This window comes from Neorhizobium sp. SOG26 (assembly GCF_003491345.1).
GTDB classification, from domain to species: domain Bacteria; phylum Pseudomonadota; class Alphaproteobacteria; order Rhizobiales; family Rhizobiaceae; genus Neorhizobium; species Neorhizobium turbinariae.
Map to the genome: position 1 here is coordinate 1,682,944 of NZ_CP025512.1, position 57,671 is coordinate 1,740,614.

The 57,671-nt window shown below is 61.8% G+C and carries 47 protein-coding genes and 1 other RNA gene (1 of these 48 running past the window's edge); 16 read left to right on the top strand and 32 right to left on the bottom strand.

Annotated elements, in window-relative coordinates:
• Window positions 1–144: 144 nt before the first annotated feature.
• The 17 genes from murB to CYG48_RS08485 all read right to left on the bottom strand — a co-directional run bounded on the left by murB (window position 145) and on the right by CYG48_RS08485 (window position 18,609).
• Complete coding sequence (gene murB, locus CYG48_RS08405; protein ID WP_118849969.1) at window positions 145–1,119, bottom strand: UDP-N-acetylmuramate dehydrogenase; 975 nt, start codon at window positions 1,117–1,119, stop codon at window positions 145–147.
• 2 nt (window positions 1,120–1,121) lie between these two features.
• Window positions 1,122–2,531, bottom strand: coding sequence for a UDP-N-acetylmuramate--L-alanine ligase (gene murC / locus CYG48_RS08410; protein WP_118849970.1), 1,410 nt, complete (start codon window positions 2,529–2,531; stop codon window positions 1,122–1,124).
• Window positions 2,528–3,682, bottom strand: coding sequence for an undecaprenyldiphospho-muramoylpentapeptide beta-N-acetylglucosaminyltransferase (murG, locus tag CYG48_RS08415; RefSeq protein ID WP_118849971.1), 1,155 nt, complete (start codon window positions 3,680–3,682; stop codon window positions 2,528–2,530). The genes murC and murG overlap by 4 nt, the downstream gene beginning before the upstream one ends.
• Window positions 3,683–3,689: 7 nt before the next feature.
• The gene (gene ftsW / locus CYG48_RS08420) at window positions 3,690–4,844 is read right to left on the bottom strand and encodes a putative lipid II flippase FtsW (protein ID WP_118849972.1); all 1,155 of its coding nucleotides are present in this window, start codon (window positions 4,842–4,844) and stop codon (window positions 3,690–3,692) included.
• A 35-nt stretch (window positions 4,845–4,879) separates the two neighbouring features.
• Window positions 4,880–6,277 (bottom strand): UDP-N-acetylmuramoyl-L-alanine--D-glutamate ligase, encoded by a 1,398-nt coding sequence (murD, locus tag CYG48_RS08425; protein ID WP_118849973.1) that lies wholly within the window; start codon window positions 6,275–6,277, stop codon window positions 4,880–4,882.
• Window positions 6,278–6,283: 6 nt separating this feature from the next.
• Window positions 6,284–7,387, bottom strand: a complete 1,104-nt coding sequence (gene mraY, locus CYG48_RS08430) for a phospho-N-acetylmuramoyl-pentapeptide-transferase (RefSeq protein WP_118849974.1) — start codon at window positions 7,385–7,387, stop codon at window positions 6,284–6,286.
• Window positions 7,388–7,416: 29 nt separating this feature from the next.
• Window positions 7,417–8,850: a UDP-N-acetylmuramoylalanyl-D-glutamyl-2,6-diaminopimelate--D-alanyl-D-alanine ligase gene (locus tag CYG48_RS08435; protein WP_118849975.1), complete on the bottom strand. Its 1,434-nt coding sequence runs from the start codon at window positions 8,848–8,850 to the stop codon at window positions 7,417–7,419.
• The gene (locus tag CYG48_RS08440; protein ID WP_118849976.1) at window positions 8,847–10,322 is read right to left on the bottom strand and encodes a UDP-N-acetylmuramoyl-L-alanyl-D-glutamate--2,6-diaminopimelate ligase; all 1,476 of its coding nucleotides are present in this window, start codon (window positions 10,320–10,322) and stop codon (window positions 8,847–8,849) included. Before CYG48_RS08440 ends, CYG48_RS08435 begins: the two co-directional genes overlap by 4 nt.
• 41 nt (window positions 10,323–10,363) lie before the next feature.
• On the bottom strand, window positions 10,364–12,109 hold the full coding sequence (locus tag CYG48_RS08445; RefSeq protein ID WP_118849977.1) for a peptidoglycan D,D-transpeptidase FtsI family protein: 1,746 nt from the start codon (window positions 12,107–12,109) through the stop codon (window positions 10,364–10,366).
• Entirely contained in the window at window positions 12,109–12,573 is a 465-nt protein-coding gene (gene ftsL, locus CYG48_RS08450; protein WP_118849978.1) for a cell division protein FtsL, read from the bottom strand. The genes CYG48_RS08445 and ftsL overlap by 1 nt, the downstream gene beginning before the upstream one ends.
• Window positions 12,574–12,576: 3 nt before the next feature.
• A complete protein-coding gene (gene rsmH / locus CYG48_RS08455; RefSeq protein ID WP_118849979.1) occupies window positions 12,577–13,602 on the bottom strand; it encodes a 16S rRNA (cytosine(1402)-N(4))-methyltransferase RsmH in 1,026 nt (341 codons plus the stop codon).
• 14 nt (window positions 13,603–13,616) lie between these two features.
• Window positions 13,617–14,051 carry a division/cell wall cluster transcriptional repressor MraZ gene (gene mraZ, locus CYG48_RS08460; protein WP_118851558.1) on the bottom strand — a complete coding sequence of 145 codons (435 nt, stop codon included), beginning with the start codon at window positions 14,049–14,051 and terminating at the stop codon, window positions 13,617–13,619.
• A 430-nt stretch (window positions 14,052–14,481) separates the two neighbouring features.
• Window positions 14,482–14,920: RNase P RNA component class A (rnpB, locus tag CYG48_RS08465), an RNA gene on the bottom strand.
• A 40-nt stretch (window positions 14,921–14,960) separates the two neighbouring features.
• Window positions 14,961–16,157 carry an NAD(P)/FAD-dependent oxidoreductase gene (locus CYG48_RS08470; protein WP_118849980.1) on the bottom strand — a complete coding sequence of 399 codons (1,197 nt, stop codon included), beginning with the start codon at window positions 16,155–16,157 and terminating at the stop codon, window positions 14,961–14,963.
• 64 nt (window positions 16,158–16,221) lie between these two features.
• The gene (locus CYG48_RS08475; protein ID WP_118849981.1) at window positions 16,222–16,860 is read right to left on the bottom strand and encodes a lytic transglycosylase domain-containing protein; all 639 of its coding nucleotides are present in this window, start codon (window positions 16,858–16,860) and stop codon (window positions 16,222–16,224) included.
• 241 nt (window positions 16,861–17,101) lie between these two features.
• Window positions 17,102–17,863 (bottom strand): N-acetylmuramoyl-L-alanine amidase, encoded by a 762-nt coding sequence (locus CYG48_RS08480; RefSeq protein ID WP_118849982.1) that lies wholly within the window; start codon window positions 17,861–17,863, stop codon window positions 17,102–17,104.
• On the bottom strand, window positions 17,860–18,609 hold the full coding sequence (locus CYG48_RS08485; RefSeq protein WP_199925108.1) for a J domain-containing protein: 750 nt from the start codon (window positions 18,607–18,609) through the stop codon (window positions 17,860–17,862). Before CYG48_RS08485 ends, CYG48_RS08480 begins: the two co-directional genes overlap by 4 nt.
• Window positions 18,610–19,008: 399 nt before the next feature.
• On the opposite strand from CYG48_RS08485, the gene CYG48_RS08490 reads away from it, so the two are divergent.
• The 3 genes from CYG48_RS08490 (at window position 19,009) to CYG48_RS08500 (ending at window position 22,150) form a co-directional block, all read left to right on the top strand.
• Complete coding sequence (locus CYG48_RS08490) at window positions 19,009–20,220, top strand: pyrophosphate--fructose-6-phosphate 1-phosphotransferase (RefSeq protein ID WP_118849983.1); 1,212 nt, start codon at window positions 19,009–19,011, stop codon at window positions 20,218–20,220.
• A 45-nt stretch (window positions 20,221–20,265) separates the two neighbouring features.
• On the top strand, window positions 20,266–20,901 hold the full coding sequence (locus tag CYG48_RS08495) for a hypothetical protein (protein ID WP_118849984.1): 636 nt from the start codon (window positions 20,266–20,268) through the stop codon (window positions 20,899–20,901).
• A gap of 124 nt (window positions 20,902–21,025) precedes the next feature.
• Window positions 21,026–22,150, top strand: coding sequence for a lytic transglycosylase domain-containing protein (locus CYG48_RS08500; RefSeq protein ID WP_118849985.1), 1,125 nt, complete (start codon window positions 21,026–21,028; stop codon window positions 22,148–22,150).
• Between the two features lie 32 nt (window positions 22,151–22,182).
• Here CYG48_RS08500 and CYG48_RS08505 read toward each other — a convergent pair whose 3' ends face one another.
• The gene (locus CYG48_RS08505) at window positions 22,183–23,532 is read right to left on the bottom strand and encodes a serine hydrolase domain-containing protein (protein WP_118851560.1); all 1,350 of its coding nucleotides are present in this window, start codon (window positions 23,530–23,532) and stop codon (window positions 22,183–22,185) included.
• A gap of 207 nt (window positions 23,533–23,739) precedes the next feature.
• On the opposite strand from CYG48_RS08505, the gene CYG48_RS08510 reads away from it, so the two are divergent.
• From CYG48_RS08510 to CYG48_RS08520, 3 genes are all read left to right on the top strand, one after another.
• A complete protein-coding gene (locus tag CYG48_RS08510; RefSeq protein WP_118849986.1) occupies window positions 23,740–24,528 on the top strand; it encodes a glycoside hydrolase family 25 protein in 789 nt (262 codons plus the stop codon).
• Window positions 24,529–24,659: 131 nt separating this feature from the next.
• Complete coding sequence (locus tag CYG48_RS08515) at window positions 24,660–25,862, top strand: lytic murein transglycosylase (protein ID WP_118849987.1); 1,203 nt, start codon at window positions 24,660–24,662, stop codon at window positions 25,860–25,862.
• A gap of 91 nt (window positions 25,863–25,953) precedes the next feature.
• Complete coding sequence (locus CYG48_RS08520; protein ID WP_118849988.1) at window positions 25,954–26,871, top strand: DMT family transporter; 918 nt, start codon at window positions 25,954–25,956, stop codon at window positions 26,869–26,871.
• A gap of 420 nt (window positions 26,872–27,291) precedes the next feature.
• On the opposite strand, the gene metF is transcribed toward CYG48_RS08520, so the two are convergent.
• From metF to ettA, 4 genes are all read right to left on the bottom strand, one after another.
• On the bottom strand, window positions 27,292–28,179 hold the full coding sequence (gene metF / locus CYG48_RS08525; RefSeq protein WP_118849989.1) for a methylenetetrahydrofolate reductase [NAD(P)H]: 888 nt from the start codon (window positions 28,177–28,179) through the stop codon (window positions 27,292–27,294).
• Window positions 28,180–28,191: 12 nt separating this feature from the next.
• A complete protein-coding gene (locus tag CYG48_RS08530) occupies window positions 28,192–29,184 on the bottom strand; it encodes an ArsR/SmtB family transcription factor (RefSeq protein ID WP_118849990.1) in 993 nt (330 codons plus the stop codon).
• Between the two features lie 142 nt (window positions 29,185–29,326).
• The gene (locus CYG48_RS08535) at window positions 29,327–31,621 is read right to left on the bottom strand and encodes a methyl-accepting chemotaxis protein (protein ID WP_118849991.1); all 2,295 of its coding nucleotides are present in this window, start codon (window positions 31,619–31,621) and stop codon (window positions 29,327–29,329) included.
• A 214-nt stretch (window positions 31,622–31,835) separates the two neighbouring features.
• On the bottom strand, window positions 31,836–33,485 hold the full coding sequence (ettA, locus tag CYG48_RS08540; RefSeq protein ID WP_118849992.1) for an energy-dependent translational throttle protein EttA: 1,650 nt from the start codon (window positions 33,483–33,485) through the stop codon (window positions 31,836–31,838).
• Between the two features lie 90 nt (window positions 33,486–33,575).
• Between ettA and CYG48_RS08545 the strand changes: the two genes are divergently transcribed.
• The 3 genes from CYG48_RS08545 (at window position 33,576) to CYG48_RS08555 (ending at window position 37,481) form a co-directional block, all read left to right on the top strand.
• Window positions 33,576–34,532, top strand: a complete 957-nt coding sequence (locus CYG48_RS08545) for an alpha/beta fold hydrolase (protein WP_118849993.1) — start codon at window positions 33,576–33,578, stop codon at window positions 34,530–34,532.
• Between the two features lie 97 nt (window positions 34,533–34,629).
• Window positions 34,630–35,835: a CaiB/BaiF CoA transferase family protein gene (locus CYG48_RS08550; RefSeq protein WP_118849994.1), complete on the top strand. Its 1,206-nt coding sequence runs from the start codon at window positions 34,630–34,632 to the stop codon at window positions 35,833–35,835.
• On the top strand, window positions 35,832–37,481 hold the full coding sequence (locus tag CYG48_RS08555; RefSeq protein WP_118849995.1) for a thiamine pyrophosphate-binding protein: 1,650 nt from the start codon (window positions 35,832–35,834) through the stop codon (window positions 37,479–37,481). Before CYG48_RS08550 ends, CYG48_RS08555 begins: the two co-directional genes overlap by 4 nt.
• Window positions 37,482–37,527: 46 nt before the next feature.
• Here the strand turns inward: CYG48_RS08555 and CYG48_RS08560 are convergent, their stop codons facing one another.
• The 3 genes from CYG48_RS08560 to CYG48_RS08570 all read right to left on the bottom strand — a co-directional run bounded on the left by CYG48_RS08560 (window position 37,528) and on the right by CYG48_RS08570 (window position 39,195).
• Window positions 37,528–37,869 carry a RidA family protein gene (locus tag CYG48_RS08560; protein ID WP_118849996.1) on the bottom strand — a complete coding sequence of 114 codons (342 nt, stop codon included), beginning with the start codon at window positions 37,867–37,869 and terminating at the stop codon, window positions 37,528–37,530.
• 70 nt (window positions 37,870–37,939) lie between these two features.
• A complete protein-coding gene (locus tag CYG48_RS08565) occupies window positions 37,940–38,278 on the bottom strand; it encodes a TIGR01244 family sulfur transferase (RefSeq protein WP_118849997.1) in 339 nt (112 codons plus the stop codon).
• A 77-nt stretch (window positions 38,279–38,355) separates the two neighbouring features.
• On the bottom strand, window positions 38,356–39,195 hold the full coding sequence (locus CYG48_RS08570) for a DUF4432 family protein (protein WP_118851561.1): 840 nt from the start codon (window positions 39,193–39,195) through the stop codon (window positions 38,356–38,358).
• A 192-nt stretch (window positions 39,196–39,387) separates the two neighbouring features.
• Between CYG48_RS08570 and CYG48_RS08575 the strand changes: the two genes are divergently transcribed.
• Window positions 39,388–40,830: a L,D-transpeptidase gene (locus tag CYG48_RS08575; RefSeq protein ID WP_199925282.1), complete on the top strand. Its 1,443-nt coding sequence runs from the start codon at window positions 39,388–39,390 to the stop codon at window positions 40,828–40,830.
• A gap of 82 nt (window positions 40,831–40,912) precedes the next feature.
• On the opposite strand, the gene CYG48_RS08580 is transcribed toward CYG48_RS08575, so the two are convergent.
• The 5 genes from CYG48_RS08580 to CYG48_RS08600 form a co-directional block, all read right to left on the bottom strand.
• Window positions 40,913–41,629 (bottom strand): AAA family ATPase, encoded by a 717-nt coding sequence (locus CYG48_RS08580; protein WP_118849999.1) that lies wholly within the window; start codon window positions 41,627–41,629, stop codon window positions 40,913–40,915.
• Between the two features lie 210 nt (window positions 41,630–41,839).
• Window positions 41,840–42,985: an iron-containing alcohol dehydrogenase gene (locus tag CYG48_RS08585; protein WP_118850000.1), complete on the bottom strand. Its 1,146-nt coding sequence runs from the start codon at window positions 42,983–42,985 to the stop codon at window positions 41,840–41,842.
• Window positions 42,982–44,367: an aldehyde dehydrogenase family protein gene (locus tag CYG48_RS08590; RefSeq protein ID WP_118850001.1), complete on the bottom strand. Its 1,386-nt coding sequence runs from the start codon at window positions 44,365–44,367 to the stop codon at window positions 42,982–42,984. The genes CYG48_RS08585 and CYG48_RS08590 overlap by 4 nt, the downstream gene beginning before the upstream one ends.
• A 38-nt stretch (window positions 44,368–44,405) precedes the next feature.
• Entirely contained in the window at window positions 44,406–45,776 is a 1,371-nt protein-coding gene (locus CYG48_RS08595) for a glutamine synthetase family protein (RefSeq protein ID WP_118850002.1), read from the bottom strand.
• A gap of 128 nt (window positions 45,777–45,904) precedes the next feature.
• Window positions 45,905–46,681: an N-formylglutamate amidohydrolase gene (locus CYG48_RS08600; RefSeq protein ID WP_118851562.1), complete on the bottom strand. Its 777-nt coding sequence runs from the start codon at window positions 46,679–46,681 to the stop codon at window positions 45,905–45,907.
• Window positions 46,682–46,852: 171 nt separating this feature from the next.
• Between CYG48_RS08600 and CYG48_RS08605 the strand changes: the two genes are divergently transcribed.
• From CYG48_RS08605 to CYG48_RS08625, 5 genes are all read left to right on the top strand, one after another.
• Window positions 46,853–47,743 carry a MurR/RpiR family transcriptional regulator gene (locus CYG48_RS08605; protein WP_118850003.1) on the top strand — a complete coding sequence of 297 codons (891 nt, stop codon included), beginning with the start codon at window positions 46,853–46,855 and terminating at the stop codon, window positions 47,741–47,743.
• Window positions 47,744–47,933: 190 nt separating this feature from the next.
• Entirely contained in the window at window positions 47,934–48,995 is a 1,062-nt protein-coding gene (locus CYG48_RS08610; protein WP_445304331.1) for an ABC transporter substrate-binding protein, read from the top strand.
• A gap of 63 nt (window positions 48,996–49,058) precedes the next feature.
• Window positions 49,059–49,934 (top strand): ABC transporter permease, encoded by an 876-nt coding sequence (locus CYG48_RS08615; RefSeq protein WP_118850005.1) that lies wholly within the window; start codon window positions 49,059–49,061, stop codon window positions 49,932–49,934.
• On the top strand, window positions 49,931–50,719 hold the full coding sequence (locus CYG48_RS08620) for an ABC transporter permease (RefSeq protein ID WP_118850006.1): 789 nt from the start codon (window positions 49,931–49,933) through the stop codon (window positions 50,717–50,719). The genes CYG48_RS08615 and CYG48_RS08620 overlap by 4 nt, the downstream gene beginning before the upstream one ends.
• A gap of 9 nt (window positions 50,720–50,728) precedes the next feature.
• Window positions 50,729–51,790 (top strand): ABC transporter ATP-binding protein, encoded by a 1,062-nt coding sequence (locus CYG48_RS08625; protein WP_118850007.1) that lies wholly within the window; start codon window positions 50,729–50,731, stop codon window positions 51,788–51,790.
• 586 nt (window positions 51,791–52,376) lie between these two features.
• Here the strand turns inward: CYG48_RS08625 and metH are convergent.
• Complete coding sequence (gene metH / locus CYG48_RS08630) at window positions 52,377–56,150, bottom strand: methionine synthase (RefSeq protein ID WP_118850008.1); 3,774 nt, start codon at window positions 56,148–56,150, stop codon at window positions 52,377–52,379.
• A gap of 169 nt (window positions 56,151–56,319) precedes the next feature.
• Between metH and CYG48_RS08635 the strand changes: the two genes are divergently transcribed.
• Window positions 56,320–57,576, top strand: a complete 1,257-nt coding sequence (locus CYG48_RS08635) for an AGE family epimerase/isomerase (RefSeq protein ID WP_118850009.1) — start codon at window positions 56,320–56,322, stop codon at window positions 57,574–57,576.
• A 30-nt stretch (window positions 57,577–57,606) separates the two neighbouring features.
• On the opposite strand, the gene CYG48_RS08640 is transcribed toward CYG48_RS08635, so the two are convergent.
• Window positions 57,607–57,671, bottom strand: the 3' portion of a protein-coding gene (locus CYG48_RS08640) for a hybrid sensor histidine kinase/response regulator (RefSeq protein WP_118850010.1). 2,854 nt of this gene lie beyond the right edge of the window; only the last 65 of its 2,919 coding nucleotides appear in the window; its start codon lies beyond the right edge, outside the window; it ends in the stop codon at window positions 57,607–57,609.

Below are 57,671 nucleotides of genomic sequence, written 5' to 3' on the forward strand. Positions count from 1 at the left end.
AGCCGCCGCCGCGAGAATCATGAGCTCGCTCGCTGACCCCGTTTCCAGGGTTCAGCAGACACCGGAAAGCGGAATCAAAATAATAAAAAAGCCCGCTAAGGTTCTGACTTGGCGGGCCTTTCAACAAATGATGGTCTGGGCGTTTTACTCGGTGGTAACGCCCTGGAACGGACGAACTTCCCGTCCCGGCATAAACACACCGAGGCGCTTGATCTCCCATTCAAGCTTGACGCCGGAGTGTTCGAAGACACGCTGGCGCACCATCTCGCCGAGATATTCGAGATCGTAGCCCGTCGCGTGGCCGATATTGATCATGAAGTTGCAGTGGAGAGACGACATCTGCGCCCCGCCGTTCATCAGGCCACGACCACCCGCATCGTCGATCAGCTTCCACGCCGAATGACCTTCCGGGTTCTTGAAGGTCGAGCCCCCGGTCTTCTCCTTCACCGGCTGCACCGTCTCGCGGTGCTGGCGCACGGCATCCATCTCCGCGCGGATCTTGCCGCGTTCTTCCGGGTACCCTTCGAACACCGCGTGCGTGAAGATCAGATCCGCCGGGGCCGCAGAATGACGATAGGTGTAGCCCATGTCGGCGTTCGACAACACGTGCTTGTTTCCCTGCCGGTCGAGCGCGTGGACTTCCACCACCCTCTCCCGCGTCTCGGTACCGTTGGCACCCGCGTTCATGCGCAAGGCTCCGCCGATCGAGCCTGGAATGCCGTAGTAGAAGGCAAAGCCGCCGATGCCGTTGTCCATGGCCATCGCGGCGATATGCTTGTCCGGGCAGATGGCACCGGCCTTGATGCGGTTCTCCCCGACAAGCTCGACCTGGCCGAATCCCTTGGCAGACAAACGCAGGACGACACCCGGAATGCCGCCGTCGCGGACGAGCAGGTTCGAACCGACGCCGACCACCGTCAGCGGTACATCGGCCGGCAGTATCTGCAGGAAGGTCGCGAGGTCCTCCACGTCGTGCGGCTGGAACATCAGCTCCGCCAGACCGCCCGCCTGGAACCACGTTACCCGGTCCATGGGGGCATCCGGCGTCAACCGGCCACGCAATTTTTCTACGCCGCTTCCCAGCGACGCCAGCAGCTTTTCCCCATTTACCTGTTTCATTCTCACTGTCCCGAAACGCTTTCCAGTTCCTTGGGCAGCGCTGCCGCCCATTGGGTGATGTTACCTGCTCCCAGAAGAACCACGAAATCACCCGGTTTCGCAATGCTGGATACGATGGACGCAAGTTCCGTTGAAAGTTCCATATAGCGCGCGTCGCGGTGGCCTCCAGAGCGGATGCGCGATACCAGCGCTTCCGAATTGGCGCCTTCGATCGGCTCCTCGCCGGCGGCATAGACTGGTGCCAGGATGATGCTGTCGGCATCGTTGAAGCAGGTGGCGAAGTCCTCGAACAGGCTCGACAGGCGCGTGTAGCGATGCGGCTGGTGCACCGCGATGATCCGGCCCTTGCAGGCTTCACGCGCGGCCTTCAGTACAGCCTTGATTTCAACCGGATGGTGTCCGTAGTCATCAAAGATCGAGACACCGTTCCAGGTGCCCGTCAGCGTGAACCGACGCTTCACCCCACTGAAGTTCGCAAGCCCCTTGCGAATATTGTCTTCCGAGATCCCGAGCCGGTTCGCGACGGCTATCGCCGCCGTGGCGTTCGAGATATTGTGGCGGCCCGGCATCGGCAGGGCGAGGTCCTTGAAATTGAAGACCTTGCCGGTACGACGGCGCCGAATCTCCACGTCGAAGATGGCGCGGGTGCCTTCCATGCGAACGTTGGAGAATCGCGCATCAGCCTGCGGGTTCTCGCCATAGGTGACGATCTTGCGATCCTCGATGCGCGCCACCAGAGCCTGCACTTCCGGATGGTCGATGCACAACACGCCAAAGCCATAGAATGGCACGTTCTCGACGAACTGCCGGAAAGCATTCCGCACGGCGTCGAAGCTACCGTAGTGGTCCAGATGTTCCGGATCGATATTGGTGACGATCGCGACATCGGCCGGAAGTTTCAGGAAGGTGCCGTCCGATTCGTCGGCCTCGACCACCATCCACTCGCCCTCGCCCATGCGGGCATTGGTGCCATAGGCATTGATGATCCCGCCATTGATGACAGTCGGGTCGAGCCCACCCGCTTCGAGCAGCGTCGCGACCATCGAGGTCGTCGTCGTCTTGCCGTGCGTGCCACCGATGGCGATCGCATTGCGGAAGCGCATCAGTTCGGCCAGCATTTCCGCGCGACGCACGATCGGCAGCGACTTTTCACGCGCGGCGACAAGCTCCGGATTGTCCTTCTTGATCGCGGTGGAAACAACGATCACTTCGGCATCGCCCAGGTTGTTCGCCTGATGGCCAACGAAGACCGGTATGCCCTTGTCACGCAGGCGCTGGACGTTGGCGCCATCCGACTGGTCCGATCCCTGCACCTTGTGGCCGAGGTTATGCAGCACTTCGGCGATGCCGCTCATGCCGATCCCGCCGATGCCGATGAAATGGACGAGCCCGATGGCCTTCGGCATCTTCATGCGTGTACTCCCGCGTTTTGCGTCGCTTTGCCCAGCGACGCCTTAAATTCCGTAACTGACTTACGCTCTGCGATAACCGCGACCATGTCCGCAAGCAAGTCCGTCGCACTCGGATGCCCGGCAGACTTGGCCGCCGCCGCCATTCTTTCCAACTTGTCCGGATCCTTCATGGCACCGGAGATGATGGAGGCAAGTTTCTCCGGTGAAAGATCAGATTGCTTCACCACCTTGGCGCCACCGGTTGCGACCAGCGCTTCGGCATTGGCCGCTTGGTCGTGATCGAGGGCGTGCGGATAGGGCACGAGAACGGACGGCCGCCCGATCACCGCGATCTCGGAAACGGTTGAAGCCCCAGAGCGGCAGATGACGAGATGCGCCATCGCAAGCCGCTCCGCCATGTCGGAAAAGAACGACGAGATATCAGCCGGCGACTTGAGCTTGGCGAAGCAGGAGGTCACCCGGTCCTTGTCCTCCGGGCGCGCCTGCTGCGTCACCACGAGGCGGTCGCGCTCGGCGTCACTGAGCAGACTCAGCGCCGTCGGGATGGCTGAAGAGAAGAACTGTGCGCCTTGGCTGCCGCCGAAGACAACCAGCCGGAATGGATCGGTACCGCGGGAGGCGACATAAGGCGTCTTGGCCGCTTCCAGCACCGCCGGACGCACCGGGTTGCCCGTTGTCACGGTCTTCCCGGCATAAGCACCCTTGTCCTCGGGCAGGAACCCGCCGGCGATCGCCTGAACCTTCGACGCCAACATCTTGTTGGCGCGCCCCATGACCGCATTCTGCTCGTGGATCATCGAGGGAACGCCAAGCGAGGTCGCAGCCAGCAGCGGCGGCACGGTCGGGTAGCCACCGAAGCCGACGACGGCGAGCGGCTTCAGCCGATTGATCAGGCGGCGGGCGGCGCGAAGTCCCGTCCACAGCTTCCAGCCAGTGCGCAACATTGCGACCGGATTCTTCGACGCAAAAGTGGCCGAGGGAACGACATGGATCTCGTCTGCGGGAAACTTGCCCGCAAAACGCTCTGCGCGGCTGTCGGTCACAAGGTGAACCGCGTAGCTACGCGCCTTCAACTCGTGCGCCAGGGCCTCCGCAGGAAACAAATGGCCGCCGGTTCCCCCGGCGGCTAGCAGGATGATACCCTTGCTCATCTAAAACTCACTCCGCCGGCACACTATGGCTGACCCGGAACAGGCTGCGTTCTTGCGCCCGCTTCTCCGGTCGATGGCGCGTCAATGCCAGGATGAAGCCCGCGGTCACACCGATCGCAATCATCGATGAGCCACCGTAGGAAATCAGCGGCAGGGTCATGCCCTTGGCCGGCATGAGTTCAAGGTTGACCCCGATATTGATCATCGACTGCATGCCGATCTGGAGAACGAGGCCGGCGACGGCAAAGCGGTTGAAGTCATTGCCCTCCTTGAAGGCATGGTTCAGTCCGCGAAGCACGACGAAGGCGAAGATCGCGACAAGCGCCATGCAAAAGATAATACCGAATTCTTCCGCGGCAACCGAGAAGATGAAGTCCGTGTGGCTGTCGGGCAGGATGCGCTTCACGACGCCTTCGCCGGGACCCTGGCCGAACCAGCCGCCCTGCAGGATCGCCTCATGCGCCGTCTCGATCTGGAAGCGGTCGCCCTCGCCGGTCAGGAACTTGTCGAAACGCGCCGTGACGTGCGGCAGGAGATAATAGGCGGCAACCATACCGCCGACACCACACCCGCCCAGCAGGAAGATCCAGAGCCACGGCATGCCGGCCATGAAGAACATGCCGCCCCAGACGACGCTGGTCAGAATCGTCTGGCCAAGGTCGGGCTGCGCCACGAGCAAGGCTGCGACGATGCCGAACAGGATAATTGCAAAAAGATTGCCCGGAATTTCCGGCTGGCGGGCGTGCTCGGCGAACAGCCATGCGCAGACAACGACGAAGGCCGGCTTCATGAATTCAGAAGGCTGGATGGAGAAGGCGCCGATGCCGATCCAACGGCGCGAACCCTTAACCTCGACCCCGACGAAGAGCGCCAGCACCATCATCGCAAGCGAGATAAGCAGCAGGATGATGGCCGTGCGCCGCACCTGGCGCGGAGTGAGGAACGAGAGGCCGATCATCACCGCCAGAGACGGGATGATGAAGAATGCGTGGCGCTCCACGAAGTGGAAGCTGTCCAAGCCGATACGCTCGGCAACTGCGGGTGACGCGGCAAACGACAGCATAAAGCCGATGCCCATCAAAAGGATGAACGCGACGAGGAAGAAACGGTCGATCGTCCAGAACCAGTCTGCGAGCGGCCCACGATCTGCGCGGCTTACCATCGGTTTTCCTTTCCGTCCCTGATCGACCCGAGTGGTCAGGTCGGTTCAATGAGCATGGTGACATCCTTTAGCCCGGCAACGAGACCAACGAAGGCATCGCCGCGAACCTCGAAATTCTTGAACTGGTCGAAGCTTGCACAGGCTGGCGACAGCATCACGGCGGATGCAAGGCCATCCTCACCGGCATCTGTCGCAGCGTGGGCCACCGCTTTCTCCAGCGTGCCCGAAATCTCGTAAGGCACCGCCTCGCCAAGCGTCGCAGCAAATGCCGGAGCTGCTTCTCCAATCAAGTATGCTTTGACGATACGCGGGAAGAGTGGAGCGAGGCTGACTATGCCGCCCTCCTTCGGAAGACCGCCCGCGATCCAGTAGATCCGTTCATAGCTCGACAAGGCCGGCGCCGCGGCGTCAGCATTGGTGGCCTTGGAATCGTTGACGAAGACCACCTGCCCGCGCTTGGCCACCGGCTGCATGCGGTGCTTCAGACCCGGAAAGGATTTGAGCCCAGAGCGGATTTCGTCCGCGGAGACGCCCACGGCAAGGCAGGCGGCGATCGCGGCGGCTGCATTCTGGCCGTTGTGGCTTCCGCGCAGGGTCTGGATGCCGTCGAGATCCACGAGAGCGGAGGATGCACCGGCATGCGCCTCGATGATACGGCTCCCTTCGGCATAGAGACCTTCGGCGACCACGTTGCGCTTCGAGATCCGTTTCACGGCAACGCCAGCGCGCTCCACCCGGTCGGCGATGAGCGCACAGAAGGTGTCGTCGACGCCGATCACCGCCGTCTTGCTGCCGGCGACCAGGCGCTCCTTCACCGCGGCGTAATGCTGCATCGTCCCGTGCCGATCGAGGTGATCCGGCGTCAGGTTGAGCAGGATGCCGGCGGTCGGGTTCAGCGTCGGCGCCAGGTCGATCTGATATGACGAGCATTCCACGACATAGAAGCGTCGGTCCTTCGGCGGATCAAGCGTCAGGATCGCCGTTCCGATATTGCCGCCAAGCTGCGTGTCGCGGCCGCTGGACTTCAGGATGTGGGCGATGAGCGCCGTCGTCGTGGACTTGCCGTTGGTGCCTGTAATGGCAATCAGCGGGCAGTCCGGCGCATGCGCCCGGCGTTCCCGGACGAAAAGCTCCACGTCGCCGATGATCTCGACGCCTGCGGCGCGCGCCAGGTCGACGCTCCAATGCGGCTTCGGATGCGTCAGCGGCACGCCGGGAGACAGGACAAAGGCAGCCTGCGCCCCCCAGTAAATGCCCCGCAGGTCGGCAGTCGTGAGCCCTTCCGCCACCGCCTTTGCAACGCTGTCGGGATTGTCGTCCCAGGCCGTGACGTCCGCACCGCCGGCAACAAGCGCCTTCGCCGTCGCAAGGCCAGAGCCTCCGAGACCAAAAAGCGCGACCTTCTTGCCCTTGAATGTCGTGACCGGAATCATGGGCCTTTACCGCAGCTTCAGCGTGGAGAGGCCAAGGAGCGCGAGGCCAACGGCAATGATCCAGAAGCGGATCACGACCTGGCTTTCCGTCCAGCCCAGTTTCTCGAAGTGGTGGTGGATCGGCGCCATCAGGAAAACGCGCTTGCCGGTCATCTTGAAGAAGCCGACCTGGATGATGACCGACAGCGTTTCCATGACGAAGAGGCCGCCGATGATCGCCATGACGATCTCGTGCTTGGTGGCAACGGCTACCGAACCAATCAGGCCGCCGAGCGCCAGCGACCCCGTATCACCCATGAAGATGGCAGCCGGCGGCGCATTGAACCACAGGAAGCCAAGTCCGGCGCCAATCACGGCGCCAAGGATCACCGCCAGTTCGCCCGTGCCGGGCACGAAGTTGATCTGCAGGTAACCGGCGAAAACGGCATTACCGACGAGGTAGGCAATGACGCCGAAGGAGGCAGCGGCAATCATCACCGGAACAATCGCAAGGCCGTCGAGGCCGTCGGTCAGGTTCACGGCGTTGCCGGCTGCGACGATCACGAAGCCGCCGAAGATGACGAAGAAGATGCCAAGGTTGAGGAACAAGTCCTTGAAGAAGGGAAAGGCGACCGAGGTCCCGAGGTTGGGATTGGCCGTCTGGCCGGTGGTCATCGCCATGCGCATCATGAAGAAGGTCGCGATTCCTGCGATGACGAACTCGATCCCGAGGCGGGCCTTGCCGGAAAAGCCCTTGTCGGTCTGCTTCGTCACCTTCAAGTAATCGTCATAGAAGCCGATCGCACCGAAGCCGAGCGTCACGAGAAGCGTGGCGACAACATAGATGTTGGAAAGATCTGCCCAGAGCAACGATCCGCCAAGGATGCCGGCGAGGATCATCAGGCCGCCCATGGTCGGGGTGCCAGCCTTCTTGAAATGCGTCTGCGGTCCATCAGCGCGAATCGGCTGGCCCTTGCCCTGCCGCACGCGCAAGGAGGCGATCATCTGCGGACCGAACATGAAGACGATGAAGGCGGAGGTGAAGAGCGCGGCGCCTGTACGAAAGGTGATGTACCGGAACAGGTTGAAGAATTGAATCTTGTCCGCCAGTTCCACAAGCCAGATCAGCATTCAGCGCCCTTTCTTAAGCCGCTTCGAATTCACGAGAGGCGCTCCGTGTCGGAGAATGCCGGATAGTTGTCAAGCAGCGCCGCCACAATCTTGCCGAAGCCAATCCCAAGCGAAGACTTCACCATCACCACGTCGCCGGGCCGCATCGATCGAACGACAAAATCGGCAAGCGCTTCCGTCTGGAGCTCATGATGCACATCGACGCTCGGCGGCAGTGCCTCCTTGAGCGCCGCCATCTCCTTGCCTGCCAGCCACACATGTTCGATGCCGGCCGCGAGAATCGGACCGGCGAGCTCTTCATGCACTTGAGCCGAGAATTCGCCCATCTCGAGCATGTCGCCTAGGACGGCGATCCGGCGTCCGCCAGCATCGGGCTCTGCCGAGGCCAAAAGTGCGACGGCGGCGCGAACCGAGGCCGGGTTGGCGTTGTAACTTTCGTCGATCAGGGTCAGGCGCCCGTCGCCGATCCGCAACTGGTGGCGTTCGCCCCTGCCCTTGACCGGCTTTAACCCGGCAAGCGCATTCCTTGCACCGGCCATGTCGGCCCCGAGCAGGAAGCAGGCGCCCAGAACCGCCATGCCGTTTTCAGCGATATGGCGGCCGGGCGCGCCGATATGCACTTCCGTCGTCTCGCCGTTCACCACAGCCCAGATCGTCGACGTTTCTGCGTTGCCCTCGAAGTCGACGAGGCGGAAATCAGCCTTGGCGTGCTGGCCGAAGCTGTAGATATGCGAAACGCCGACCGCCTGCGCCTGCTCGTCGAGGAAACCGAACTGCTGGTTGTCGCGGTTGAGGATCACGGCGCCGCCAGGCTCCACGCCTTCGAAGATCTCGGCCTTCGCCGCCGCAATCTCTTCGAGGTTCTTGAAGTGGCCAAGATGCGCAGCGGCAATGGTCGTGATGATGGCGACATGCGGGCGCACCATCTTCACGAGAGGCCGGATCTCGTCGGGGTGGTTCATGCCGATCTCGAACACGCCGAAGGCGGTATCCGACGGCATGCGGGCGAGCGTCAGCGGCACGCCCCAATGGTTGTTGAAGGAGGCAACGGCGGCATGAACCTTGCCGGACGCCGCCAAGGCGTGGCGCAGCATTTCCTTTGTCGTCGTCTTGCCGACGGATCCCGTGACGGCAACGATACGTGCGGCGCTACGGGCGCGCGATGCAACCGCCAGCCGCCCAAGCGCCGCCAGCACGTCGTCCACGACGATCATCGGGATGGTCAGCTTGCCCAGCGCCGGAAGTTTGCCTTCCGACACGACGATCAGCGCCGCCCCATTAGCCACCGCCATGCTGGCATAGTCATGCCCATCAACGCGATCACCCTTGATGGCGAAGAAGGCCTCGCCCTCGCCGATCGACCGGCTGTCAATGGAAATGCCGGTAATCCCGGCCGGCAGGCTGCCGATCGGGCGGCCTTCCATCGCGGAAACGAGGTCTGCGGAGGTCCAGAGAAAATTCAAGATGCAACCTCCTCCAAGGCTTTGCGGACTTCAACGTGATCGGAGAACGGCAGCACCGTCGTCCCGACCGTCTGGCCTTCCTCGTGCCCCTTGCCGGCAACAATTAGCGTATCACCGGACCGGAGCATGCCGACGGCTTCGCGGATCGCCCCGGCGCGGTCGCCGATCTCGATGGCGCCCGGCGCAGCGGCCATGATTTCCGAACGAATGACTTCAGGCACTTCGGAACGCGGGTTGTCGTCAGTGACGATCACCACGTCGGCCAGTCGTGTGGCGACCTCGCCCATGATCGGGCGCTTTCCCTTGTCGCGATCGCCGCCGCAACCGAACACGACGATGACTCGGCCAGTGGTGAACGGACGAACCGAGGTCAGCACGTTTTCCAGCGCGTCAGGCTTATGGGCATAGTCGACATAGGCGAGCGCCCCGTCCTTCGTCTGGCCGACGAGTTCGAGCCGTCCGGATGCGCCGACCAATTTCTCAAGCGCCGCCATGGCGGTAGCAGCAGGAACACCGGTGGACATGGCAAGCCCGGCCGAAACGAGAGCATTGGCGACCTGAAAATCGCCGGCAAGCGGAATGTCGACTTCGAAAATTTCCGTGCCGACATGGATCTCGGCCATCTGCTTGTGGCGGAAGTGCTCAACGCGCTTGAGGCAGAGATAGTCGCCGGCCCGTCCGACGGTGCGGACATCGAGGCCGGCTGCGGTCGCGGCACGGATTGCTTCCTTTGACCAGGCATCGTCCGAGAAGATCACGGCCGGTCCACCCTTCGGCATCAGCGTGTCGAACAGCCGCATCTTGGCGGCCATGTAGTCCTCGATCGTCGGATGGTAGTCCATGTGGTCACGGCCGAGATTGGTAAAGCCCGCCGCGGCCAGCTTCACGCCATCGAGTCGGCTCTGGTCGAGACCATGGCTGGAGGCTTCCATCGCAGCATGCGTAACGCCTTCGGCAGCAAGTTCCCCCAGCAGCTTCTGCAATTCCACCGGATCGGGCGTCGTCAGCGAACCGTAGTCGTTGCGGGTCGGAGACACGACACCGGTTGTGCCTATCTGTGCCGCAGCGTGACCAGCGAAAGCCCAGACCTGGCGTGTAAAGGACGCGACCGAGGTCTTGCCCGCCGTGCCCGTCACGGCAACCATGGTTTGCGGCTGCGCGCCGTAGAAACGAGCGGCCGCCAGCGCCAGCAAGCGACGCGGATTGGAAACGGCAAGCACAGGGATACCGGCATCTGCCGGCTTCGATGCAATGGCGGCGACTGCGCCGCGCGCAGCCGCATCGCCGATAAAGGCCGAGCCGTCAGCCTTCGCCCCGGCAAGGGCGGCAAACAAAGTGCCTGGCACGGCCTTGCGGCTGTCGGAGGTCAGGCCGGTGATCTCCAGGTCGCCCGCGGGCCCAGCAAGGAGCTCCGCGAGTTCCGGCAAATCCTGACCTGCGAGGTCTCTGAGCTTCTTCGGCTGTGTAGTCATCTGAAAACGGTCCCCACGAATCGTGTGCCGATTTGTAGTACTCAATAAGACACAAGCAGGGCAGAACCGTCTTTGCCGAATTTTGGTTTAACCCCGAGAATGGCTGCAGAGCGGCTGATGATGTCCTTCACCATCGGCGCCGCACTGGTGCCGGCAAGCGCTGCACCATTGCCCTTGTCGGTTTTCGGCTCATCGATGAAGGTCAACACCACGTAACGCGGGTTGTCCATCGGGAAGCCCGCCAGGAAGGCGTTGAAGTTCTTGTCATGCGCATAGCGGCCGTTGACGACCTTGTCGGCCGTGCCGGTCTTGCCCCCGACGTTGAAGCCGGGCACGCGGGCATTGCGGCCCGAACCATTGACGCCGTTCCACTCAAACAGGAAGCGCATGTCCCGGCTGGTCGTCGGCTTCAGCACCTGCGTCGCGATCTGGTCGGCTTCTTCGCGGCTGCGCGGCAGGAATGTCGGCGGAATGTACTTGCCGCCATTGAGAAGTGCAGCACCCGCAACTGCCGTCTGCAACGGCGTCGTCGAGACACCGTGGCCGAAGGAAATGGTGATCGAATTGATCTTCTTCCACGTCCGCGGCTGGCTCGGCTGTGCCACTTCCGGCAGTTCGGTTTTCATCTTGGTGAGCAGACCAAGCTTTTCGAGGAACGCCTTGTGGCCCTCGATCCCGACGGCGTCGGCAATCTTCGCCGTGCCGATGTTGGAAGAATACTGGAAGATCTCGGGCACGCTCAGCACGCGGCCCTTGCCGTGGAAGTCCTTGATCGTGAAGCCGCCGATTCGGATCGGGAAGCGCGCGTCAAAGGTGCTCTGGAGGTTCATCTTCCCGTCGTCGAGGCCCATTGCCACGGTGAAAGACTTGAAGGTCGAGCCCATTTCGAACGTGCCGTTCGACATGCGGTTGAGCCAGCCTTCCTCGCCGCCTTCGGCAGGATTGTTCGGGTCGAAATCCGGAACCGAGACCATGGCAAGGATTTCGCCGGTATGAGCATCCATGACCACGCCACCGGCGCCAAGCGCCTGGAACTTCTGGATCGCGGTGGTGACGACCTCGCGAACAATCGCCTGCACACGCACATCGATAGACAGCTTCACCGGCTCAAGCGGCTGGCTGGAGGTCATGCCGACGGCAGCGAGATCCGCCAGGCCCTGGTTGTCGACGTAACGCTCCATGCCGGCAACGCCACGGTTGTCGATATTGACGTAACCGACAACGTGGGCGGCGGTCGGCCCACCGGGATAGAACCGGCGCTTCTCTGGACGAAAGCCGATGCCCGGGATGCCGAGTGCCAGAATCTGGCTCTGCTGCTTCGGCGTCAGCTGACGGCGCAGCCACTGGAAGCGGGAGTTTGACTTGAGCTTGGAATAGGTGCCCTTCACGTCGAGGTCGTGCAGCACTGTCGAAAGCTTCTCGATCACTTCGTCCGCATCGACAATCTTGTGCGGTTCGGCAAACAGCGAGACCGTGCGGATGTCGGTCGCAAGAACCTCTCCATTGCGGTCCACCAGATCGGGACGCGACGCGAGCAGCCGGTCGGGCGGCAGGATGCTCGATGTCGTGAGAGGCTCGGCCATGCCGTATTGCACGAGGCGCCCGCCGATCACGCAGTAGAACACCGTGAAGCCTGCAATCAGCAGCCCGACGCGGTTCTTGGCCTGGGCCGACTTCTTCTTGCGCGTGCCCTGGAAAGAGGCGCCAGCCGAGGGAGCACTGCCGCGACCGCCAGTGTTGAAATGGGCGCGGCTCTTCAGGACCATGATGCGGGAAAGGAAAGACATTAGCGTTTCACCGATCCAGTAGAAATTGCTTCAACGTTCGGACGGCGCGCAATCGGCACCGGAATCTTCGACGCGGGATTGGCCTTGGCGGCAGCTACGCCCTTGAGGGCCTTGGCAACTTCGCTGTTCTTGCCGGCAATGATGTCTTCGATCGTCGTTTCCGGCTGCGGCAGGGCCGCGCGCATCATCGGAAGCTCCTGCGGCATCGCCAGCTGCGTCGGCTCGGTCGGAACCAGCTCGAGTTCGGCACTGTAGGTATTGATCAGCCGATGCAGCCGGTTCGGCTGGGTCAGCAGCGCCCAGTCTGCCTTCAAAAGGTCGATCGTGTCCTTCTCGAGCCTGATTTCCTGCTCCAGCCGGCGCACCTCGGCAAGCTTCTCATCAGCACGATGCTTGATGGTGTAGGTCACCACCGCGGTTGCGGTCATGATGCCGATCAGCACGAGATCAAAGCTACGCAGCATGTCTCAGGCTCCCATCTTGGCTAGGCTTGCGAGATCAGGAAGATCGAAAATCGACAGGTCGGCGGTACGCGCTGCTACCTCGGTACGGACGCCGGCGCGAAGCTTGGCGGAGCGGGCCCGCGGGTTGGCTTCCGCCTCCTCGTCGCTTGCCGCAATCATCGACTTGCCAAGTGTTTCGAAAATGGCGGGCTTGGCTTCGACCATCGGCAGGTGCCGCGAACCGGATGCCTTGCCGGAACGGTCGGAGAAGAACTGCTTGACGATGCGATCTTCCAGCGAATGGAATGTCACCACCACGAGACGACCGCCGGGCTTCAGGGCACGCTCGGCGGCAAACAGCGCCTGCGCAAGTTCGCCCAGCTCGTCGTTGACGAAGATCCGCAGCGCCTGGAAGACGCGGGTCGCCGGGTGGATCTTGTCCTTCGCCTTGCGTGGATTGACGCTCTCGATGAAGTTGGCGAGATCACGGGTCGTCGTGAACAATTCGGAAGCGCGGCGCTTTTCGATGGCGCGGGCGATACGGCCTGCCTGCTTTTCCTCGCCCAGGAAACCGAAGATCCGGATCAGGTCGCCGACCTTGGCGCGGTTGACGACATCAGCGGCAGAAACGCCCTGCCCCGACATGCGCATGTCGAGCGGGCCGTTCTTCTGGAACGAGAAGCCGCGCTCGGCCTCGTCGATCTGCATGGAAGACACGCCGATATCGAGCACGACACCATCGAGCCCCGCAGCCGGCGCATGATCGGCCAACCGTGAAAACTCCGACTGGATGAGCTGAAGATGACCACCACTCTGGGCCACCAGCGCCTGCCCGGCAGCAATCGCCGTCGGATCGCGATCAAGCGCGATCACATCGGCACCGGCGGCAAGCAGGGCGGACGTGTAACCGCCCGCCCCGAATGTGCCGTCGAGGATGATCTTGCCGGGTTGAGGCTCGAGCGCCTCGATGACTTCCCTCAGGAGAACCGGAATGTGACGAACCGGTCCGCCACCGGCCTCGGTTATTCCGCCGCCAGAATTCGCCGCCATTCCGCACTCCCGTCCTAGCCTGGACGCGAACTCGAGCGCCCCTCTCTTGCCGCCGCCTGCGCCTCGTGGAACGCCTGCGGCTGCCAAAGCTGAAAATGATCCGAGCGCCCGACAAAGGTGACTTCCGTGCTGATTCCCGTGAAGTCGCGGATGAAATCCGTGACCATCAGCCGGCCCTCCGCATCGAGCCTCATGAAGACGCCGCCACCGTGAATAAGCAGCGACATCCGGTTCGCTTCCACCGAAAACGGATCGACCGAGGCGATCTGCCGCTCGTAGCGATCGAGCAGATCTGGACCTCCGACGCTCACGGCCGGAAAGATGAAATCCTGGAGACAATACAACTCCTGAATCCCACGCTGCGAAAGAACCGCACGGAAACCCGCCGGGACGGAGACCCGTCCCTTCGCATCGATTCTGTTCGTCGCGTTCGACAGGAAGCGGCTCATCACGCCAAACATCCGCCCCGTTGCATCGATGGGCGAAAATCCGCCCCTCCAGCACTTCCAACCAAGACAAAGCTTCGCCACGCGCAGGGCCGATAACTCGCCCGGCGATGAAGCCGAAACTCTGGGATTGGCGGGCGCTTATTCGCCCCTTTGAAGTGCGATTTTGGGATACCATGGGACCATATGGGCGTCAATGGGAATGGCCCCGCTAGCCGCTCCCAAGCCTGATTTATTTATAAGCTGTTAAGTTTAACAAAGGGTTATCAGGCATGATGCACAAACTGCCTCTGCAGTCCCCGCCAAACCTACTTCAGGCATGTGATAAGCCAATGATCCGGCACGCTTATTAGCGATGGTGTGAATAATTTCAACCGACCGCCGGACAGCCTCTGCGGTACACCGTTGTGCGGTCTTTGGAGGAGGAGAGGTAAACGCCAGTTGGCCTGTAAGCCGGGTTCTGTATGGCCTCGGCGCGAACACCGAAACGTGGCAGCCATTCATCTGGGACGACATTTGCATGCCGCCTCACGCAACCCACCCGGATGACTGGCCCGGAAACCGGCTGTAGCCCAGGCCGAGGCCTGGACCCACGTCATCCCTATTCGGTCTTGCTCCCGGTGGGGTTTACCTTGCCGCCGCTGTTACCAGAAGCGCGGTGGGCTCTTACCCCACCCTTTCACCCTTACCCCGCTAGCTCTGCCGCTTCTCAACAAGAGCGGTACAGCAAGCGGGGCGGTTTCCTTTCTGTGGCACTTTCCCTGGGGTCGCCCCCGCCGGACGTTATCCGGCACCGTGATTCCGTGGAGCCCGGACTTTCCTCACCCTACCGCCTTTCGGCATTGGTAAAGCGCGGCTGCCCGGCCAACTGGCAGCCGGTCAATAACGGAGGCAGCTCGAGATTACCAGAGGCTAGAGGTAATCGGCGCGGAAATCCGTTTCGGCCGCATAGGCGTCGTCGATGATACGTCCATGGTGAACCAGTTCGGCGCCCAGCCGTCCAATCTCGTCGGAACTCTTGGCCGCCGCGCCGCAGCCGCCGCTGAGAACGCCGATGCGGTCCGCCTCGGTCATGGCAATGGCCGGGTAGCCCGTCGGCGTGAAGGAGGTGACGCAGGCCGCCATGGAAGACCGCGACAGGTCGAGCTCCGGCATCAGCGTCCGCATGACTTCGGTTAGATGCCGTTTGGTGCTTTCGCGCCCGCCGCTCTTGAACCAAGCACGGATCTCCGGCTCCGTGGGCAGGAGCACATCATCCGGATCGCCGCCAATCTTGATGTAGAGCTTGCCGTCCGGGTAACGGACCGGCGGAAGGAGATAAATCCCCTCGTCGGCTTCGCTCCATTTCCAGATAAGCGACGGGACCGAGCCCCAGGCGTCTAAAGTCTGCTGGTCGATCTCGAAGAAGGCCACCGTGCGGGCATAAACCTTCAGATCAAGACGTCGCGGCAAGAGATTCTCGTTAATAGAAAAACCACCGGCGGCCACCAGCACCTTGTCGGCCTGATACGTCTTGCCCTCGACCGTCGAGACCGTAGCGAAATCCCCCTCCTGGCGGACGCTCGAAACAGTCTCCGGAATGATGGCTGCGCCCTGCCGCTCGGCAAGCAGGACCTGCGCGTTCACAAGCCTTCGCGGATTGATGTTGCCTGCCCGCTTTGCTTCCCACACCCCCTGGCTGCCAGCCGGAAAAGAGAAGTATGGAAATTTCGCTGCAAGCGCATCGTCCAAAACCGTTCCCGTCACCACGTCGAGCCGCCGCGCGGCGTCGAGGATCCTGGTGACATAGGCCGCATCATTTTCCGGCTGCGGGCCAACGAGAAGGCATCCGGTTTCGGAATAGAAGTCGATGCCGCTTGTCGCGGCAATCTCTGCGTAGCGATCGATGGAGCGATTGGCGAGGCGCGCCCAGACCGGATCGGGGTCGATCGTCCTGGTAATGCGCGCCTCGTCGTAGTGGCTGGCGAAGACGCCGTCATGACGTCGGTAGTCCGCCGGCTCACCGGGACCGATCAACGCAACGCCATCGGTCCACTTCGACAGGTAACGGGCGGCGGCGGTGCCCATCATTCCCCTGCCGATTACGATATACCGGTATCGCGTCGCCATCTTTCAACCCTCTGCAGCATGACATTCATGCTGTCTTTCTAGAGGGTTCCGGCGACAACCGGAATCAAAATATCATCGGCGTCGAGGTCGGATATTTCAGCGGCCGCACATCAAACGCGAGTGACGAACCGGAGGCCGGCGCCGTTTGCTTTTCCTTTTCCAGGATCGCCTGCACCTTGGCGCAGTAGCGCTTGGAAACCGGGTTCATCTTCTTGGCGGCGTGACCTGCATTGTACTTGAGGATCGTGCCACAGACCTTGCCGTCGCCGCGATCATGCGCGCCGGCGAGATACTTCATGCCGTAGCGAATGTTGGTTTCCGGGTCGAAGAGCCCGTGGTCAGGACCTTCGTAACCCATCTGGCGCGCCGTGGCCGGCTTGATCTGCATCAGGCCGATCTCGCCGGCGCTGCCCTTCACCGTCGGTCGGAAATTGCTCTCCACCTGAACGACGGCATGCGCGATGCCAACCGGAACGCCATAAAGCTCAGCATACTGGGTGATCAGTTTGGTATAGTGGACGCGGCGCACCAGACGGCGGTCAACAGCCGTGGGAGCAGCAAACCCGGTTTCGCGTGTTTCCCACGGAATGATCAGAGGCTTGGTATAAACACGGGCTTCGCCGCTGTCTTCAGCGCGCACAACTTCCCCTCCCGCGATCAGCATGGCAAGGCCAGCCGCGGCAGCAACAAACATGGTCTTCATTGAGTACAACTGTCTCCGGTACAACAGGCTCGCGGATGTCGATACGCAGACATCCTCTCACCGCGTCACCGGTAGACGGCGCGGGGCTTCACGAAACCTGAACGTTTATCTTTGCAACCCCGTCCTACTGTGGTGGCCGCACGAACGGTCTCTTTTAGAACCAGCTAATGCGGTCAGGATGTGGCAACGGGGATTTTTCGGCTTTAGGCCACGGAACCAAACCGCGCGCTGCTCGTTCACACTAGTTGAATTTCGGCAGCGCCTTTAGCAGCCGATGCAGCGTGTCGATCGTCGAGAAATCGGCGATCCCATCCACCAGTTGCGGACGGAAATGGCGCTGGAAGGCTTCCACGACGCCCTTGGTCCGTTCACAAAAAGTACCAGAAACTTCAATGGCGTAGCCGTACACCGACAGCATCGATTGCAGCGCCTCGATCGGCTGCCCGCTCTCGCCATACTGGAAAAACCGCCCGCCGGTGATTTGGGTCGGAGCGATCCAGTGGCCAATCCCGTCAAGGTGCAATTTCTCCCAGGGGAAATTTTCGCCGGGGTCAACCTTGCGGATGGGTGCCACATCCGAGTGCCCGAGCACCCGTTCAGGGGCGATCTTCCACCGCGCGCCGCAATCACGACACAATTCAATCACCGCCTGGATCTGCGCATCCGGAAACGGCGGCAGGCCTCCGGGATGGCCCGGATTGGCAATCTCGATCCCGATCGAGCACGAGTTGATATCCGTCTCACCGGCCCATTCGCTCTTGCCCGCGTGCCAGGCGCGGCGCGCCTCGGGCACGAGTTGGTCGACGCGTCCGTCTTCATGGATGAAGTAGTGACTGGAGACCTGGCTCTCGCCGTTGCAGAGCCAGGCGAGCGCCTGCCCCGCCGTTGGCATGCCCGTGTAGTGCAGGATGATCATATCCGGCTGCCGGCCGCCGGCACGTTCGCCGTGGTTGGGAGAAGGACAGACCGTCGCGCCGGAAAAATCGGCGGAAAATGCCGTCATGCTGCGCGGCGCTCTTTCTCGATAGCCTCATAGGCAGCATTGAGTGCAGCCATCCGCTCATTGGCGGCAGCATGCAGGGAAACCGGCACGCCACGCGCAATCAACCGGTCCGGATGATGCTCGGAGACCAGCAGCCGGTACTGCTTGCGGATCTTCGGGAAGTCATCTTCCGGCGACACACCGAGGATGAGATAAGGGTCCGCACCGTCAAGATGGACGTGCCGCGCCATGATCCTGCGGAAATGCGCTTCGTCGATCCTGAAGATCTCGGCAATGCGACCAAGGAAGACGAGTTCCTTCTCGTGCACGAGACCATCGGCCTTGGCGATGTGGAACAGCCCATCGATGACGTTTTCCAGCATCGGGCAGTTATCGACCTTGCCAGCACCCGGGCTGCAGAGCCCCGCGAGCTTCGTCGCGTAGGCCTCGTAGCCCGCAACGTCCTGGCGCGCGAGATTGTAGAGTCGCGCGACGTTGCGTGCTTCTTCATCCGGGAAATCGAAGATCTGCTGGAAAGCCTTCACTTCCGCCTCGGTCACGATGCCGTCCGCCTTCGCCATCTTGGCCGAGAGCGCGATGATGGCGACAGAGAACGAAACCTGCCGACGCGTTTCCGGGTCGCCCTCAAAGACAGTCCGGATCGCCTCGACCACGCGGCCGAGCACGCCGCCGGCGGCGTCGCCAACGGCGCCGAGAAGACGTTCCCAGAGGGAGGAAAATTGGAGGCATGCAAAATCGAAAATCATATGCGCAGTGGACCAGAGATTCTTTACCGTTGCAAGACGCCCAAAGGCGCGTTTCAGATTAAACTCTGTTCATGTTTTCCGAATAATCAGCGGCCTTCCCACAGGCGTTTCCGCCGCCTGCAGGACCCGATCATGAACGTGTTCTTGTCCGGAAGAACCACGGGGATTCGCTCCGGTTCCCGCTGACGATGTCATGGACGTCGCAGCTGGGCGCTTCACTTGGCACCCGCTACCGAAGAGTCCGCATTCAAACGATTAAGTCGCAGCGTCCAGTCATCAACATCTGCTCGATACCGCGAAATACCGGTTTTCGTTGAGAAATCCGCTTTACAGACGCCGCCTGGTATCGCATCCATTTGGCTTGGAACGTATCATGCGCGATGGCGTCAAGGAGGAACGATGGCGAAGCAGAAAGTTGCAATGTTGACCGCTGGGGGCCTTGCCCCGTGCCTGTCTTCAGCCGTCGGCGGCTTGATCGAACGGTATTCGGACGTCGCGCCTGAGATCGAGCTGATCGCCTATAGATCCGGTTACCAGGGGGTGCTCCTCGGCGACAAGATCGAGATCTCGCAGGACATGCGCGAGAAAGCCTACCTCCTGCACCGCTATGGCGGCTCGCCGATCGGCAACAGCCGCGTCAAGCTCACCAACACGGCCGACTGCGTCAAGCGCGGCCTCGTGAAGGAAGGCGACAACCCGCTTCAGGTGGCAGCCGATCGCCTGGCCGCCGATGGCGTCACCATTCTCCACACGATCGGCGGTGACGATACCAACACCACGGCGGCCGATCTCGCCGCCTATCTCGGCGCCAATGGTTACGACCTGACGGTCGTCGGGCTCCCGAAGACGGTCGATAACGACGTCGTGCCGATCCGCCAGTCTCTCGGCGCCTGGACGGCTGCCGAGGTCGGCGCACACTTCTTCGACCACGTTTCCAACGAGCAGAGTGCCGCACCTCGCACATTCGTGATCCACGAAGTGATGGGTCGTCACTGCGGCTGGCTGACAGCGGCGACTGCGCGTGCCTATATCCAGAAGACCAAGGACAATGAATATGTCGAGGGCTTCATGATGAACACGTCGATGAAGAACATCGACGGGATCTATTTGCCGGAAATGGCGTTCGACCTGGAACAGGAGGCGGCACGCCTCAAGGACGTCATGGACAAGCGCGGCTTCGTGACCCTGTTCGTCTCGGAAGGCGCAGGGCTGGAAACCATCGTCGCCGAGCGCGAGGCTGCCGGTGAAGCGGTGCCGCGCGACGCGTTTGGCCATGTGAAGCTCGACACGATCAATGTCGGCGGCTGGTTCCAGAAGCAATTTGCGGCCCTCATCGGCGCGGATCGCTCCATGGTTCAGAAATCAGGTTACTTCGCTCGCTCGGCGCCCGCCAATGCAGACGACCTGCGTCTCATCCAGGGCATGGTCGACCTCGCGGTCGAAAGCGCACTGAACAAGGTGTCGGGCGTCACGGGCCACGACGAAGACCAGAACGGCAAGCTTCGGACGATCGAATTCCCACGAATTAAAGGTGGCAAACACTTCGATCTAAATGCAAAATGGTTTGCGGAAGTGATGGACCATATCGGCCAACCCTTCCAGGCAGCGTAATCAATGGCATAGCGGACGGCATGGCGGCAGTCCGGGAGGTATGAGATGACGATAGAAACCTTGCTCGCTTTCGCCGCGACGACCATCGCGCTCGTCCTCCTGCCGAACCCGACCGCCTGTGAAGCCGCCCTTTTTGCCACCCAGAAAGGTCGCAAGACCGCGATCCTGACTGTGCCAGCCTGCGCCGTCGGCCTTTCGACAGCACTTGTTCTGGCTATGGTTCCGATGGCGCTCGTCGCGCTTTTTGCCCCGGGCCTTCTTGCCGCCCTCGCCTGGGGCGGCGTCGGCTATCTCATGCTTTACGTGCTCTGGTCGCTTCAGGACCCGCGCGTCTGCGGCCTCGCCGCCGACAACGACAACCTGCCGCAATATGGCAGCACCCGAATCTTTAGCAATCTTGTCCAGCGCACGGCGATCGCTCCACGCTACATCGTCGTCCTTGCTGCCGTGCTGGCGACGGTCATCGAGCCTCGCCTCCCGCTCCTTCCCCAGCTGCTCGAACTGCAGTCCGTCTTCCTCGTCTGCGCCGTCATCGCGATGAGCGTGCACATCGCCTTCCCCCGTCGCCTTCTCGGCCGCAAGCGTCGCCTCGGGTCGCTCAGTCCCGCCCTTGGCAAGCCGCGCGCCCAGTTCATTTCGCGACGTGCTGTCTCCGCGGGCTACCGCCGGATCGCCGCCTGACCCCCCCCTCTGCCGATCAGCAGGGCGATCGGTCTTGCCGGACGCCGCCCAATAGGTTAATGAAACTTCGCTTTTTGTTAAGGCGTGGGCGGACGGTGGTAACCAATTCCATGAAAGTGACCTGATGGCGAAGATCCGGATCCTCGGTCAAGGAACTGTGCTCGCATGCGCGGTAACCTCCCTCCTGGCTGGTTGCTCGAGCGTCGAACGGGAAACCAAGCTGGCGACAAATGCGCCGGCAGCAGGAGCCCAGAATACGGCGTCGGGCCAGCAGCTTGCACAGATGCAGACGACCGGAACGGGCGCCCAGACGACAGTCGCTCTTTCCAAGACAGTCCGCCTCCCGATCGCCGTTCCGACCGAGGCCGAAGTCGCCACCGCCCAGGATCAGGCAATCGCCACCCCCGAAATGGCTGCCCAGGTTGCTCTTGCCGACCCGGCAGCGGATGCAAACACCCAGCAGTTGGCCCAGGCTCCAGCCGCCGCACCGGCGACCCCGACACTTGTTGCCTCTGCCCAGGCTGCACCGGTCGCAGACTGGCATGCACCGGCAACCTCCACCATTCTCGCAGCCTCGCGCCAGCAGCCGTCGTCCACCGCAAAGGTTGGCCGTCTCGTCTCGACAGAGGTCGCCCCGGGCGTTGCCGAGGGCAAGATCCAGCCGGCAGCCGCCGCGGCCATTGCGCTCGATGAACCAGAACTGACCCCGGACATGGTGGCGCTGCAGCGCGTGGTGCCGACGCCGCGCCCGGATCGCCCGACCATCACGGCAGCTTCCGCGCGCCCACCTTCTTCGGCGACGCTTGCTTATGCGTCTGCTCCGCATGCGGTCGCATCGCTGAAGGCCATGGAATTTCCGCCCGCACCCGACCCGCTGCCGGCAAGCGCGGCCAATGCCACGCCGGAGCTGATGAAGCTCATCAAGCGTTATTCCGGCCTTTACGGCGTGCCGGAATCGCTGGTGCACCGCGTCGTGCATCGCGAAAGCAAATATGATCCGTCGGCCTACAACAAGAACGGCTATTGGGGCCTGATGCAGATCAGCTACCCTACAGCCAAGTCGATGGGGTACGAAGGCCCGGCATCCGGTCTTCTTGATGCTGAAACCAACCTCAAATACGCGATCAAGTATCTGCGTGGCGCTTGGCTCGTCGCAGACAACAAGAACGACCACGCCATCAAGCTTTATGCGCGCGGCTATTACCATGACGCCAAGCGCAAGGACATGCTGCACGTCCTCGAGAAATAGCAGCAACCTCTCTCAGCAGTTAGAACGGCGCCTCAGGGCGCCGTTCCCGCTTTCGCGGCAGCCTCTATGAGCCCTGCCAGCTTGTAGCCGAGCGTCCTTGGCGTCAGGCCAAGCCGCACCACGACCACATCCAGCGACGGAATCACGACGACGCTTTGCCCGTCATGTCCGTCGAGCACGAAGGTGTCCGGCGGAATGCCATCGCCGCCTCCGGGAAGCCATGTCTGCATTTTCGAATAGCGGCCGTTGGAAGACCCATTCGGCTCATGCATCAGCCGGACGAAATTCTCCGGCAGGATCCTGTTGCCGTTCCAGACGCCATCGCGGGCCAGGAACAGGCCGAACTTCGCCCAGTCGCGCGCGGTGGCATACATGTAGGAGCTTCCGGTAAAGGTCCCGGCCGCATCCGTTTCCATCACCGCACTCGTCATGCCGAGGGGCCCGAACAGGGCAAGGTGCGGATAAGCGAGCGCTGAGACGCGATTTCCGATCCGGTCCATCCAGATCTTCGAGAGCAGCACGGCGGTGCCCGAGGAGTAGTTGAAGCGCGTGCCCGGGTCGGCCTCCAGCGGCTGGTCGGCGGCATAGGCCGCCATGTCCGGCTCGAGGAAGAGCATCCGCGTCACATCGGCAACCGAGCCGTAACCTTCGTTGAAGACAAGTCCGCTTTCCATCGCCAGGAGATTGGCGACCGTGATCTCGGCGCGCTGGTCATTGCGCCACTGCGGAAACAGGCTCGTATCCTCAAGCGACATCCGGCCATCACGCACCAGCGTGCCGATGATCGACGCCGTTACCGTCTTCGTCATCGACCAGCCGAGCAGCGGCGTGTCCTTGCTGAAGCCCGGCGCATAGGCTTCCGCAATGATCCTGCCGCCCTTGACGACAACCACCGCCCGCATGCCGGGCCCGACAAGTGCCGGATCTGCCAGTTGCTCAGTCAACCGAGCGTCAGGCTCGATGGCGGCCCCCTCCGGCCACAACGTATTGCCGTCCACCGCCACTTCGTCATTCACCGCCAGATGCGGTAGCGCCGTCGTCCTCTCGTCGGGGGTGACCGAGCAGCCCAGCCCCTCCCGGTAAACCGCGTCATTGCCGCCGATAACGCCGAGGATCGCGGCATGCACCGTCTTCTCGTCCTCGTCGACCGATACGCGCATCAGCCGCAGGAGCGGATGACCCGGCGCCTGGACATCCACTTCCAGCACCTCCTGGCTGTCGCGATTGGCAAGGAACACATTGGAGCAGACGATCTTGGCGGCATAACCGCTGCCGACACGCAGGAGTTCGGGCGGCGCCACATAAAGCCATGTCACGCCCGCAACCAGCGCCACGGCGGCAACACCGGCAGCGAGCTTCAAGATGCGCTTCATCGACCTCATCAACATCCCCCCGTTAAGCTCGCATGCAATCAGGATTCTCCCTCATGCGGAAGTGCCTAACGCTCAAGGACATCCGTTGCTCCCCAAACCTTGTTCGGCCATGGCCTTGCCCTCGACTGCATTTTCAGACGTTATGGCGCTCGCGAGCCACACGCATGCTTCGTCTGGCAATGTCGTGTTCCCTGCGGCCACCAATTCAGGATCTTCATGCCTCGATTTCTTATCGCCCTTCTTGCGACGACAATGATCGGGCTGACCGGCTGCACGTCCACCAGCTATGACTTCGGGCAGACCACATCGCTCAAGAAGATGCGCTACGGCGACCGCGATCCGCAGGATTTTGGCAGCAACCATCCGGGCAAGCACGAGGTCCATGGCATCGACCTTTCCAAATGGAACGGCACCGACATCGATTGGGCAGCTCTGAAGAAGGCCGGTGTCTCCTTCGTCTTCATCAAGGGCACCGAAGGCAAGGACCGCATCGATTCCGCCTTCCGCACCCATTGGCGCAATGCGGCTGCCGCAGGCATCCCGCACGCGGCCTACCACTTCTATTATTTCTGCTCGACGCCGGAGGAACAGGCCGACTGGTTCATTGCCAATGTGCCCAGGGAAGCAAACATGCTGCCGCCGGTGCTCGACATGGAATGGAACCACGCTTCCCCCACCTGCAAGCTGAGACCCGATCCTGAAACCGTGCGCGACGTCATGCGCCGTTTCATGAACCGGGTGGAAGCCCATGATGGGCGAAAGCCGATCATCTACACGTCGGTTGATTTCCACCGCGACAACCTCGTCGGCGCTTTCAACGACTATCACTTCTGGCTGCGTTCGGTGGCAGCCCATCCGAGCGCCATCTATCCAGGTCGCCGCTGGACCTTCTGGCAATATACATCGACGGGCTTGATCCCGGGCGTGAAGGGCGAGCTCGACATCAACGTCTTCTCCGGTTCTGCAAAACACTGGAATTCCTGGGTCGCCGCCGCCAACAGATAAGCCAGATGCCCCAACTGCATCTGGCGCTTGGTCCGTGCTTGCGATAAAACGCCGCGATTGCCGGCCGCCCATGTTTTTGTCACGAATGTTTTGGAGATGAGGCGGTGCCAAACCTAGTTCAGGAACGCCTCATGTACGCTGCTTTTGCTCGTCGTCTCGCCATAACTTCCCTTGTTTCCGCTTGCCTTGCCTCGACGGCGCTCGCCCAGGCACCCGCCCCTGCCTGTGGCGGTGATCTTTCGAACTTCCTGGAGGGTGTGAAGGCCGAAGCCATCAGCATGGGCATTCCCGCCAGCGCAGCCGATGAAGCTCTGGCCGGTGCGCAGATCGACCAGAAGGTCCTTTCCCGCGACCGCGCCCAGGGCGTCTTCCGCCAGACCTTCCTTGAATTCTCCCAGCGCACGGTGAGCCAGGCCCGGCTCGATATCGGCCGCCAGAAGATGAAGCAGTTCGCCGATGTTTTCGCACGCGCAGAGAAGGAATTCGGCGTACCTGCGGGCGTGATCGCCGCATTCTGGGCCATGGAAACTGATTTTGGCGCGGTGCAGGGCGACTTCAACACGCGCAACGCACTTGTCACGCTGGCGCATGACTGCCGCCGGCCGGAGCTCTTCCGCCCGCAACTGCTGGCGCTGATCGAGATGGTCCAGCACGGTGACCTCAACCCGGCTACCAACACCGGCGCATGGGCTGGCGAGATCGGCCAGGTCCAGATGCTGCCGAAGGACATCATCGCCTTTGGCGTCGATGGTGACGGCGATGGCCATATCAACGTGAAGGCGAGCGCACCCGATGCCATCCTGACGGCTGCCAGGTTCATCCAGAGCCTCGGCTTCAAGGCTGGCCAGCCATGGATCCAGGAAGTGACGCTGCCCGAGACCCTGCCATGGGACAAGAGCGGCCTTGGCAATGAGATGCCGGCGGCGGAGTGGTTCAAGCTTGGCGTGACACCGCGCGACGCCAACACCAGCTTCGGTGACCTTCCCGCTGCGCTCATCCTGCCGCAGGGCCGTAAGGGACCGGCCTTCCTCACCTACCCGAACTTCGCGATCTACCTCGAGTGGAACAAGTCGTTCATCTACACGACCTCGGCCGCCTATTTCGCAACCCGCCTCTCAGGTGCCCCGCCCTACCAAAAAGGCACCCCGGATGCGGGCCTCGATGACGCGGGCATGAAGGCGCTGCAAACCAAGCTCCAGACGCTCGGCCATGATGTCGGCAAGATCGACGGTATTCTTGGATCCGGCACCCGCGTTGCCGTGCAGAAGGAACAGGCGCGCCTGGGACTGCCGGCCGACGGATGGCCGACCGCGGATCTGCTTTCCGCCCTGTAAGGCAAGTACATGGGTAAGCGCCGCCCGGTGCAAATCGGGTGGCGCTCCATAGGTTCTGCGTTATTGCCCACCTCGAACGGAGGGACACCGCATGACATCGACCGCCATCACCAAGCCGAGCACCGGCACCTGGGCGCTCATCTTCCTGCTCGGATTGATCTGGGGCGGCTCATTCTTCTTTGCGCGCGTGGCTGTCATGGAGATCCCGCCCTTCACGCTGGTCTTCCTGCGCTTGGGGCTCGCGGCACTCGCCCTTCACCTCTACCTCCACGGCGGCCATGGCCTTTATGGCGTGCTACGCACCCATTGGCGATCCTTTGTCGTCATGGGCCTCCTGAACAACGTGCTGCCGCACACGATGATCTTCTTCGGCCAGACCGAGATTGGCGCAGGGCTCGCCGCCATCCTGAATGCCAGCACGCCGATGTGGACCGTGCTCATCGCCAACCGCCTCACGTCGGATGAAAAGCTGACACCGCTGAAGCTCGCCGGCTGCGTTGCGGGCATGGCAGGCACGGTCGTGATGCTCGGTCCAAGCGTCACCTCAGCCACCTCCGCGCCGCTCTGGGCTCTGGCGCTGCCCGTCCTTGCCGCGATCTCCTATGGCTTTGCCGGGACCTATGGGAAACGCTTCCGCGGCCTTCCACCGCCGGTCACCGCCGCCGGACAGCTCACCGCCTCGACGCTGATGATTCTGCCCGTATCGCTCATCATCGACCAGCCATGGACGCTGCCCCTGCCCTCGACCAGCGCGATTCTCGCAGTCCTTGGTCTTTCGCTGGTCTCAACAGCCTTTGCTTATTTCCTGTTCTTCCGGATCCTCGCCACCGCCGGCGCCACGAACACCTCGCTTGTGACGCTGCTCGTGCCGCCAAGTGCAATCATCCTTGGCGTCGCCTTTCTTGGAGAACACCTGCAACCCACCGACCTTATCGGCATGCTGATGATCGGATTCGGGCTGATCCTGCTTGATGGAAGGCTGCTGTCGCGGCTTCGAAACACCGCGTGACCTGTACGAAACGGCACAAAAAGCTCACGCATTGTGTCTGCAGGTTACATTCGAACAGATTTTATTTACCGCCGCACCACGTCCGTTAAGAAAGAATTACGACCGCAGAACAGCACCTTAGCGGGCAACGTCAGGATTTTCCGCCGCCATCGCGCTGCACTGCAGCACAGTTTCCGCTTCCCCCATGACACAAAAGCGACATACACTTTAACAGTCAACGCAAGGAGGCAGACATGGGACGTACATACTCTCTCAATGTCTTGGTAGTCGGTGCAGCGTTTGTGTTCGTGGCATCCATGCTCTTCATTTGAGCGCCACGCGAGCAACTACCCGGTCACGACTTGCATCCATGACCGTTTGATAATCAGCACTTCCAGTGAAAGCGCATGCTCCTTCCATAGGGCATGCGTTTTTTAGTTCTCAGGCAGCGACTGTGCGCGGCGCCCGTGCCTTGCCGCGTCCGAGGCGATCCATCACGGCAGAGATGAGCGGCACCCGGTTCATTGTGTAGATATGGAACTCGTGGATGCCGCGCCGGCGCAGGTCTTCGATCTGTTCGGCGGCAATATCGGCCGCCACCTCCGCCCGCTCTTCCGGCTTTTCGTCCAGCCCTTCCAGACGTTCATCAAGAAAGGCCGGGACGGAAGAACCGCAACGCCGGGCAAAGCGCTTCAGCTGCGCGAGGTTCTGGATCGGCATGATGCCGGGCACGATCGGAATGTTGATGCCGGCAGCGCGCACCTTTTCCAGGTAGCGTTCAAAAACGTCGTTGTCGAAGAAGAACTGCGTCAGCGCACGGTTGGCGCCCGCATCCGCCTTGCTCTTCAAGGTCGCGATGTCTTCGGCCAGATCCCGGCTTTCCGGGTGCTTTTCGGGATAAGCCGACACGGAAATATCGAAGTCGCCGTATTCGACCAGCGCCCGCACGAGGTCAGCCGTCGTGGAATAACCGTCGGGATGCGGCGCATAGGCCGTGCCGATACCCGTTGCCGGGTCGCCACGAAGCGCCACGATCCGGCGTACACCGGCCGCCCGCAGGTCCTCGATCACGGCACGGGTTTCCTCGCGCGAGGCGTCGACGCAGGTCAGGTGTGCCGCGGTCGGCAGGTGCATCTCGCCCACCATGCGGGAAACCGCCGCCAGCGTCGGCTCCTTGGTAGAACCGCCAGCACCATAGGTCATGGTCACAAAATCCGGCTCCCAGACCGACAGGGCTTCCACTGCCTGCCAGAGCTGCCGCTCCATCTCGTCCGATTTGGGCGGGAAATATTCAAAGGATACGCTGAAGTCTTCGCGGGATGCGTTCATGGGTTCAGCTCCTCAAACGGTTTCGGATTCGGCAGGCGGATTGGTGGCGATCAGCAGCCGGCGATCGCGGGCAAGCCACACGGTGGCTGTCAGGCCACCCTCGCGTTCGGAAGCGAGATCCACGGCCTTCTCGACCTCAAGACCGTATTTCTCCAGCCACTCGGCCATCGCCTGGTGCGAAAAGCCAAGCCGCACATGGGCATGCTCGTCGCGCAGGTATTCAAGATCATGCGGCGCCAGATCAACGATCAGCAGCCGCCCGCCCGGGCGCAGCACCCGCGCAGCTTCGGCAATCGCCAGTTCCGGCTGGTCGAGGTAATGCAGCACCTGGTGAATGGTGATGAGATCAAAATCCTGCCCTTCCAGCGGCAGGTTCAGGATGTCGCCGTGGCGCACGGATGCCTTGACGACCCCTTCCTTGTCGAGGTTCGAGCGGGCAACCGCCAGCATGTCGCGGCTGGCATCGACGCCGACGGCACGGCGATAGAACGGCGCCAGCAGTTGAAGGATGCGGCCCGTGCCGGTGCCAAGGTCAAGCAGGGAATCGACCGGCGTGGTGCCGATCAGCTTCAGGAGTGCGGCTTCAACCGCCTCGTCGCTCACCTGCAGCTTGCGCAGTTCGTCCCAGGCAGACGCGTTGCGGCTGAAATAGGCCTGCGCCCGCTCTGCCCGCAGCCGCTTGACGCTGGCAAGCCGCTCACTATCACGGCTCAAGACCGGATCGTCTTCCGAAGCCGCCGCAAGCAGCGTGCGCACCAGCGCAGCCGCCTTGCCTTCCTGGCGGATGCGGAAATACGCCCACGCCCCTTCCTGATAGCGATCGATCAGCGCCTCTTCGGCCAGAAGCTTCAGGTGACGTGAGATGCGTGGCTGCGACTGCCCCAGGATTTCGGTGAGGTCGGTGACGGTGAGGTCGCCGGCAGACAGGAGCGCCAGAAGCCGGAAGCGTGTCGGCTCCCCAGACGTCTTCAGCACATCCACCAAACTATCCAGCGACAGACCCACGGGCACACCTCATGCAATCAACATATAAAGATATGTTTATATGAATGTCGCGGTCAGCGCAACATGCTTTCTGTCGGCGGCGCTAAAACAGGAAAGGCGGCCCGAAGGTCGCCTTTCTAAGAAGCAGGGGACTAAGGTTCTCTTAGAACTCTTCCCACTCGTCCACCGACTGGGCGACCGCGACATTGCCGCGAGCGACCGGTGCACGGCTGACAGCCGGGCGCGACGGTGCTGGCGCATAGACCGGTGCGGCCGGTTCTGCCGCGGCACGCATGCGGGCTGCCGTCTGGCGCAGTTCGCTGACGGCGCTGCCCAACTGGAACTGCGACAGCAAGCCGCTGAGCCGGCTGCTTTCCTGCGCAAGGCCTGCCCCGGCAGCGTTCATTTCCTCGACCATTGCGGCGTTCTGCTGCGTCGCCTGGTCCATGTGGTTGACGGCAGTGTTGACCTGGGCAAGACCAGCGGACTGCTCCTGCGCAGCAGTCGCAATCGCATCCATATGGGCGTTGATCGTCTGAACCAGCTGCTCGATTGCGCTCAGCCCCTCACCCGTGTCGCTCACGAGCTTGACACCTTCGCCAACGGCAACCGCGGAGTTCGAGATCAGAGCCTTGATCTCCTTGGCGGCGTTCGCCGAACGCTGTGCCAGTTCACGTACTTCCTGTGCAACGACGGCAAAGCCCTTGCCGGCATCACCAGCGCGTGCGGCTTCAACGCCGGCGTTGAGCGCCAGCAGGTTCGTCTGGAAAGCAATCTCGTCGATGACGCCGATGATCTGGCCGATCTGCTGCGACGACTTCTCGATCCGCTCCATGGCGGCAACGGCGTTGCGAACAACCTGGCCGGACTGGTCGGCATGAGCGCGAGCATCCCGCACGACATTGCGTGCTTCGGCGGTACGCTTGGAGGTCGCAACCACGTTCGACGTGATCTGCTCCAGGGCTGCAGCGGTTTCTTCGAGCGAAGCTGCCTGCTGTTCGGTGCGCTTCGACAGGTTGTCGGAGGCGTCCGAGATTTCCTTCGAGCCGCTGGTGACGGTCGAAACGGAGTTGCCGACGCTGAGGAGTGCTTCACGCAACTGACGAACGGAGGTGTTGAAGTCGTGGCGCAGACCTTCGAACTGCGGAGCCAGCGGCTCGGTCACTTCGCAAAGCATGTCCCCACTTGCCAGGCGGCGAAGGCTTGCAGCCAGCGCACCGGTCGCCTGGTTGAGGCGAGCTTCGGCGTCGGCCTCGGACTGGCGCTGCATTTCGGCACGCTCGGCTTCCGAACGACGGCGGGAATCGGCGGCTTCGGCTTCCAGCTGTGCATTGCGGATCGCAGCTTCGCGGAAGACTTCGACCGAGCGGGCCATGTCGCCGATCTCGTCCTTGCGGGTGACGAAGGGGATCGCGCTGTCGGCATCGCCGGCGGCCAGGGACGTCATGCGCTCACCGATCGTGCGGATCGCACGGGACAGGATGCGGTTGATGCCGACTGCCAGGCCAACGGCGACGATGACGAACCCACCGAGCGCGCCGAGGAACAGCAGCAGCGACGAGTAAGCGGCATCCAGCTTGTCATTGGCAAGCTTGGTCACAGCATTGGCGTTTTCGGACAGCAGATCAGCGACGAAGTCACGGCGTTCCGCCATGGCCTTCACCCAGTTACCGAAATCGGCAGGCGCAGGCATGTAGCCGGCATTCTTCGACATGTCGGCGACCGTCTTCTGGATCAGCGTGCCGGTCGGCGACTGCATGAAAGCGTCGAACTTGGCAACGGTTGCCGGATCAACGAATTCGCGAACGCCGCGCTCGTAAACCTTGACCTGCATCAGGCCGGAGGCGAAGCGGAAGAACTCGTCACCGTTGAGGCTGCCGTTCTTCGTGTACTGCTGGCCGATACGGTTGAAGATGAGGTAGCCTTCGTTGAACTGAAGGAAGGCGTGGTAGCCCTGCAGCGCATGCATGAGCTCGCGGTCTTCCATCAGGTTACCGGCGCGCGACGTGACGCCGATTGCAGCGGTCGACAGCGGCTGCATGTAGATCAGCGACATCATCGTGTCGACCGGGCCGGAGTCCACCGCAGTACGGAACTCGGCGAGCTTCGAATAACGGTCGTCGACCTGCTTCTTGATGTCGGCCAGGAACGTATCGTTCACGCCGTTTGCAACGAGGGCGGCATAGGCGTCCGAGATTGCCTTGTAGGCATCATCGGTTCTCTTGCGTGCGGGAAGGCGCGCTTCGGGTGCGGCAGCGCTTTCAACCGGCAGAGCCATCATGAGTTCGCCGCCAGCGTTACCCAGCCGTTCGAGCAGCGCAGCGCGCGAAAGCTTGTCGTATTCGCGATAGCTATTGACCGTCGCCGTCACACCAAGCACGCCAACCGCGACAAGCGGCACTGCCGCCAGCATGAACAGCAGCACCCTGAAAGAAAGAGAGCCGAAAAATCTAGACATTATCCCACCTTATCATTTCCACGGCAGCGGAGGGGCTCCGCCGCCGTACCCGGGCAGGAACCTAGACCTAAGATGATAATGAAATGCTTTAAGCTTCTAGGAGTTTTGCAGGGTAAGATCTTGTAGTGCCACGGCGACACCGTCCGGCCAGCGAGGCAAGAAAAAAGGCCCCGCCGTGCAGCGGAGCCTTCGATTATTTTAGCCGTTCCGAGCCTTAGCGGGTCAGGCGCTTGTAGGCCTGGCTGCCCGGGTTCAGCGCATCGGGACCGAGGCGACGGATCTTGTCCTGCTCGTAATCCTCGAAGTTGCCTTCGAACCATTCCACGTGACCGTCACCTTCGAATGCCAGGATGTGCGTGGCGAGACGGTCAAGGAACATGCGATCGTGGCTGATGATGATGGCGCAGCCGGCGAAGGCTTCGAGCGCACTTTCCAGCGCACCCAGCGTTTCCGTATCAAGGTCGTTGGTCGGTTCGTCGAGCAGCAGCACGTTGCCGCCGGCTTTCAGCATCTTGGCAAGGTGCACGCGGTTGCGCTGGCCACCCGAAAGGTTGCCGACCTTCTGCTGCTGGTCGCCGCCCTTGAAGTTGAAGGCGCCGCAATAAGCGCGCGAGTTCATGTCGAACTTGCCGAGCTTGATGACTTCGGCACCGCCGGAGATTTCTTCCCAGACAGTCTTGTCCGGATCGAGCGAGTCACGGCTCTGGTCGACATAACCGAGATGCACGGTGTCACCGATGCGGATCGTACCGGCATCCGGCTTTTCCTGGCCCGTGATCATCTTGAACAGCGTCGACTTGCCGGCGCCGTTCGGGCCGATGATGCCGACGATCCCACCCGGCGGCAGCTTGATCGACAGGTCGTTGATCAAAGTGCGGCCTTCGAAGCCCTTGGTGATGTTTTCAAGCTCGATGACGACGTTGCCGAGGCGCTCGGAGACCGGAATGATGATCTGCGCGTCGCCCGGCCGGATGTTTTCAGCCGCATCGACCAGCTGTTCGTAGGCCTTGATACGAGCCTTGGACTTTGCCTGGCGCGCCTTCGGGCTGGATGCGATCCACTCCTGTTCGCGAGACAGGGTCTTCTGGCGACCGGCTTCTTCGCGCGCTTCCTGCAGCATGCGCTTTGCCTTGGCCTGCAGGTAGGCGGAGTAGTTGCCTTCGTACGGAATGCCACGGCCACGGTCGAGCTCAAGGATCCAGCCGGTGACGTTGTCGAGGAAGTAGCGGTCGTGGGTAATCATCATCACGGCGCCCGGGTAATCGCGCAGGTGCTTTTCGAGCCAGGCGATCGTCTCGGCATCGAGATGGTTGGTCGGTTCGTCGAGCAGCAGCAGGTCCGGCTGCGACAGAAGCAGGCGGCAGAGCGCGATACGGCGACGTTCACCACCGGAAAGGTTGGTGACGTCCGCATCCTTCGGCGGGCAGCGCAGCGCTTCCATCGCCATCTCGACCTGCTGTTCGAGGTCCCAGAGGTTCTGGCTGTCGATGATGTCCTGGAGCTTGGCACCCTCTTCCGCCGTCTCGTCGGAATAGTTCATCATCAGTTCGTTATAGCGGTCGAGCACGGCCTGCTTTTCGGCGACGCCTTCCATGACGTTCTCGAAGGCGGTCTTGTTCGGGTCGAGCTGCGGCTCCTGCTCAAGGTAGCCAACGGTCGCGCCTTCGGCGAGCCAGGCTTCGCCCGTGAACTCCTTGTCCTTGCCGGCGATGATGCGCAGCACGGTCGACTTACCGGCACCGTTCGGGCCGAGGATACCGATCTTGGCATCAGGGTAGAAAGACAGGTTGACGTTTTCGAGGATTTTCTTGGCGCCGTAAGACTTGTTCAGTCCCGACATATGATAAATGAACTGGCGTGCCATCGATAAAAACTGCTCCGGGGGATTTGGGTTTGCCGCTATGTAGGCGATCTGACGCCCGGGAGCAATGCGCCAGCCGGGGAAGGATGACGGATGTTCAATGAAACGCGGTGGTTTGATAGCCCGACCGGCGCGAAACTCGCTTATCACCACCAGCCTGCCACCATTGAGCCCCGAGGCATCCTGATCATCTGCCACGGACTGGCCGAACATTCGAAGCGATACGTCAACTTCGCGACCGCCATGGCAGCGGCAGGCTTCCATGCCTATGCCTTCGATCATCGTGGCCACGGCGAAACCACCGCACCCGACGCCCCGACCGGCCGCTTTGCCAGGCGCAATGGCACCGACCTTGTCCTGCAGGACGCCAAGGCCGTGCGTGAACTCGCAGCCGGCGACCACCCCGGCCTCCCTGTCCTCCTCTTCGGCCACTCCATGGGCGGCCTCATCGCACTCAACGCCGCCGCCACCTATCCGGAAAGCTTCGACGCGCTCGCAGTCTGGAACTCCAACTTCAATCCTGGCCTTCCCGGTCGGGCCGCGCAAGCGATCCTGCGGATCGAGCAGGCGCTGAAAGGTTCAGACGTACCGAGCGGTTTGCTCCCCAAGCTCACGTTCGGCGCCTGGGCCAAGGCGATCCCGAACCGCCGCACGGACTTCGACTGGCTCAGCCATGATCCGCAGATCGTTGACGCCTATATCGCCGACCCACTCTGCGGCTTCGATGGCAGCGTGTCCCTGTGGCGGGACCTGTTCGAACTCACCTTCCGCGGCCCAACGATGATCGACCGGCTGCCGAAGCACCTGCCCGTGCACCTCATCGGCGGCGCCCAGGACCCCGCCACCAATGGCGGGCGCGAAATCCTCTGGCTCGCCGGGAAAATGAAGGCCGCCGGTCTCAGTAACGTCACCGCCAAGGTCTGGCCGGCAACGCGGCACGAAACGCTGAACGACACGGTGCGCGGGCGCGCAACCGCGGAGTTTGCAGCCTGGGCGCAATCGGCCCTTTCGCCTGCAAGATCCCGGGTGCCGCAAACCCAACCGGAATAAGATCATGACATTTATTCAAGTGCCTCTGGCACGGGCTGCGGTTATACAAAAGCACGCCAGATCCCAATCAAGCGAATAGCGCCGAAGCATAGAGCGAATGACACCGACATCAGCAAAGAAGCCGCCGCTTGCCGGCATCCGCGTCATTGAGCTTGCCCGCGTACTCGCCGGTCCATGGGCAGGCCAGATGCTGGCCGACATGGGCGCCGACGTGATCAAGGTCGAGAACCCGGTTGGCGGCGATGACACGCGCGCCTGGGGCCCACCCTTCGTGGAAGGCGTCGACGGAACCAACCTTTCCGCCGCCTACTACCACGCCACCAACCGTGGCAAGCGCTCGATCGCGGTCGACCTGAAGACCGCTGAAGGCCAGGAGATCGTCCGGCAGCTCGTCAAGACGGCCGACGTGCTGATCGAGAACTTCAAGCTCGGCGGCCTGGTCAAGTACGGCCTCGATTACGAGAGCCTGCGCAAGATCAACCCGAAGCTCGTTTATTGCTCCATCACCGGTTTCGGCCAGGATGGTCCCTACGCTGAGCTCGCCGGCTACGACTATATCGTCCAGGGCATGTCGGGTTTCATGTCGATTACCGGCGAGCCGGACGGCGAGCCGATGAAGGCAGGCGTCGCAATCGCCGACATCTTCACCGGCGTCTACGCCGTCACCGCCATACAGGGTGCCCTCATCCACGCGATGAAGAGCGGCGAAGGCCAGCATGTCGACATGGCGCTCCTGGATGTCATGTCGGCGGTGCTTGCCAACCAGAACATGAACTACCTGGTGTCCGGCAAGGCGCCCACCAAGCTCGGCAACGCGCACCCGAACATCTCCCCTTACGAGGTGATCCCCACCGAGGACGGCTACCTCATCCTGGCGGTCGGCAATGACGGCCAGTTCCGCCGCTTCTGCAAGATCCTCGGTGTCGAGGAACTGGCAGATGACGAACGGTTCGCCACCAACAAGGCGCGCGTTGCCAACCGCGGCGAAGTGCGCCGCCTGGTGGTGGCACAGACCGCCAAGTGGAAGAAGACCGATCTTCTCGCGGCTTGTGGCCAGAACGCGGTCCCTGCCGGTCCGATCAACTCGATTGCCGAGATGTTCGATGACCCGCAGGTGAAGGCGCGCGACCTGAAGATCGACCTTACGGCAGACGACGGCACCGTGATCCCGAGCGTGCGCACACCGATCGTACTGTCTGAGACACCGCTTGCCTACAACAAGCCGAGCCCGGCTTTGGGCGAACACACGGCCGAGATCCTGGCCGAGCTTAAATTTGGCGAAAAGAAAGAGGACCAGGAATGAAGACCGGTGGCCAGTTGATCGTCGAGGCGCTCAAGGCAAACAACGTCAAGCGAGTGTCCTGCGTGCCGGGCGAGAGCTATCTCGCAGTTCTCGATGCCCTTTATGAAAGCGGCATCGATGTGCTGGTGTGCCGCCAGGAAGGTGGCGCAGCGATGATGGCCGACAGCTGGGGTCGCCTCACCGGCGAGCCCGGCATCTGCATGGTCACCCGCGGACCGGGCGCCACCAATGCCTCGGCCGGCTTGCATATCGCCAAGCAGGACTCCATCCCGATGATCCTGTTCGTCGGGCAGATCGGTCGCGAGATGAAGGAGCGCGAAGCCTTCCAGGAAGTGGAATACCGCCGCGCCTTCACCGAGTTTGCCAAATGGGTGGGCGAGATCGATGACGCCCGCCGCATCCCCGAGTTCGTCACCCGTGCATTTGCGGTCGCAACCTCTGGCCGCCCCGGCCCGGTCGTGCTGACGCTGCCGGAAGACATGCTGGTGGAAGAGGTCGAAGCGCCGGCCGCCCAGGCCTATACGCGGGTCGAGAGCCACCCCGGCCAGAACCAGATTGCCGCCTTCGAAGCCATGCTCAAGGAAGCGACGAAGCCGATGTTCATCCTCGGCGGCACCCGCTGGAGCGAACAGGCGGTTGCCGACTTCCAGGCATTTGCCAGCCGCTTCAAGGTGCCGGTCGGCTGTTCCTTCCGCCGCCAGATGTTGTTTGATCACCTGCACCCGTCCTATGCGGGCGATGTCGGCATCGGCATCAATCCGGCGCTTGCCAAGGAGATCAAGGAGTCGGACCTGCTGGTCCTCATCGGCAGCCGCATGTCCGAAATCCCCTCGTCCGGTTATAGCCTGCTCGACATCCCCTACCCCAAGCAGAAGCTGATCCACGTTTATCCGGATCCGGAGGAACTCGGCCGCATCTACCGCCCTGATCTCGCCATCTGTGCAGCACCGGCAGAGTTCGTGGCAGCCATCGGCAAGCTCGAGCCGCCTGCCCTGCCGCTTTGGGCCGAACGCAAGTCGGCCATGCATGATGCTTATCTCAAGTGGTCGACGCCGCCAGAAACCGGACCCGGCGAAGTCCACATGGGCCCGATCATGAACTGGATCGAAGCCAACGTGCCGGAAGACGCGATCTTCACCAATGGCGCCGGCAACTACGCGACCTGGGTGCACCGCTTCCACCGCTTCCGGAAATACAACACCCAGTCGGCACCGACCTCTGGCTCCATGGGCTATGGCCTTCCGGCCGCCGTTGCAGCCAAGAAGCTCTTCCCCGAACGCGAAGTCGTCTGCTTTGCCGGCGATGGCTGCTTCATGATGCACGGCCAGGAGTTCATCACCGCCGTGCGCTACGGCCTGCCGATCATCACCGTGCTCGTCAACAACGGCACCTACGGCACGATCCGCATGCACCAGGAGCGGGAATATCCCGGCCGCGTCAGCGCCACCGATCTCGTCAACCCGGACTTCGTGGCTTACGCGAAGGCCTTCGGCGGCCATGGCGCACTGGTGGAGAAGACCGAGGACTTCGGTGAAGCCTACCTTCGCGCCCGCGCCAGCGGCAAGCCGTCGATCATCGAGGTGAAGCTCGACCCCGAGGCGATCACGCCAACCCGGACGCTGACGCAGATCCGGAACAAGGCATAAAAAAAGCCGGCGCAAGCCGGCTTTTTTATGCTCTCTGGCCGAAGGATCAGATAGCGGCGGTTACGGTGAACTCGACCTTGTACTTCGGTGCAGCAAGCTTTGCTTCGCTCGTGGCGCGAGCCGGCGTGTTGGCCGGATCGACCCATGCTTCCCAGACAGCGTTCATCTCTGCGAAGTAGGACATGTCGGAAAGGTAGATCAGCGTCTGCAGGATCTTGGACTTGTCGGAGCCGACGGCTGCGAGCAGGCGGTCAACTTCGCGCAGAGCATATTCGCACTGTTCCTTGACGGTCTCGCCTTCGCCGACCTGGCCGGAGAGATAGACGGTGTTGCCGTGGACGACGGCACCGCTCATGCGGGCGCCGGTTTCGATGCGCTTGATGCTCATGGATATGCTCCTGAAATGTTGAGCTGCGGATGGACACGCTAAGGGCGAAGCCCAAGCGTGCAGGGAAAGGTCAGCCGCGGATATGCTGGCTCTTTTCGTAGATGGCGGTGGAGCGGGCACCCGAGCGGCAGAAGCCCAGCATCGGCCGCGGGAATTCATCGAGCGCGTCCACCATGGCCTGCACGCCCTGGGCATCAACACCCATGCGGCCGACCGGAATGTGGCGGATGTCGAGCCCGAGTTCCTTGGCGCGCGCTTCGATCTCGGCGAAGTGCGGCTGGCCGGGCTCCTCGTCGTCGGGACGATGGCAGACTACCGATTTGAATCCCATGGCCTTGATCTGATCGAGGTCTTCGACCGAGATCTGGCCAGTGACCGAATACTCGTCGTTGATCTGGCGGATATCCATGGCTGATGCTCCTTTATGGAAGAGGCGCAAGCTTTACGACGGTGGGACTGGAGCGTCAATTGCTCTTGGACGCGGACCTAGACGAAGGAAAAACGCAGGCCGTACTCTGCACTTTCGCCTGGCTTCAGCCATTGGATCTCGCGGCCCTTGACAAGCTCGGCGCGGCTTGCCAGGCGATGTGAAACAGGCTCGATCCCAAGCACGTGGGCAGGCGCCTTCTGGTTTCGCCACATCTGCAGATAAGGCAGGGTATCGGTACGGAACTTCACCTTGAGCGTCAGCCCACCGATGGACGCGATGGGACCGAGCGAGACCTCCGCCCATTCGCTCCCCTCCTGCCGTGCCGGCACGCAGAAGACGCTGCCGGGATCCTCGCCGAAATTCCAGGGCAACCCGCCACCTTCGAACATCGCGCCCGACAGTCGCACCTTGTCGTCAAACAACCAGGCGCCGAGGTTCATGTGGAACATGTGAACTTTCGCGAGGGGCTTGCTGCCGGTGTTCGTCAGCTTATCGGAAAGGCATACCTCGCCGCTTTCGCCATCGATGCGCCAGTGACGTTCCAGAAGCGCCGTCTCCCCCGTTGCCAGCGTCAGCGGCACCCGCGCCTGGCACTCCGCGTCCCCGCCTTGTGCATCCCAGAATAGGATTTCGGCCGGATGTGACGAATACGAGCCGTGCAGCGGATAGGTCTTGCCGTCGTCTCGACCTTCGATCGGCTCGGGATGCCGGATATGATCCGGCCCGCATGTAAAAAGGAAGCCTTCCAGTGAATGGTCGATGCGCGGATCCCCATCATCTGGAATCGCGCGTCCCGGAGCCACATCTATGTCACCGATGAAGCACCCGCCAATGTCGAGAACCGACGTCTCGTCGAGGAAAAGCTTCGGGCCTCGGGCAGCGGAAAACGCCTTCATGATCATCCTCTTCAAGCCAATTTGAAAACTTCTAAACGATTGTGATCCCGAATTAAGATCATGTTCATGACGAATTCACTTTTTCCACACTACCGTCAAATTTCCCTTGTCAGTGCCGACACGCGCACGCGGGGGAACCAATGTTGTATTTCCCGGATTACGTGGATGGATAACAAGGAAATCGGTGACACCGTGAAGCGACTTTTGATGACAAGCGTTTGCCTCGCTGTGGGGGTTGCCATCGGTGGCGTGGCGCCGGCGGAGGCCCAGACGCGCTACCAGCGCTATCCCGCGGAAACGATTCTTGTCGCCCCTGACGGCGCCATACTCGACTATATCCCCAACAATGGTGACGTCGTGATCAGCCGCGACGGCATGGGCCGACGTGTGTTCTTTGACCGCTACGGAAATGTCGTTGCGACCGAGGTCCGCCAGGATGCCCGCCGCCAGCCGCGCCGTGATGAATTCCCTCCGGCACCCGGCGGCTACCGCGCCTTGCGTGACCGCGAAAGTTACCAGCAGGGCGCCGGTATTCGGGACTACCGCCAGTACAAGCCGGGCGACCCGTACCAGTTGGGCGAAGCTGCGCCGCAAGACGATTTCTACGATTCGGAGCCGGGCGCCATCACTGGCACGATCCCGGGCGCTGTCAGCCGCCTGCCACTCGATGACCAGGCGCTTCCAGGCGTGGATGATGGCTTCTCGCAGGAAGCCTCTATCGATCCGGACCTGCAGCAGCAACAGCCCGACGTGGTGCATCCGACGAAGCCGATCATCACGGTGACGAAGAAGCCGCAGGCGCAGATCGCTGCCCTTCAGGTCTTCCTTGATCGCGAAGGCATCTCGCCGGGCGTGATCGATGGCCACCTCGGGGACAACGTCAACAAGGCGATCGCCGCATGGCAGGAAATGACGGGCGAGACGCTTGACCCCAACAATTCCGAGGAGATCATGCAGCGCCTGAGCTATTCAGGCGGCCTGCCGATCGTCGACTACACGATCACCGCGGCGGATGCCGCAGGTCCGTATGTCGCCTCCATCCCGGACGACTACGCCCACAAGGCGCAGTTGCCGGCAATGTCGTACACCTCCGTATCGGAAAAGCTCGCCGAGCAGTTCCACATGGACGAAGGGTACCTCAAGGCGCTGAACCCGGGCGTCGACTTCACGATCCCCGGCACGACCATCAAGGTGATCAACCCCGGCACGCCGAAGACTGGCGAAGTCACCCGCATCCTCGCTGACAAGGCCCGCAAGCAGGTCTTCGCCTATGGCGCCGACGGCAAGCTCATCGCTGCCTATCCGGCGACCATTGGCTCCAGCGACACGCCGTCGCCGACCGGCACGCACACGGTGCAGCGTATCGCCCTTGATCCGGGATACACCTACAACCCGAAGATCAACTTCAAGCAGGGCAACAACGACCAGATCCTGCAGATCCCGCCGGGACCGAACGGCCCTGTCGGAACCGTATGGATTGCGCTCTCCAAGCCCACATACGGCATCCACGGAACGCCGGAGCCCTCCAAGATCGGCAAGACGAACAGCCACGGCTGTATCCGTCTCACCAACTGGGATGCGACCGAACTCGCCAAGATGGTGAAGCCCGGCACGACGGTCGAATTCGTCGACTGACGTATCCGAACACCGAACATGAAAAAGCCCCTCCTGCAGATGCCGTGAGGGGCTTTTTGTTTCTTGGCCGTATGCCTTGATGTCAGGCAGCGTGCCGGCCCATGCCGAAGATGCGCGAGATCGGCGAACGGGTGATCTTGGTCGGCATCAGCCGCAGCACTTCCTTGGCGAAAGCGCCGGCATTGTCCTTGGCCTTGTCGACGTTGCTGACCTTCTGCGGATCAAGCGTATGCAGCGTGCCGCCGGTCTCGAACAGTTCCTTGAAGGCAATCCGCTCGCCGATCGGCGTATCGAGCACGTTGACGCCGCGGGCTGCCAGCAGGCCCTTGATGGTCAGCAGCGCCTTCGTCGTCACCATCGAGGTCACCCGCGTCAGGACCACGGAATGGGCGATGTGGAGGTTTGCCTTTTCCTTCATCGTGGCCAGCAGGTCGAGGATCTGTGCCGCACCCTTGGCATCCATGGCCGAACCCTGCACCGGGATCATCACGTGGTCGGAAAGCCCGATCGCGGTCGTCACCAGCGCATCACGCGCGCCGGCAAGATCGATGATGAAGTAGTCCGTCACACCCGCCATTTCCCGCAAGTGGCATGCGAGCGATGCGACCGTGACTTCGGAAATGACCTCGATGTTGCGAACCTTGCCGGAAACCTCCGCCCACTGGCTGATCCACCGCTGCGGATCACCATCGATGACGGTGACGCGGAAGCCCTGGTGGGCAAGCTCGGTTGCGAGCAGAAGGGCTGCGGTGGTTTTTCCGGCTCCACCCTTGGCGTTGGCAAAAGAAATTACGGGCATGCTAGTCCTCGAAAAACACGTGAGCCGCATCGCTCAGGGCGACACCGGATGCATGGTGTCTTGAAGGTCATCCTTCCCAAAACGTGGTTAACGAGGGGTTAATTTAGCAACAGTTGAATTTACTTGGTAGTTCTCGTTCAAGCCCCTAAACGGCCAAAACCCAGGCATTTGCGCCTGGGTTTTGGTTAACGTGGATCGCGATCGACGCGATCAGAAGCAGTCGAGGAAGAGTGCCTTGGTGTTCTCCAGCGTCATCGGCACAGGATTGCCGCCGCAGCTCGGGTCCTCCATCGCCATCGCCGTCAGTTCATCGATTCGGTCCTGCGCGATTCCCATCGCGGTGAGGTTCTCGGGCACGCCGAGTTCAGCGCGCAGCGACAGGACATACTGGTAGAAGCCGTCGAAGCCGCCCTCGATGCCGAGATAGGCCGCCGCACGGGCGATCTTGTCTTCGATCGCCGGACGGTTGAAACGCAGCACCATCGGCATCACGACGCCGTTCGTCATGCCGTGATGGGTGTTGTAGACGGCCCCGATCGGATGCGACAGCGAGTGGATCGCGCCAAGCCCCTTCTGGAAGGCAACGGCGCCCATGGCAGCCGCGGCCATCATGTTGGTGCGTGCCTCGATATCCTGGCCGTGCTTGAAGGCGCGCGGCAGGAATTCCTTCACCAGGCGCATGCCTTCCAGCGCAATGCCGCCCGACATCGGATGGTAGAAGGGCGAGCAATAGGCTTCCAGGCAGTGGGCGAACGCGTCCATGCCGGTGCCGGCGGTAATCGCCTTCGGCATGCCCACGGTCAGTTCCGGATCGCAGATTACGACGCCCGGCAGGAGCTTCGGATGAAAGATGATCTTCTTTACATGCGTTTCGGAGTTGGTGAGAACCCCTGCCCGGCCGACTTCCGACCCCGTGCCAGCCGTGGTCGGCACCGCAACGATCGGCGCGATCTTGGCGGCATCAGCGCGGGTCCACCAGTCGCCGATGTCTTCAAAATCCCAGACCGGACGGGTCTGGCCCGCCATGAAGGCGATCAGCTTGCCGAGGTCGAGGCCGGAACCGCCGCCGAAGGCAACGACGCCGTCGTGGCCGCCATCCTTGAAAGCCTTGATACCCGCTTCGAGGTTCTTCTCGTTCGGGTTCGGATCAACCTCGGAGAAAATCGCCCGGCCAAGCCCTGCCTCTTCCAGCACGTCCAGCGCATGTCCGGTGATGGCCATGGACGCCAGTCCCCGGTCGGTGACCAGCAGCGGCTTCGTCAGCCCGAGCGTCTTGCAGGCATCCGCCAGTTCCTTGATGCGGCCTCGGCCGAGCTTGACGGCGGTCGGATAGCTCCAGTTCGCGACGATATTCATTTCGTGACTTTCTTGAGATGGTAGGATTTTGGCCGGGTCAGGTTGTGGAAGCCGAGGACAGACAGCGAGCCGCCGCGGCCCGTTTCCTTCACGCCGGTCCAGACAAGCGCCGGATCGAGGTAATCGGCACGGTTCATGAAGACGGTGCCGGTTTCGAGCTGCTCGCCGATGCGGTTGGCGCGCTCGACGTCCGGCGTCCAGAGCGAAACCGTCAGGCCATAACGGCTGTCGTTCATCAGCGAGATCGCTTCGTCGTCGCTCTTGACCTTCATGATGCCGACGGCCGGGCCGAAGGTTTCTTCGCGCATGAACGCCATGGAGTGGTCGACATCGACCAGGATCTGCGGCGCAAGATAAGCGCCACCGTCATCGGCCGGGAAGAGCTTCGGGTCCACCAGCGCCTTGGCACCCTTGGAAACCGCGTCGCCGATCTGCTCGCGCACGACCTTGGCAAAACGCTTGTGCGCCATCGGGCCCAACGTGGTTTCCTTGTCGAGCGGGTTGCCGAGCTTGTAGTTCGAAACCCATGCGACCGACTTCTCGACGAACTGGTCGTAGAGCGACTCGTGCACATAGATGCGCTCGATACCGCAGCAGCACTGCCCGGAGTTGAAGGTCGCACCGTCCATCAGCGTGTCGACGGCGGCGTCAAGATCGGCGTCCTCCATCACATAGCCAGGGTCCTTGCCGCCGAGCTCCAGCCCGAGGCCGGTGAAGGTGCCGGCTGCTGCACGCTCGATCGAGCGGCCGCCTTCCACCGATCCGGTGAAGTTGATGAAGTTGAACGAGCCTTCCGCGATGAGCTTCGCCGTCGTGTCATGGTCCAGGAAGATATTCTGGAATACGTCTTCGGGAACGCCAGCCTCGATAAAGGCGCGCACCAGCCGCTCGCCGACCAGCAGCGTCTGCGAGGCATGCTTGATCATCACGGCATTGCCGGCCATCAGCGCCGGGGCAACCGTGTTGATCGCCGTCATGTACGGATAGTTCCAGGGCGCGATCACGAAGACGACGCCATGCGGCTCGCGCTCAATGCGGCGCTCGAAGCTTGCGCTGTCTTCGATGCGAAGCGGCGCAAGAGCATCAGCGGCAATCGAAGCGACGTAGTTGGAGCGTTCGTTGAAGCCCTTGAACTCGCCGCCGTAACGCACCGGGCGGCCCATCATCCAGGCGAGTTCCGGCACCACTTCGTCGGCCATTTCGTTGAGGTGGGCGACACCCTTCAGCACGAGCTGGACACGCTCCTCGAGCGGCCGTTTCGCCCAGGCCTTCTGCGCCTTGCGTGCCCGTCCCACGGCCTCGGCCGCCGCCTCGAACGAGGCTGCCGGGCGCTCGGCGTAAACCGAGCCGTCGACCGGCGATATGCATTGGATCATTGTCATGATCTCTATTCCTGTTGCTTGCTGGAAATGCGTGGTCTCTACACTCTCTCGAAGCCGCGTGCCACTTCCCAATCCGTCACACGGCGATCGTATTCTTCCTGTTCCCACTGGCCGGCGCGCACGTAGTGGTCAACCACGTCGTCGCCGAAGGCTGAGCGCAGCAGCGACGAGTTGTTGAGCAGCTCAACCGCGTCGCGCAGCGTCTTGGGGATCTCGCGGATGCCCTTCACGCCATAGGCGTCGCCGACGAACTCGTCCTCGAGCTCCATCTTCTTCTCGATGCCGTCGATGCCGGCTGCCAGCAGTGCCGCCATGGCAAGATAGGGATTGAGGTCCGAGCCGCCGACGCGGCATTCGACGCGAATGCCCTTGGTGCCTTCGCCGCAAAGCCGATAACCGGCGGTGCGGTTGTCCTTCGACCAGATCGCCTTCGTCGGCGCAAACGTGCCGGCCATGTAGCGCTTGTAGGAGTTGATGTAGGGCGCCAGGAAATAGGTGATCTCGTCGGCATGGCTCAACAGCCCGGCCATGTAGTTCCGCATCAGGTCCGACATGCCGTGCTTGCCGGCCTTGTCGAAGAACAGCGGCGTCTTGCCGTCGGCGCTCCAGAGCGACTGGTGGATATGCGACGAGCTGCCGGCAGCGCTGGCATTCCACTTGGCGAGGAAGGTGATGGCCTTGCCCTTCGACCAGGCGATTTCCTTGGCCGCCGTCTTGATGACGGCATGCCGGTCGGCCATCGTCAGCGCATCGGCATAACGAACATTGATCTCCTCCTGGCCGGCAGACGCCTCGCCCTTGGAGCATTCCACCGGGATGCCGGCACCCTGCAACCCGTTGCGGATGGCGCGCATCACATCCTCTTCCTTGGTGGTCTGGAAGATGTGGTAGTCCTCGTTGTAGCCGCTTGCGAGCTTCAGGTTGCGATAGCCTGCCTCGCGCGCCTGGTCATAGGTCTGGTCGAACAGGAAGAACTCGAGTTCGCTTGCCATGAACGCCTTCATGTTCATGGCCTCAAGCCGGGCGATCTGCTTCTTCAGCACGGCGCGCGGTGAATGCGGCACTTCCTCATGCGTATGATGGTCGAGCACATCGCAAAGCACGAGCGCCGTTCCCTCCACCCACGGCAGCTTGCGAAGGGTCGAAAGGTCCGGCTTCATGATATAGTCGCCGTAACCGAGCTCCCAGCTCGTCGCCTTGTATCCGGAGACGGTTTCCATCTCCATGTCGGTCGCCAGCAGATAATTGCAGCTATGCGTTTCTGCGAAGGCGCTTTCGACGAAATATTCGGCATGGAACCGCTTGCCCATCAGCCGGCCCTGCATATCCACCAGGGCTGCAACCACGGTGTCGATGCGTCCCTCGGCAACATCCTTTTTCAGTTCGTCGAAAGTGTAGTGGGCGCTCATGCGTCGCTTCCGTCCCTTGCTGATACATGGAAACGCGGCCCGCCGAATGCGGTCCGCGCCATTGGTTCTATCGATGCGGCCTGTTTGTTTTTCGTCGTTGACCGCAGCTTGCTGTTCCCCGCGAGGTCTTATCCGTGGATCTTCGTTAGGCTCTCCCGCAATAGCCCGCTGAGGAAATCTGCCGCAACGTCCTGGCCGTTGTCATCAGCGATAAGGTCATTCCTGATCTCGATCATGACGTTCAGCAACCCAGCCGGCAGGGCATGGAGTTCAAGCGTATGCGTAACCCCATCTGCTGGTCCATAGGGTTCATTGCGCATGACGCGATATAAGCTCGTATCGGCGGCCGCTTCCAGCATCCCGTCGGCGAGACGCGCATCCGTATCGTGCAGGATGCCGATCTCGACCTCTCGCTGCTTGCCGAAGTAGACCGGCGTGAAGCTGTGGACCGTCACCAGCACCGTCTGCCGCCCGGCGTCGCGGCGTGCAGCAATCTCGTCGCGGATGCGCCCCTGGAAAGGCAGGTAAAGCCCCGTCGTGCGCCGAGAGCGCTCGGCTTCGGTTAGGTTCTCGTTGCCGGGAATGCGGAAGACTTCCGAAACATCGCGAATGGCTGCGGGCGATTCCGGCGGCCTGTTGCAGTCATAGAGCAGCCGCGAAAAGCGCTGATGGATCAGCGTCGCATCAAGGCTTTTCGACATGCGGCGCGCTACATCCAGTGCGCCTGGGTCCCAGGCGATGTGCGAGGTGAGCGCGTCTTGTGAGAGCCCCAGATCGCCATATCGCTCGGGCAGCCGCAGCGACGCATGTTCACAGACGAGCAGCACGTCGCTTTTGCCGGATGGATTATCCACCGCGACGGGTTCGCCGTCCGCTTCCGTGAACATGTCCGATTCGATCGACATCCGCGCATCCAATGAAGGTGAAGGAAATTGAGTGAAGAAGAGAATTCTTCACTTTCCGGCCCTCGTCAATGTCGGTCTGAAAATTTCTCTTCATCAACACCGTTGACACCTGTTGTAAAACTTCTTTTAACTCTCGTCACAAACCGGCGAAGACCGGAGGGAACAGCTTTCGTGCCAGCCACTGCGCGCACCGTGTCGGATGTTATTCGTGTTCGTTACGACAGCTTGACGCGCGCAGAAAAACAACTGGCCGACAGCCTATTGGAGAACTATCCAGTGTCGGGCCTCGGCAGCATCACAGTGATCGCGGAGAACGCGGGTGTCTCGACACCCACCGTCGCGCGCATGGTGCAGAAGCTCGGCTACCGTGGCTACCCGGAATTCCAGTCGCACCTGCACCAGGAACTGGAAGCCACCATTTCCGGCCCGATCGCCAAGCATGACCGCTGGGCGACCAACGCGCCGGGCACGCATATCCTCAACCGTTTTGCCGACGCGATCACCGCCAACCTGCGCGGAACCCTCTCGGACCTTGATACGAGCACGTTCGAGCAGGCGGCAGCGCTTCTGCAGGACCGGGAGCGGAGCATCTATTTCGTCGGCGGGCGCATTACCGGCGCGCTTGCCGAATACTTCTTCACCCACATGCAGGTGATTCGGCCCAAGACGACGCTGATCTCCAACAATTCCAGTTCCTGGCCGCAGCATGTGCTCAACATGAAGCGCGGCGATGTCTTGGTGATCTTCGACATCCGCCGCTACGAGCAGGAGATGGCAACCCTTGCCGAGGTCGCCAAGGCGGCCGGGGTCGTGATCATCCTCTTCACGGATGTCTGGGCGTCGCCGGTTGCCAAGAATGCCCAGCATACGTTCAAGGTCCGCATCGAGGCGCCATCCGCCTGGGATAGTTCCGTCATCACGCTGTTTGTCGTGGAGGCGCTGATCGAAGCGGTGCAGAGCGCCTCCTGGGAGGAGACCCGCGAACGCATGAATTCTCTCGAAGGCTTGTTTGAACAGAGCCGGCTCTTCCGTCGCCCAAATCGTCAAACACGTCTCGACTAAGATATGGAGCTGTGTGAAAAGTCGTTACACTGGAGTGGTTTATCAGCGATAGCTCACGTTCCGCACTGTCACATAGCTTACATGAACTGGCTCTACGAGTCGCGCCGAACCAACACCCAAGGCTTTGCCTGAAACCTAGGAGGATACCGTGCCCAACAAGATCCAACGCCTTCTCTCTCTGACGACGGCCATGGTCGTCGCCTCGTCGGCGATCGCTGCCGCCGAGCCGAGCGCCGAGCTTATCGAAGCCGCCAAGAAGGAAGGATCGCTGACGACGATCGCGCTTCCGCACAGCTGGTGCGGCTATGGCGATATCATCGCAGGCTTCAAGGCCAAGTACGGCATCGAGATCAACGAACTCAACCCGGATGCAAGCTCCGGCGATGAAATCGAAGCCATCAAGGCGAACAAGGGCAACAAGGGCCCGCAGGCTCCGGACGTGATCGACGTCGGTCTTTCCTTTGGCCCCTCCTCCAAGGCTGAAGGCCTGATCCAGCCCTACAAGGTCTCGACCTGGGATACGATCCCGGACGACGCCAAGGATGCTGAAGGCTACTGGTACGGCGACTACTACGGCGTTCTGGCCTTCATCGCCAACACCGACATCGTCAAGGATCTTCCGAAGGACTGGAAGGACCTCACCAAGCCTGAATACGCCAACGCCGTTGCACTCGCCGGTGACCCGCGTGGCTCGAACCAGGCCGTGCAGGCTGTTTACGCCGCCGGCCTCGCTGCTGGCGAAACCGACCCGGCCAAGGCTGGCGAAGCAGGCCTGAACCTGTTTGCGGAGATCAACAAGGCCGGCAACTTCGTGCCCGTCATCGGCAAGTCCGCATCGCTCGCACAGGGCTCGACCCCGATCGTCATCGCCTGGGACTACAACGGTCTATCCTGGCGCGACACGCTGAACGGCAACCCGCCGCTTGAAGTCGTGGTTCCGGAAAACGGCGTTGTCGCCGGCGTTTACGTCCAGGCGATCTCCGCTTACGCGCCGCACCCGAACGCTGCCAAGCTCTGGATGGAATACATCTACTCGGACGAAGGCCAGCTCGGCTTCCTGAAGGGCTATTGCCACCCGATCCGCTTCAACGATCTTGCCAAGAACAACAAGATCCCGAAGGAAATGCTGGACGCCCTGCCGCCGGCAGCGTCTTATGAAAAGGCAAAGTTCCCGACCCTCGAAGAGCAGGACAAGGGCAAGACCGCCATCACCACCAAGTGGGATAGCGTCGTCGGCGCCAACGTGCAGTAATAAGAATCGGCCTCTCCGCTTTGGCGGAGAGGCTTCCTTTCCTCCGACCGTGACGCCGGATACATGAACGCAGCTTCCTCGCCCATCATCGACCGCCGAACAGTGATCGACTGGCTCGGCATCGTGCCGTTCATGATCTTTGCGCTGATGTTCCTGATCGTCCCGACGCTCTACCTCGTCGTGGGCGCGTTCTTCACGCCCGACGGGCACCTGACGTTGGAGAATATCGCCGGCCTCTTCACGCCGACCATCCTCAGCGCCTACTGGATCAGTATCAAGGTTTCGCTTGCCTCCTCGCTGGGTGGCGCGCTGATCGGCTTCTTCCTGGCCTGGGCGGTGGTGCTGGGCGGCCTGCCCTCCTGGATCCGCTCGAGCCTCCTGACCTTCTCGGGCGTCGCTTCGAACTTCGCCGGCGTGCCGCTTGCCTTCGCCTTCATCGCGACGCTTGGTCGAACGGGCCTCGTCACCGTCTTCCTGCGCGAATCGTTCGGCTTCAACCTCTATTCGACCGGCTTCAACCTGCTGTCATTCTTCGGGTTGACCATCACCTACATGTTCTTCCAGATCCCGCTGATGGTGCTGATCCTGACACCGGCGCTCGACGGGCTGAAGAAGGAATGGCGCGAAGCCTCCGAAATCCTTGGCGCCTCGACCTGGCAATACTGGCGCATGGTGGCGCTGCCGATCCTGTGGCCGAGCCTGCTTGGCACCAGCCTTCTGCTGTTTGCCAATGCCTTCGGCGCCATCGCCACGGCCTATGCCCTGACCGGCTCGTCGCTCAACATCGTGCCGATCCTGCTTTACGCGCAGATCCGCGGCGACGTGCTGCACAACCCGAACCTCGGTTACGCGCTGGCGCTTGGCATGATCGTCATTACCGGCCTCTCCAACATCCTATACATCTGGCTGCGGATGCGCGCAGAACGGTGGCCGAAATGAAGCCCGCAAAGATCCTCGCCTGGGTCGCGATCGCCGTCGGCATCATCTACTTCTTCGTGCCGCTGCTCGGCACGTTCGAGTTCTCGCTGCGCATGCGGCGCGGCGAATATTCCTTCGATGCCTATGGATCGGTTTTCTCCGATGCCGCCTTCCGGGCGACCTTCGGTTACTCGATGCTGATGGCGCTGTTCACCATCATCTTCGGCATGCTGCTCGTGGTCCCGACAGCCTACTGGGTGCGGTTGCGCCTGCCGCAGATGCGGCCCGTGGTTGAGTTCCTGACGCTGATGCCGCTCGTCATCCCGGCAATCGTCGTCGTCTTCGGTTACCTGCGCCTCTACAATTCCTCGTCCTACATCCCCTTCACCGGCTCGATCATGGGGACGAATATCCTGCTCGTGATGTCGTATATCACGCTTGCGCTGCCCTACATGTACCGCTCGGTTGATACCGCGATGCGCACGATTGACGTGCGCACCCTGACGGAAGCGGCCGAAATTCTGGGCGCGAAGTGGCCGACGATCATGTTCCGCTGCATCTTTCCCAATGTCATGTCCGGCGTCCTGTCAGGCGCCTTCATCACCTTCGCCATCGTCATGGGCGAGTTCACCATGGCCGCGCTGCTCAACCGGCCGGCCTTTGGTCCGTATCTGCAGTTGGTGGGCGCCAACAAGGCCTATGAGCCTTCCGCGCTTGCCGTCATCGCGTTTGCAATCACCTGGCTTTCGATGGGGCTGATCCAGCTCGTGACCCGTTTCAGCAAATTGGCGCCGTCGCGCGCCTAAGGAATATTGATGTCGTTCCTCGTACTCGAAAACTTAAGGAAGAGCTTCGGCCAGATCCAGGTCGTCAAAGACTTCAACATGTCCATCAACAAGGGCGAGTTCGTGTCTTTCCTTGGACCATCAGGCTGCGGCAAGACCACCGTCCTGCGCATGATCGCCGGCTTCGAGACGCCGAGCGATGGCACGATCACGATCAACGGCACGAACCAGACCAGGCTCAAGACCAACCAGCGCAATATCGGCATGGTCTTCCAGGCCTATGCGCTGTTCCCGAACATGAACGTGTTCGACAACGTCGCCTTCGGGCTGAAGGTCGCCGGCAAGCCGAAGGCCGAGATCGAAAGCCGCGTGCGCGAGATGCTGAAGCTGATCTCGCTTGACCACCTTGCCGACCGCTACCCCTACCAGATGTCCGGCGGCCAGCAGCAGCGCGTGGCGCTTGCCCGTGCGCTGGCACCGAAGCCGCAGGTGCTGCTGCTCGACGAGCCGCTTTCGGCACTCGATGCCAAGATCCGCGTGTCGCTGCGCGAAGAAATTCGGCAGATCCAGAAACAGCTCGGCATCACCACCGTCTTCGTGACCCACGACCAGGAGGAGGCGCTGTCGATCTCCGACCGGATCGTGGTGATGAACGCCGGACGCGCCGACCAGATCGGCACGCCGTCGGAAATCTACAACCGCCCGGCGACGCGCTTCGTCGCCTCCTTCGTCGGCACGCTCAACATCATCGAGGCGACGGTGATCGATCCCGCCGCCAACACGGTGAAGGTTGGCGACAACACGATCATCCTGCGCGAGTCGATCGGTGCGCTGAAGGGCGGCGACAAGCTGTCGATCGCGCTGCGCCCGGAGGCCGGCTCCCTGTCGGAAAGCGCCCGGGGCGACACGGCGCTCAGCGGCAAGGTGATTTCCTCGCATTTCCTCGGTTCGGTCATCCGCACCAAGGTGGATGTCGGCGGCAACCAGATCTCCTTCGACATGTTCAACTCGCCGGATGCGGTGATGCCGCGCGAAGGCGAGATGCTGACGTTGCGCTTCAATGCCAGCGATTTCCTGATCGTGCGGGAGTAAGTCACCTACCTGCCCGCCAGCAGTTCGCGTCCCCGCGCAGTCTCCTGCCGTGGCTTTGTCGTTTCTGTTGCTGCAGCGTCCCGAAAACCGGTTCCCGCTTTTCGCGGGCGCTGCACGATCGGAGAGCCCACGCGAATGCGAAACCTCTCTATTGTTTAGTTTTGTGGCTCCGCATTCGCGTGGCCCTCGGCGTTTTTTTCGGGACTTCCGGTCCCTACAGGTGATTGCCTCGCCTCGCTGCATGGTTTCTTTCGTATGATCTTGTCCGAAAACCGCTTCACACTTTTCGGGATCATGCGCTGCCCATCCACTTGCACGGCTCAACCGAACCTGGCCTGGCGACCAGGGGGAGGCTTGATAGGGCGCGGCAATGAAAAACACATCCGCTCCCATGGCTTTCACCTCTCATCCCCTCCCCGCACGTTACGGTTTGAAGGATGAGCGCCGGCTCCCGCCTGCCCGCGAACGTCTCGCGAAACACTCCGGCGACGGAAGCAGGCACAGAATAGCGGGTGCCGGAAAGGCGGGGATGAAAATTATGCTAAGTGCTTGAACAGGCTCAAGCGACCTGCGTAATTGTCCACGTTCAGGCCGCGTCGTCGACCACCTGCTCGGCCCGCGCCGGCACGTAGTTCAGCACCGGACCGAGCCAGCGCTCGACTTCCGCGATCTCCATGCCCTTGCGTGCGGCATAGTCCTCCACCTGGTCGCGCTCCACCTTGGCGACGCCAAAGTAATAGGATGCGGGGTGGCCGATATAGAGGCCTGAGACGGAGGAGCCGGGCCACATGGCGTAGCTTTCCGTCAGTTCCACGCCGGTCGTGGCGGTCGCATCAAGCAGGCGGAACAGCGTCGCCTTTTCCGTGTGGTCGGGCTGCGCCGGGTAACCAGGCGCCGGACGAATGCCGCCATAAGCTTCGTTGACCAGTTCATCGGCCGAGAAGGCCTCGTCCGGGGCGTAACCCCAGAACTCCTTGCGCACCCGCTCGTGCATGCATTCCGCAAATGCTTCGGCGAACCGGTCCGCCAAAGCCTTCACCAGGATTGACGAATAATCATCGTTGGCGCGCTCGAAGCGTTCTGCAATCGCCACTTCCTCGATGCCGGCGGTCACCACGAAGCCGCCGACATAGTCGCGCACGCCGGACGCGGCCGGGGCGACGAAATCCGACAACGCCACGTTCGGGCGGCCATCCCGCTTCGAAAGCTGCTGGCGCAACGTGAAGAAGGTCGCAAGATCCTTGTCGCGCTTGTCATCGGCATAAAGACGGATGTCATCACCGACCGTATTGGCCGGCCAGAAGCCGATGACCGCACGCGGACGGAACCACTTCTCCTCGATGATCTTCGCAAGCATGGCCTGCGCATCGGCATAAAGCTGCCGCGCAGCCTCGCCCTGCTTTTCGTCTTCGAGGATGGCGGGGAAACGGCCCTTCAGCTCCCAGGTCTGGAAGAACGGCGTCCAGTCGATGTATTTCGCCAGTTCCGCAAGGTCGTAGGTTTCAAACACTCGGGTGCCAAGGAACTGCGGCTTGGTCGGCTGGTAGGTTGCCCAGTCGAGCTTTTCGGCGTTGTCGCGAGCGCGTGCGATGGGAAGACGCGTCTTCTCCGCTTCCGAGCGGGCATGGGCGGCCGCCACCTTGGCGTATTCCGCCTGGATGCCGCTGACATAAGCGGGCTTCTGCTCCGGCGAAAGCAAGGCAGAGACGACACCCACGGCGCGGCTCGCATCGTTGACATAGATCGCCTGGCCGCGATCGTAACGCGGATGGATCTTCACGGCCGTATGGACGCGGCTCGTTGTCGCCCCGCCGATCAGGAGCGGAATGTCGAAACCCTGGCGTTCCATTTCCGAGGCGACATGCACCATCTCGTCGAGCGACGGCGTGATGAGGCCGGACAGGCCGATGATGTCGACCTTTTCCGCGATCGCCGTTTCCAGGATCTTGGTCGAGGGCACCATGACGCCGAGATCGATGATCTCATAGTTGTTGCAGGCAAGCACGACGCCGACGATGTTCTTGCCGATGTCGTGGACATCGCCCTTCACTGTCGCCATCAGCACCTTGCCGGCCGCCTTCTTCTGGTCGCCGCCATTGAGGCGCTTTTCCTCTTCCATGTAAGGCAGGAGCACGGCGACCGCCTGCTTCATGACGCGGGCCGACTTCACCACCTGCGGCAGGAACATCTTGCCCGAGCCGAACAGGTCGCCGACGACATTCATGCCGGCCATCAGCGGGCCTTCGATGACGTGGAGCGGGCGCTCCGCAGCCTGGCGGGCTTCTTCCGTATCGGCCTCGATGAACTCGGTGATGCCGTTGACCAATGCATGCGACAGGCGCTTTTCGACCGGCCATTCGCGCCATGCGAGATCCTGGGCCTTGGCTTCCTTGCTGCCCGAACCGCGGAAACGCTCGGCGATTTCCAGCATGCGCTCGGTGGCATCGTCGCGACGGTTGAGGACGACATCCTCGCAGGCCTCGCGCAGTTCCGGCTCGATGTTTTCGTAGATCGCGAGCTGGCCCGCGTTGACGATGCCCATGTCCATGCCGGCCTGGATGGCATGATACAGGAAGACGGCGTGCATGGCTTCGCGCACCGGCTCATTGCCGCGGAACGAGAAGGACAGGTTGGAGACGCCGCCCGACACATGCACGAGCGGCATGCGCTCGCGGATCGTCCGGGTCGCCTCGATGAAGGCGACGCCATAGTTGTTGTGTTCCTCGATGCCGGTGGCGACAGCGAAGATGTTCGGGTCGAAGATGATGTCTTCTGGCGGGAAGCCCGCCTCTTCCGTCAGGAGCTTGTAGGCGCGTTCGCAGATTGCGACCTTGCGCTCATAGGTATCCGCCTGGCCCTGCTCGTCGAAGGCCATGACGACGACGGCGGCGCCATAATTGCGCAGCAGCTTTGCCTGGGCGATGAATTTTTCCTCGCCCTCCTTCATGGAGATGGAGTTCACCACCGGCTTGCCCTGCACGCATTTGAGCCCGGCTTCCATGATCTCGAACTTGGAGGAATCGAGCATCAGCGGGACGCGGGCGATGTCCGGCTCGGCAGCAATGAGGTTGACGAAGTCGACCATCGCCTTCTCGGAATCGATCAGCCCTTCATCCATGTTGATGTCGATGATGGAGGCGCCGTTCTCGACCTGGTCGCGGGCGATTGCCAGTGCGGCGGTGAGGTCGCCGGCGGTGATGAGCTTGCGGAATTTTGCCGAGCCGGTGACGTTGGTGCGTTCGCCAACATTCACGAAGGGCACGTCCTTGGTGAAGACGAAGGGTTCAAGGCCCGACAGCGCCATGAACGGCTTGTGCTCCGGCACTTCGCGCGGCTTGAAGGAGGCAACGGCATCGGCGATCGCCTTGATGTGCTCGGGCGTCGAGCCGCAGCAGCCGCCAACGACGTTGACGAGGCCTTCTTCGACGAAACCGCGGATCTGGCGGGCCATGTCGTCCGGCGTTTCGTCGTAGCGGCCAAATTCGTTCGGCAGGCCCGCATTCGGATAGGCAGAGATGAAGGTATCGGCAACGCCCGACAGTTCCTGCAGGTGCGGCCGCATGGCGTCCGCGCCGAGCGCACAGTTGAGACCGATCGTGAAAGGATTGGCGTGGCGCACCGAATACCAGAAGGCGGACGGAGTCTGCCCCGACAACGTACGGCCGGACAGGTCGGTGATCGTGCCGGAAATCATCACCGGCAGGTGCAGGCCCTTGGCTTCGAAACGTTCGGCGCAGGCGAAGATCGCCGCCTTGGCGTTCAGCGTGTCGAAGATGGTTTCGATGAGGATGACGTCGGCGCCGCCATCAATCAGACCGTCGATCTGTTCGGCATACGCAAGGCGCAGGTCATCGAATGTCACCGCCCGGTAACCGGGATTGTTGACGTCCGGGGAGATCGAGGCCGTGCGGTTGGTCGGGCCGATGGCGCCGGCGACGAAACGGCGGCGGCCGTCTTCCTTCTGCGCCCGGATGGCGGCGCGGCGGGCGAGCCGCGCACCGTCGCGGTTGAGGTCGTAGACGGCGTTCTCCATCTGGTAATCGGCCTGGGCGATGCGGGTCGACGAGAAGGTGTTGGTCTCGATGATATCCGCGCCGGCCCTGGCGTAACGATAATGGATGTCTTCGATCGCCTGCGGCTGCGACAGAATGAGCAGGTCGTTGTTGCCCTGCTGATGGCAAGCGCAGCCGGCAAAACGCTCGCCGCGAAAATGGTCTTCGCCAAAGCCGAGCTGCTGGATCTCGGTGCCCATGGCGCCGTCGATCACCAGGATCCGCTCACGCGCCGCAGCCTGCAACGCTGCCAATATCTCGTTTCCGTCGCGTTGTGCCGCTTCCGGGCCGAATAATTGATCAAACATTGGGAAGTCCTCATCGATTCAATTAGGCGATAAGGACATAAACATATCTTTATGTCAATGCAAACGGCGCGTGCCTGTGGCTGGACATGGATTTGCCATGACAGGTGACGGGCCGATGGGTATAGGCTTTGTGAAGACGTGAGAGCATGAGCGACGGAGAGGTTTTTGCATGAGCGACAACAGCCAGACGACATCCAATTGGGCGAGCCTCCCCTACCATCGGCGCTGGCTCCTGGATCAGGCGGACGGCCTCTTCGATTTCTTCCAGTACAAGGCGGTAAACCCCAAGGGTGGCTTCTTCGACCTCGATGAAAGCGGCGCGCCGATCGGCGGCGTCAACCCCACGCGCGGCATCCATTCATCAACCCGCATGGTGCATTGCTTCTCGATTGCCTACCTGCTCGGACGCCCCGGCGCCGGCGAGATGATCGACCACGGCATGCGCCATCTTTGGGAGCACCACCGCGACAGCCAGCATGGCGGCTATTTCTGGCAGGTGAACGACGACGGCCCGGTCGATGCCAACAAGCAGGGATACGGCCACGCCTTCGTGCTGCTTGCCGCCTCCTCGGCAAAGGTTGCCGGTCATCCGCTGGCGGACAAGATGCTCTCCGATATCACCGAGGTGCTGGAAACGCGCTTCTGGGAAGCGCAGCATGGCGCGATTGCGGAGGAATTCGCCCGCGACTGGTCGCCCATCGATGGCGGCAGCTACCGCGGCCAGAATTCCAACATGCACCTCACCGAAGCGCTGATGGCAGCCTACGAGGCGACCGGCGAAAAGAGCTATCTGGAGAAGGCGGAAAGCGTCGCCGATCTCGTCATTCGCCGTTGCGCCGGAAGCGTCGGTTTCCGCGTGGCCGAGCATTTCGACCGCAACTGGGTGATCGACAAGAATTATTACCACCCCGACGAGATGTTCCGGCCGGCGGGTACGACGCCCGGCCACTCGCTGGAATGGTCACGCCTCCTGCTGCAACTGTGGGCGCTCGGCGGCAAGACGCAGGCCTGGATGCCGGATGCCGCGAAATCGCTGTTCGTGCAGGCCATGTCACTGGGCTGGGACAAGGCCAAGGGCGGCTTCTTCTATACGCTCGATTGGGACGACAAGCCGGCCAAGACCAACAAGCTGTGGTGGCCGATGTGCGAGGCGGCGGGTGCCGCTCACTTCCTCAACGAACACCTGCCGACCGACAGCTTCTACGAGGACAGCTACCGGCTGATCTGGGGCACGATCGCCAACCGCTTCATCGACCACAGACATGGCGGCTGGCATGAGGAACTGACGGAGGACCTGGTTCCGGCACACACGCTGTTCCCCGGCAAGGGCGACCTCTACCATGCGCTGCAGGCCTGCCTGATCCCGCTGTTTCCGGCAACCGGCAGCCTCACCAATGTGATCGTCGGCGCCGAAGGCCGGATCTGAGACGAACATGCGGAGCCTGATCCGGGCGGATCAGGCTCTTGCGGCGGCGACCATGGAACGGATGCGGCTTTCCAGCTGGCTGTAGTCATAGGGTT

Bases quoted from the DNA above. Each gene is read 5' to 3' on its own strand.
- rsmH (WP_118849979.1), bottom strand. From the start codon at position 13,602: ATGGCGGCGAATTCTGGCGGCGGAATAACCGAGGCCGGTGGCGGACCG.
- murG (WP_118849971.1), bottom strand. From the start codon at position 3,682: ATGAGCAAGGGTATCATCCTGCTAGCCGCCGGGGGAACCGGCGGCCAT.
- CYG48_RS08565 (WP_118849997.1), bottom strand. From the start codon at position 38,278: ATGGATATCCGCCAGATCAACGACGAGTATTCGGTCACTGGCCAGATC.
- CYG48_RS08545 (WP_118849993.1), top strand. From the start codon at position 33,576: ATGTTCAATGAAACGCGGTGGTTTGATAGCCCGACCGGCGCGAAACTC.
- CYG48_RS08510 (WP_118849986.1), top strand. From the start codon at position 23,740: ATGCCTCGATTTCTTATCGCCCTTCTTGCGACGACAATGATCGGGCTG.
- CYG48_RS08585 (WP_118850000.1), bottom strand. From the start codon at position 42,985: ATGAATATCGTCGCGAACTGGAGCTATCCGACCGCCGTCAAGCTCGGC.
- CYG48_RS08490 (WP_118849983.1), top strand. From the start codon at position 19,009: ATGGCGAAGCAGAAAGTTGCAATGTTGACCGCTGGGGGCCTTGCCCCG.
- CYG48_RS08625 (WP_118850007.1), top strand. From the start codon at position 50,729: ATGTCGTTCCTCGTACTCGAAAACTTAAGGAAGAGCTTCGGCCAGATC.
- CYG48_RS08485 (WP_199925108.1), bottom strand. From the start codon at position 18,609: ATGATTTTCGATTTTGCATGCCTCCAATTTTCCTCCCTCTGGGAACGT.
- CYG48_RS08505 (WP_118851560.1), bottom strand. From the start codon at position 23,532: ATGAGGTCGATGAAGCGCATCTTGAAGCTCGCTGCCGGTGTTGCCGCC.
- CYG48_RS08520 (WP_118849988.1), top strand. From the start codon at position 25,954: ATGACATCGACCGCCATCACCAAGCCGAGCACCGGCACCTGGGCGCTC.
- mraZ (WP_118851558.1), bottom strand. From the start codon at position 14,051: ATGAGCCGCTTCCTGTCGAACGCGACGAACAGAATCGATGCGAAGGGA.
- murC (WP_118849970.1), bottom strand. From the start codon at position 2,531: ATGAAGATGCCGAAGGCCATCGGGCTCGTCCATTTCATCGGCATCGGC.
- CYG48_RS08500 (WP_118849985.1), top strand. From the start codon at position 21,026: ATGGCGAAGATCCGGATCCTCGGTCAAGGAACTGTGCTCGCATGCGCG.
- ftsW (WP_118849972.1), bottom strand. From the start codon at position 4,844: ATGGTAAGCCGCGCAGATCGTGGGCCGCTCGCAGACTGGTTCTGGACG.
- CYG48_RS08555 (WP_118849995.1), top strand. From the start codon at position 35,832: ATGAAGACCGGTGGCCAGTTGATCGTCGAGGCGCTCAAGGCAAACAAC.
- CYG48_RS08470 (WP_118849980.1), bottom strand. From the start codon at position 16,157: ATGGCGACGCGATACCGGTATATCGTAATCGGCAGGGGAATGATGGGC.
- CYG48_RS08595 (WP_118850002.1), bottom strand. From the start codon at position 45,776: ATGAGCGCCCACTACACTTTCGACGAACTGAAAAAGGATGTTGCCGAG.
- mraY (WP_118849974.1), bottom strand. From the start codon at position 7,387: ATGCTGATCTGGCTTGTGGAACTGGCGGACAAGATTCAATTCTTCAAC.
- CYG48_RS08635 (WP_118850009.1), top strand. From the start codon at position 56,320: ATGAGCGACAACAGCCAGACGACATCCAATTGGGCGAGCCTCCCCTAC.
- metF (WP_118849989.1), bottom strand. From the start codon at position 28,179: ATGAACGCATCCCGCGAAGACTTCAGCGTATCCTTTGAATATTTCCCG.
- CYG48_RS08610 (WP_445304331.1), top strand. From the start codon at position 47,934: ATGGTCGTCGCCTCGTCGGCGATCGCTGCCGCCGAGCCGAGCGCCGAG.
- ftsL (WP_118849978.1), bottom strand. From the start codon at position 12,573: ATGCTGCGTAGCTTTGATCTCGTGCTGATCGGCATCATGACCGCAACC.
- CYG48_RS08445 (WP_118849977.1), bottom strand. From the start codon at position 12,109: ATGTCTTTCCTTTCCCGCATCATGGTCCTGAAGAGCCGCGCCCATTTC.
- ettA (WP_118849992.1), bottom strand. From the start codon at position 33,485: ATGGCACGCCAGTTCATTTATCATATGTCGGGACTGAACAAGTCTTAC.
- CYG48_RS08560 (WP_118849996.1), bottom strand. From the start codon at position 37,869: ATGAGCATCAAGCGCATCGAAACCGGCGCCCGCATGAGCGGTGCCGTC.
- CYG48_RS08535 (WP_118849991.1), bottom strand. From the start codon at position 31,621: ATGTCTAGATTTTTCGGCTCTCTTTCTTTCAGGGTGCTGCTGTTCATG.
- CYG48_RS08475 (WP_118849981.1), bottom strand. From the start codon at position 16,860: ATGAAGACCATGTTTGTTGCTGCCGCGGCTGGCCTTGCCATGCTGATC.
- murB (WP_118849969.1), bottom strand. From the start codon at position 1,119: ATGAAACAGGTAAATGGGGAAAAGCTGCTGGCGTCGCTGGGAAGCGGC.
- CYG48_RS08600 (WP_118851562.1), bottom strand. From the start codon at position 46,681: ATGTCGATCGAATCGGACATGTTCACGGAAGCGGACGGCGAACCCGTC.
- CYG48_RS08495 (WP_118849984.1), top strand. From the start codon at position 20,266: ATGACGATAGAAACCTTGCTCGCTTTCGCCGCGACGACCATCGCGCTC.
- CYG48_RS08515 (WP_118849987.1), top strand. From the start codon at position 24,660: ATGTACGCTGCTTTTGCTCGTCGTCTCGCCATAACTTCCCTTGTTTCC.
- CYG48_RS08580 (WP_118849999.1), bottom strand. From the start codon at position 41,629: ATGCCCGTAATTTCTTTTGCCAACGCCAAGGGTGGAGCCGGAAAAACC.
- murD (WP_118849973.1), bottom strand. From the start codon at position 6,277: ATGATTCCGGTCACGACATTCAAGGGCAAGAAGGTCGCGCTTTTTGGT.
- CYG48_RS08590 (WP_118850001.1), bottom strand. From the start codon at position 44,367: ATGACAATGATCCAATGCATATCGCCGGTCGACGGCTCGGTTTACGCC.
- CYG48_RS08620 (WP_118850006.1), top strand. From the start codon at position 49,931: ATGAAGCCCGCAAAGATCCTCGCCTGGGTCGCGATCGCCGTCGGCATC.
- CYG48_RS08570 (WP_118851561.1), bottom strand. From the start codon at position 39,195: ATGAAGGCGTTTTCCGCTGCCCGAGGCCCGAAGCTTTTCCTCGACGAG.
- metH (WP_118850008.1), bottom strand. From the start codon at position 56,150: ATGTTTGATCAATTATTCGGCCCGGAAGCGGCACAACGCGACGGAAAC.
- CYG48_RS08615 (WP_118850005.1), top strand. From the start codon at position 49,059: ATGAACGCAGCTTCCTCGCCCATCATCGACCGCCGAACAGTGATCGAC.
- CYG48_RS08440 (WP_118849976.1), bottom strand. From the start codon at position 10,322: ATGACTACACAGCCGAAGAAGCTCAGAGACCTCGCAGGTCAGGATTTG.
- CYG48_RS08550 (WP_118849994.1), top strand. From the start codon at position 34,630: ATGACACCGACATCAGCAAAGAAGCCGCCGCTTGCCGGCATCCGCGTC.
- CYG48_RS08480 (WP_118849982.1), bottom strand. From the start codon at position 17,863: ATGACGGCATTTTCCGCCGATTTTTCCGGCGCGACGGTCTGTCCTTCT.